This window comes from Candidatus Rickettsia tasmaniensis (genome assembly GCF_036857515.1).
Taxonomy (GTDB): Bacteria; Pseudomonadota; Alphaproteobacteria; order Rickettsiales; family Rickettsiaceae; genus Rickettsia; species Rickettsia rickettsii.
In genome coordinates, this window is the sequence record NZ_JAQCNX010000007.1 from 1 (window position 1) to 46,430 (window position 46,430).

Below are 46,430 nucleotides of genomic sequence, written 5' to 3' on the forward strand. Positions count from 1 at the left end.
CAAGTAGCTGGGTATATCCCGAAATTGATGATAATATAGCAATTACTATTGAGGATAAAGATTTAAGAATCGATACTTTTAGAGCATCGGGAGCCGGCGGGCAGCACGTTAATACTACCGATTCAGCTGTACGTATCACTCATATACCGACCGGTACGGTAACACAATGCCAAAGCGATAGATCGCAGCATAAAAATAAAGCTCAAGCTATGAAAATGCTTCAAGCCAAACTCTATGAGCTTGAAATGCAAAAACGTACCGATAGCGTTAACGAGCAGAATGCCGCTAAAACCGATAATAGCTGGGGACATCAAATTAGATCATATGTTTTGCAACCTTATCAAATGGTAAAAGATTTACGTACCAATTATGAAACTTCTGATACTAAAGGAGTGCTTGACGGTGACCTTGAAGAATTTGTTTCCGCAAACCTTGCTATGAATGCGGGTGGTAAGAAGTAGTGAAAATCAATGAGCAATACTTTAAGTAATGAATCATATACTGATTTAATTAAAAATTTAAAACAAGAAATTAGCAAAGCTCGTATTAGAGCCCATTTAGCAGTAAATAAAGAATTGATAGTTCTTTATTGGAATATAGGAAAATTAATTTTAGAACGTCAGAATAAAGAAAAATGGGGATCAAAAGTTATTCAAAATATTTCTGATAATTTGCGTAAAGAATTTCCTGAAATGAAAGGATTATAATATCAAAACCTTTCTTATATGCGTCAGTTTTTTGCAGAATATAATAATGACCAAATTCTCCAACAGGCGGCTGGAGAAATCCCATGGAGTCATAATATTATTATTTTTTCAAAACTAAAAAATATAAATCAAAGAATTTGGTATGCACAACAAACCATCGAAAATGGTTGGTCAAGAAATGTATTATCTTTGCAAATTAAAAGTAATTTACATGCAAGGTCAGCGAAAGGTATAAATAACTTTTCCAATACTTTTTGCCTGAGCTACAGTCTGATTTAGCAAGGTCGATTATAAAAGACCCGTATAACTTAGAATTTTTAGATATTCAAGGTAAAATAATAGAACGAGATTTAGAAAATAAATTGATAGATAATATTAAAAACTTTTTATTAGAGTTAGGACAAGGTTTTGCATTTGTTGACAATCAGTATCATATAGAACTTGAGGGAGAAGATTACTATTTGGATTTAGTTTTTTATCACATAAAACTCAAATGCTATGTTGTTATTGAATTAAAAACCGGCAAGTTTAAGCCGGAATATGCCGGTAAACTAAATTTTTATCTTAATTTAATGGATCGCACAATTAAAGATAATTCGGATAATCCTACAATTGGGTTAATTTTGTGCGAAGAAAAACAAGGTATTACTGTAGAATACGCTATAGAAGGCATCCAAAAACCAATAGGAGTATTACAATTTAAGCTTACAGCAACATTACCTAAAAAGCTTGAAAAATTCCTGCCTACCCCTCAAGATCTAGCAAAGCTAAAAAGCGAATAAATTACTAAAAGTTATTTTTCTTGATATCATGGTCAAGCCTTGGTATGACCTTTTCATATTTCAACCTTATTATTTTTATCGCAACATGAAAAACTAGAAAAACTTTACTACTGCTATTTCTATATTTATTATAGCTATAGCCTCGGTTCTAGGATTTCAGAGTTATCAAAAATTTACTCAAGATAAACATTTTGAGCAGGTAATAACCGATCTAAATAATCTAGAGTTTGATCCTGCTAATGAAAAAATCCGCAAGACATTCTTATACCAAAATACCTATCAATTCCGATACTCAAAATATAGGGGCTGCAGATAAAGAGGACGGATATAATAGGATGAGGCTTGGCATAGAGATTGCAAGAGAAGTAGCAGCTAAAAAACTTGATAAGCAAATATCTAGCCTAACATATGAAGAATTGAAAAAATACGGACCGATGATTTTGTTTAACGGCGGAGCGTATGATAATAAATTACTACAAGAAACGCTTGATAAAAATATTATTACCGATTATCCAAAAGAAAATTTTTATATTTTTACGCTGCTGGAATACCAAACCAATACCGGCGGACAATTTAAAACTCTATATAAAGAGCATGAAAACGGTAATATTGACTTAAGTAACGCTGAAATTGCTATTGTTACTCATGCTTATCATTTTCCTCGTGTTAATCGATATTTTGATAACAAACCGAATTTTGACTTCTTCTTTATTCATAACACTAAACCTATAATTTTCTTAGTCGATCGAAAATTTGAAACCATAGGAGTAGATAATGAACTAAAGCAGGAGCTAATAAAATTACCTAACTATATAGAGAAAGGTTTTGTTTCAGAAAAATTAAATGCTAATATTTAGCAATGCTTGATTAATCAATTACTATCTCTCTTGCTTCTTGTTCTTTAATCTCAATACGAGGTAGAATAATAGTAAGTATTCCATTCTTAAGGCTTGAAGAGATATGTGCCTGATCTACATCTTCATATAATGATATTATATAATTAAAATTTTTATTCATATAATTATCTGAATCATCAGCTTTATTTTTTTCTTCTATATTCCCTGTAATAAATAATTTATTACCGTTTACTTTAACCTTAATTTGACTTTTATCAAAGCCAGGTACTTCCATAACAATAATATACTGCTTATCTTTAGTAATAAAATTGCTTTTTATGCTATTAGATTCATAAAGCGGCAATCTATTTTTAAATAAATTATCAATATTTGTAATTTGATTATCTATTAAATCTGCTACCTGACGCAGTGGCGTTGCATTACCGGAATCATAATTCTTATTAGCTATTGCAATATTACTAGATAAAATCATAGCTGCTATAGACGGAATATATAATCTTACGCTCTTTAACATAAAACCACCATTAATTTTGTTAGTTATATATTTAAATATATAAAATTATCTATTTAAAATTCAAGTCTTACATTTCCATAATTTGCTGAAAGTACGCTGCCTAAAATAAAAACTAATAATCTCTGCAAAAATAGTTTGATCTTCTATACTCCATAATATATCTAGATATTCAACTAGCAGAGCAGAACTTTTTAACGATTTATATTAAACATATTTAACTCCTCCATACATTGCAAAAAAGCTATAGGCAAGCACAGGTCTTACCGAGCCATTTAAAGCATCAACCCAACTAACACCTGCTTTATAAGTGGAGTAAAGAGAATATTGCTCTGCCATTTCTTGTGATATGGTAAGCTCTGTAAAAGTTTTAGACTGATTAAGTTTGTTATTAGCAATTTGACGGTCTAAAATATTTATCTCGTGTTTTCTGGCGTTAATATCTTTATATATTTTCAAAATTTCAGGAATTATTGCACTAATAAATCCTGTTATCGCCGCAAGTAAAGTAATCATAAATACCTATCTATATAAATTTTAGGATAAGTATAGCAAAGATAAGTCATTATACTAAGAAAGAGGCAAAAAGGGGCAGCATGGACTGATTATTTATGTCGTTCCTGCGAAAGCAGGAATCCAGTTTTTTAATCTAATTATATACTAAATTTTTATATAGTTTGCTGTGTTTTTATCATTTTTTACTGGATTCCTGCTTTCGCAGAAATGACATCGAACATGTTTAATGATCCATGCAACAACGCCAATAATAGGAAAACTGATCCACTTAACAATTACTTTAAATTAGACCAAATGCGGTTTTTTGCAATATAGAAAAAGATAGTAAATACCGCTAAAAACATCATAACTTTAAGACCCATAGATTTACGATGTTCCATTTCCGGCTCAGCTGCCCATTGTAGAAATACCACAACGTCTTGCGACAGCTGCTCTACACTTGCGTTAGTACCGTCCATATAGGTTACCTGCCCGTCTGTAAGCGGCGGCGGCATTGCTATTTGCTCGCCAGGGAAATAGGGATTATAATGAGTTCCCTGCATCAGCTTAAAATCTGCCGGCGGTTCGGTATAGCCGGTAAGTAGTGAATATATATAATTAGCTCCGTCATGACGTGCTTTTATTATCAACGATAAATCAGGAGGATGGGCACCGTTATTAGCTGCTCTTGCTGCTTGCTCATTAGGGTAAGGAGGTACAAAACGATCAGAGGGAAAAGCGGGGCGGTCAAACATCTCACCGTCATCATTAGGTCCGTCTTTTATCGTATAGCCTTTGGCAATCTCTTTTATCTCATCATCCGAAAAGCCGATATCTTTAAGATTACGGTAATATAAATTGTTTAAACCGTGACAGACACTACAAACTTCTTTATAGACCTGAAAACCTCTTTGTGCTGCTTCACGATTAACTGTACCAAATACGCCGTCAAATGACCATTTCATCTTTTTTGGATGTAATACTTCTTCGTTGGCTAAACTTAAGCACGAAGTTAGTAGTATGATGATAGAGATAAGTAGTTTAGTTTTCATAAATTTTTTTGAGTCGTCATTGCAAGAGAAAATTGAAAATGTTGACGAAGCAATCTCAGGAGTTTATATATTATTTTATAAGATTGTTGTGTTAAGATTTTGTCTTTCCTTGCAATGATGTTTTTATTACAGAATAATTTCATTATACAAATAATCCCAATTTATATTTGCTTGTTCTATTAATTTAATTTTTTTGTCTCTTAAACCGGCTTTAATTTGTTTTTCTCTATTTATTGCTGAATTCATAGTTGATGAATCTCATAAAATACTAAAATTTTGCAATCATACTTTTTACTAAACCCCTTAATTGTATCATTTTTGTGTTGATATATTCTTTTTATTAAATTAAAAGTAATATCAGTATAGAGTATACCATTTTTCTTGTTAGTTACTATATATACTATTGGTTACTTCATAAATTTGTATAATACAAAAAACGTCATTGCAAGCAACCATAGGCTGCACGGCAATCTCATGAAATAATAACAAATTCCTGAGATTGCTGCGTCAATTGCTATGCAATTTCTTCGCAATGACTTAACTCTTACAACTCCTCCGGCAATGGCAGCGGTTTTTCATATTTACCTATCAGCGGCAGAACTACTAAGACATGAAAAAAGTAATAACAAGCAGCAAAACGGCTAATGGTAATATACGGCTCTTCTGCCGGCTGCCCGCCTAAATAACCAAGCAATAAACAATCTGCCATAAATATCCAAAAAGCAATTCGGTATATCGGTCTATAATTGCTACTTCTAACTTTTGAAGTATCAAGCCAAGGTAGTAAGAATAACACAAATATACTTCCGAACATTAATAGCACCCCACCGAGCTTAGACGGCACGGCTCTAAGTATTGCATAAAACGGCAGAAAATACCATTCAGGGACAATGTGGGCAGGCGTAACTAACGGATTTGCCGGAATGTAATTATCGGGATGTCCTAAATAATTAGGTTCGTAAAAAATAAAATAGGCAAATATTATGAAATAAACTCCGAAACCGACAAAATCCTTTACGGTATAATAAGGGTGGAACGGAATAGTATCTTTAGGGCTTTTAACATCTATACCTTTTGGGTTATTTGAACCATGCTGATGCAAGGCCACTAAATGCAGCATCACTAAAGCAACAATAATAAACGGCAATAAATAATGCAGTGAGAAAAACCTATTTAATGTCGGGTTATCAACAGAAAAACCACCCCATAACCATGTAACTATGAATTCCCCTATTAACGGAATAGCGGAAAATAAATTAGTAATAACCGTCGCTCCCCAGTAGCTCATCTGCCCCCAAGGAAGCACGTAACCCATGAAAGCAGTAGCCATCATGGTTAGAAAAATGATGATACCGATATGCCAAAGCAGTTCTCTAGGCGCTTTATAAGAGCCGTAATACAAACCTCTTGCTATGTGTAAGTATACGGCGGCAAAAAACATCGATGCACCTACCGCATGAGTATAACGCAGTAACCAACCGTAATTCACGTTACGCATGATTCGCTCAACACTATCGAAAGCATGATCAACATGCGGAGTATAGTGCATAGCAAGTATGACGCCGGTGATTATCTGAATCACTAACGCAATACCGGCAATAGAGCCTAAATTCCACAAATAGCTAAGATTTTTCGGAGTTTGATAATGACTAAAATGCTTTAGGAACACAAAAATAGGAAGACGATAATCTATCCATTCTATAATAGCATTAGGCTTTTTAGGGGTAATATCTTCATTCATAAATAAATTACCCGATTCTAATTTTTTTGTCGCTAATAAAAGTGTAAGGCGGCACAGCTAAATTTAAAGGAGCAGGACCTCTTCTAACTCTACCTGAAGAATCATATTGTGAACCATGGCACGGACAGAACCATCCATCATATTCACCTTGATTAGCAAGCGGCACACAACCTAAATGCGTACAGATCCCGATTGTCACCAGCCAATTATCATGCCCTGCTTTCACACGTGCTTCATCTGCTTCAGGATCAATCAGCTCTGACATTTTAACGGCTTTTGCTTCAGCTATTTTGTCAGGCGTACGGTTAGTGATAAAAACCGGTTTACCTTGCCATTTAACTGTAACTGTTTGACCCACCGCAATATTTGATAAATCAACCTCAATTGATGATAAAGCTAGCACGTCCGCAGAAGGGTTTAAAGAATCAATGAGAGGCCAAAGAGTACATGCTGCCCCAACTGCTGCAACACTACTAGCCGTTAGCACCATAAAATCACGACGTGTTGTTTGTTTGTTTTTATTATCTTCAGTATCCGACATATAATATTAAAGTGACATAAATTAACGATTATTATTACTACCGCTTGGGGTATTATTAAGATTATTTGGATTTTCTAGTTCTTCATAAGGATTTATTATAGGACGTTCAGCGTCTGCAGCACTATTTGCTTGTTTTGGCGTAAGCTTATTTATTTCATCTTCTAACACTTTTGCGCCTGTCCCTTCTTCATGCTTATATTCGCCAGGATCACTTAAGCAATTCCAAAAACTAACTAAATGATTCCAATTAGGACCGAGTTTTGTAGTACAATTTTGAGCAACTGCTTTAGTTGTATCTAATATCTCGACTGTAGTTTCAGTAAAATAATCTATAAACCCAATTTTTTTTAAGCCCAATACTGTATAATATAAAGTAATTAAGGAAGCAACTGCTATAATTAAATACCATTTAGTGATAATAGACCACAGAAAAAATCCCATAGGATTTGCTGCTATTAACCTTCGTAAAGCCTGCCACATATATTTTGCTCAAAAAAATTTATTAATAATATTCATCTTATTTTATATCACTACATTAGTAAAAATAAAGCAAAATCACGTAATATTATAAATATTTTTAATTAAACAGGAACTCAAGAAGAATGAAATCGGTAAAAATACTAAATTAATGCCTATCATAATAAAAATTAATTGTAAGTTATTATCTTGTAATATTAAACCTGTCATTATAATATTCGGAATTAATAACGGCATGATAAACGTACCAACAAAGTTAGCATTCTTCTTAAAATAACATTGCACGCTACCGGATAACACTACTAAACTACTTGATAACACTAATATCATCCATACACTAATAAAGAAAAATATTATCTCAAGCAAAGTTTGATCAAAAAAAACATAAATAATGGGTAAAACAAAAACCAGCCCTATCGTACTGCTGATAAATATAGCAAAAAATTTAGCCAATATAATTTTTTCATGACTAACAATTGATAATAATAACTCTAAGCTTCCGTCTTCCAAATCAGATTTAAATATAACCGAAGAAAAACCGATTAATGAAATTAATAAACAAATTACCGAAAAAATTAAACCGAATTTGTTAATATCCCTTTCACTGTTAATTAAAACAGTACTAATTATGCAAAATAAAAAAAATATAACTAGATATTTAATTATATTATTAATGCGATTCTGCACTATCAATTCACGCTTAATTAGTACAAATAGACTATTCATAATTATTAAATACGTTGTAAATTAAGTACATAATAGCTGCAACAGTTAAACCTATACCAATTTCAACAATAACTATCGCAATATGCTGAGCAAGTAGCTTATCATTGATAAAATTTGTTAGTGAATAATAATTTAAATAATTATCGTTAAAAAAGAGTGATATTGTTCCTACAATTGCATATATTGCTACACCTAAAACCGCAATACAAACTAGCACGTTAGGAGGAAAATATCGGCTTAATTTTCGATTACCGTAAACTAAATCATAAGCAATAAGGCTAGATGCAAATATAACACCTGCTTGAAACCCACCACCCGGCGAAGACTCACCGTTAAGCTGAATATATATACTATATAAAATTATATAAGGTATTATAAAACTAGTAATATATTTTATTATTGGATTTGTCATCCCGTGGCTTGACCACGGGATCTTGTATCGCCTGCTGTGTCCTGAGATACCGCGATCAAGTCGCGGTATGACATCATCAGACTTTCTTGAAAATATCAACAGCACAGCAATTCCTGCAATTAAAATTACGCTAGTTTCACCTAAAGTATCATATCCACGATAACTTGCAAGAATAGCCGCAACAAAAGAAGGTATACCTATATCTCTAGAGGTATTTTCAATATAATATTTACTTGAATGCATATGAATAGGAGCATTATCATCACCGTAATTCGGTAATTCTAGCCCCATATAAGCAAGAGTTACTACAAACAATAAACATATTAAACTTGCTGGAATAATATTAGTTCTCTCAATATTCTTTAAATCCGAAGGTAATTTACGCAACAAATTCAAATATACGCATGTTGATAAGCAAGCTCCAAGTGCTGCCTCGGTCATTGCAACATCAGGAGCATCCATAATAAGATAGGATACATCAATTAATAAGCTAAATACAGAAGCAGCAATCACTGCATTTAGTAAATCTTTAGCAAAAATTATTTTTATCGAGATTAAGATCAATAAAAAAGCAATTAAGTTAAGTAGGTAATTGCCGAGATCAAAATTTAAAACTGTCTTTACTATCATATGGTTGTTAAAATTTAACGTCATTGCGAGGAGAAACGTAATTTCGACGTGGCAATCTTATCAAGCATCCTGAGATTGTGCTTCGTCAATTACTTCGTAATTTTCCTCGCAATGACGGTACTATCAGCTCTAATTTTCATAAATAAAGATGCTTTACCAAGTGCATGAGTTGCTACCGGATTTAGTATAAAAATCAATAAAGCCGCTAAAATTAATTTAACAGAGTTCACAATATCTGCTTCAATGCACGAAAAACCTATTAAGCAAATAGGCACACCGAAACTCTCAATAACACTTGCTGCATGTAATTTAGTATAAAAATCAGGAAATCTAAAAAAACCGATTATTCCTGAAAATATAGCAAATAAGCCAATAATTACTAATAAAATTCCTATATAGTATAGTGTCATTGTGTTTATCCTTTTTTCGTCATTGCGAGGAAATTATGAAATAATTGACGAAGCAATCTCATGCAAAAGTCCTGAGCTTGCCGCATGAACTAAAGTTCACTCGCAATGACGTTTTTACTCACCTTGAGCCAAGCTATAACCTGCAACCCCATCAAACTCAAACAGATTCTCTACTTTGATAAAATCGATATTTGCTGTGCTTAAAGCTTCAAGCAATCTTGTTATATCTAAATGCTTTATTTCTGTACCGTCTTTATTCATAAAACGACAACACCAATGATCGGAAACAGTTTCAAACCTTGTATCACGAGGCCACAGCTTTAATCCTTTTGACGAGATTGTTTTTAACTCAAAATTACCAAGATCAAGTTTATTAACTTTATCTGCTATATCGTGAGCGGAAGATACATTCATATTCACAAATATATCCGTACCGACCAATTTCTTAACTTCTTTAGTATCAATTTTATAATCTATATTGCTTTCTTGCTTCTCAGCAATTAAGGGATAATCTGCTTTAGGTAGCTTTGTCGGTAACTGTCCTAATCTTTTCGTTACTTCTTCGGCAAATTCTTTTGTACCGACTTTTTTACTAGAACTCTGCTTGTTATATATATCGGCTGTATGAACGCCATCCTCTATAGTTTTTTTCCAAGCATTTTCGATTAATGTAGCGATATCACCCTGCCCTATATGTACTAGCATCATTATTGCAGCATTTAAAAGCCCTGATGGATTTGCGATATCTTTACCGGCAATATCGGGAGCACTTCCATGTACCGCTTCAAACATCGCATAATGCTGCCCAATATTTGCAGAACCTGCAAGACCTACCGAGCCTGAAATTTCAGCAGCTACGTCAGATATGATATCACCGTATAAATTAGAAGTTACGATAACGTCAAATATTTCCGGTTTGGTAGCAAGCCTTGCCGTCCCGATATCGATAATATAATGCGCGTTATTAATTTGCGGGTATTCTTTTGCAATCTCATTAAATACTTTATGCAAAACCCCATCGGAAAATTTCATAATATTATCTTTGCTTAAACACGTGACTTTTTTACGGTTATTTTTTACTGCATATTCAAAAGCATATCTAATAATCTTCTCACATCCTGTATGACTTATCAACTTCATTGACTCATACGTATTATGCGTTTGGCGGTATTCTATACCTGCGTATAAATCTTCCTCATTCTCACGTATAATAGTTAGGTTCAAATTTGGATGTAATGTTCTAGTAAAAGGATGAAACGAAACGGAAGGACGAATATTAGCAAAAAGCTGTAATGTTTTACGAATCGTGACATTTAAACTTTTATATCCTCCACCTTGCGGAGTAGTAATCGGGGCTTTAAGTATAATACCGGTGCGTTGTATTGATTCCCAGCTTTCCTCGCTTATGCCTGAAGTATAATACTTCTTGTAAAGCTTTTCACCTATTTCAATGGTTTCTAAACGAATACGAGCCTCGGCTTTACGTAATATGTAAAGCACTGCCTCCATTATTTCAGGACCTATACCGTCCCCGTATGCAATTGTAATCGGTGTAAATTCTGCCATATTAAATACTCTCTTGTTTATATCATTCCCGAGTAGGCGGGAATCCAGTATATCAAATATGTAACTTCTGTATCAATATTGAAGTTATTTTTCTGGATTACCGCCTATGCGGGAATGACACACAAAAATCCATACAACACTATCAATAGTTTATTGTTACTTCTTTTAATCTCTCATTCAACATAAAAGTCACTTCGGAAGTTATATTCAAATTATTTTTGGCATATAAGACTTGAGCACTTGGAATTACCAAATTAAGGTTATATTTCTCGGCAAGTTCACTAATTATTGTAATAGTTGTTTCATGGACTCTACTCATAGCCTCAGCGTGGGCTTGTTCAAGCTTTGTTTTCTTAATCTGAATTTCTTTTCTAACGTGGCTAACTTTTGCATTAAATTCGTTTACTTTATGCTCAAATTCGGTTTCACTTAAATGAGAACGCTCATTTAGCAGTTTCTCTTCCAACGGTTTAAATTCTGCTTCTTTTGCAGCAATATCCTCTTGAATTTTATGATTAAGCTTTTCGATTTTATTACGCAAATCTTTTATAGCGATCGAACCTTCCAATATAGATTGGACATCAGCAACAGCTACTCTAACTTTAAAATTATCTTCTTTAATTGGCACATTTTGTGCCTCCGTAATCGTTGAGAAATTTATTATGAATATGCATAAACATAATATTCGGTATATTATCATCCTCGATCCTTTTAGGTTAAACGGTGTCGGCTAGGATTGTCATCCCGTGGCTTGACCACAGGATCTTGTGTCACAGGCAGTATCCTGAGATCCCGCGATCAAGTCGCGGGATGACATTCAAGATGACTGGATTCCCGCCTACGCGGGAATGACACTAGAGCAACACCCTTATTAATCTAAGAATAAATAACATCAAGCAATTTGTCTATAATTAAAAACTTAACCTTTACCTAACATTGGCACATTCCCGCCTCCCCATGGGGTATATTCGCCATCCGAATAATAATCACTAGAAATAGGTTCAAACGAAATAGCTTTTATTGCTTCAGGACTTAAATAGGCACTCTCTGCATCACTAAGCAAAGGTTCAGTAACCGGTTCTTCTAGCTCAACATAAATTTCATGCTGTTCATTAAATTCATATAAAAAATTAAAAGCTTCATGAATATGCTCCATTCCTTTGTTCTTAACCCAAACTACTTTAATACCATAGTCTTTTACAGCATTGACATGTTTAATATCATCATCCATGAAAAATACGTTTTTTTATTAGTTATTTCGGTATTATTAATTATTTCTCTTATATATTCTTTTTTAGTACAATTTTGTATTTCTTCAAAATTATTAGGAGGTAAAGCTGATTTTATATAAATTTTTGCTGCATCTTCCTTTCCTAGTAACCTTTCTAATGCATATTTTACAACATGAGGATAATCATTAAATGATGCTATAGCTATTTTATGACCGGATAATATAATATTCTTAAAAAGGCGTACTATTTGCTCTTCATTTTTCCAACCTAAATTTTCATTATCTAGGAATTTCTCCATCAGCTCTATAGAAAATTTTTGCTCAAGCCTAACTTTTTCTTGCTCTCGTTCTTCATAGGAGCTAAAAAAGCGATTTTGTATATTACAAACCTCCTAACCTCTCTCCGATATAATTATGCGAATGTCCAACTAAAGTAGTGTCACAATCAAATATAAATAAAGCTGTATTATCGTTCATTAATTTCTCTTATTTTAAAGTTTAAAAATTCTTAGTAATTTTTACTCTATAGTTAAATCAATTTCTTTTTCAAGAACTTATATTCCAATTTTTGGTATTTTAGTGTATAATACGAAAAACTATTGTAAACTTGTGAGAATTTTTAAAGATGACATCTATTCGTAATATAGCAATTATTGCCCACGTTGATCATGGGAAAACTACGCTTGTTGATAACATACTTAAACAAAGCGGAACATTTAGAGCTAACCAAGCAGTTGCTGAGCGTGCTATGGACTCTAACGATCTTGAGCGTGAGCGTGGAATCACGATACTTGCCAAATGCACTGCTCTTATGTGGAACGATATCCGTATCAATATAGTTGATACGCCAGGACACGCCGATTTTGGCGGTGAAGTAGAACGCATCCTTAGCATGGTTGACGGTGTAGTACTACTTGTCGATGCATCGGAAGGACCAATGCCGCAAACAAAATTCGTGCTTTCTAAAGCGTTAAATCTCGGCTTAAAACCTATTGTCGTTATTAATAAAATCGATAGAGATGACCAAAGAATTAAAGAAGTTATCGATGAAGTATTTGAGCTATTTGTGGCACTTGAAGCAAACAACGATCAGCTTGACTTCCCTATAGTTTATGCATCAGGTAGAGCAGGTAGAGCATCTTTAACCTTTGATGATAAAATTAATCCTTTAGACAATTTAGCAGATGATTTAGCACCGCTTTTCGACCTTATAGTACAGCATGTACCAAAACCCTTAGCCGATGACAAAGCACCGTTTTCTATGCTTGTTACTACTAGAGAATATAATTCTTTCTTCGGTAGGGTTTTAACAGGTCGTGTACAAAGCGGCATTGTTAAAATTAACCAAAACGTAAAAGTATTAAATCGTGAGAATAAAGTACTTGAAACCGGACGTATCACTAAAATATTAGCCTTTAGAGGCTTAGAGCGAATCGCTGTAAATGATGCTACAGCCGGCGATATTATTGCCGTAGCAGGCGTTGAAAACGCCAACGTTGCCGATACTATCTGCTCCCCTGAGGTAACCGAGGCCATACCGTCTCTACCTATCGATCCGCCGACTTTATCCATGACTTTTAGCGTTAATGACTCACCGCTTGCAGGAAGCGAAGGGACAAAAGTTACGTCGAGCTTAATTGGAGCTAGGTTAATGCGTGAGCTTGAAAGTAACGTTGCCTTAAAAGTTACTGAAGCTGCCGAGAAAAATGCTTTCCAAGTTGCAGGGCGTGGTGAGTTACAACTTGGTATCTTAATTGAAACTATGCGTCGTGAAGGGTTTGAGCTATCTATTAGCAGACCCGAAGTATTATTCCAAACTGATGAGAAAGGTAATAAGCAAGAACCGATGGAAGAAATCCAAGTTGACGTTGATGATGATTATGTTGGAGTAGTCGTAAAATCTTTAGCACTGAGAAAAGCCGAAATGACTGATATGAGGCCGTCAGGCGGCGGTAAAAGCCGTGTTACGTTTATCGGGCCGTCTAGAGGGTTAATCGGCTATCACAGCCAGTTTTTAACCGAAACACGAGGCACAGGGATTATGAATCGTATTTTCCACGGATATGCTGATTATAAAGGAAATGTCGAGGGAAGACGTAACGGCGTGCTTATCTCTAACGGTGACGGGGCAGCAGTCGCATATGCTCTATGGAATCTAGAAGAAAGGGGAAAAATGTTTATAAACCCTAGTGACAAAGTATATAAAGGCATGATTATCGGCGAACATAATCGTGATAATGATTTAGAGGTAAACCCACTAAAAGCGAAACAACTGAGCAATGTTAGAGCAGCAGGTAAAGACGAAGCCATAAGGCTAACTCCGCCAATGCTTTTAACGTTAGAGCAGGCAATCAGCTATATACAAGATGACGAGCGAGTTGAAGTAACACCGAAATCTATTCGTTTACGTAAAGCTCTACTTGACCCTAACGACCGTAAAAGAGCTGCAAAGTAGGTATATGCCTAAAAAAAGTTGACATCGTCATTGCGAGGAAAAACTGTAAGTTTTGACAAAGCAATCTCTGGAATCTTGCTTTATGGGATTGCCACGCTCCTTTCAGTTGCTCGCAATGACGAAAAAACTAAGCTAATACATTAAATACTATAATAACAAACCTTTTTAACGGCTTCTATTACATCGCTCTCACTCGGTAGAGCTAGTGTTTCTAAATTAACAGCATAAGGAAGGGGAAGATCTTTGCCGCTTACAATCTCTATTGGAGCATCTAAATAATCAAATGCTTCTTTCATAACAATAGAAGCTATACTTGCACCAACACCTGCAAAAAACCACCCTTCTTCCACTACAACTAAACGATTAGTTTTTTTCACTGATTCTATTATTGTCTCAGTATCAAGCGGTTTAATAGTGCGAAGATCAATAACCTCGCAATCAATATTATCATTCTGCAAAACATTTGCAGCATCTAAGGCAAGTTTTACTTGAATCGAGAAAGTTACTATAGTGACACTACTACCCTCTCTTAAAATTTTTGCCTGACCAAAGGGTATAGGCTCGATTGTTTCCGGCACGTCAAAACTATGACTGTATAAAATTTCATTTTCTAAAAAAACAACGGGATTATCGTCCCTAATAGCTGTAAGCATAAGTCCTTTATGATCTTCTGCACTATAAGGAGCTACCACTTTTAATCCCGGAATGTGGGAATAGCAAGCTGTATAATTTTGGCTATGTTGTGCAGCTACTCTACTTGCTGCTCCGTTTGGTCCTCTAAATACTATCGGACATTTGACCTGCCCGCCTGACATGTAATGCGTTTTTGCAGCTGAATTAACTATGTGATCGAATGCTTGCATAGCAAAGTTAAAGGTCATAAACTCCACGATCGGGCGAAGTCCTGCAAAAGCTGCCCCGACTGCAAGCCCTGCAAAACCATATTCCGTTATCGGTGTATCAATTACCCTCTTAGGACCAAATCGCTCTAGTAATCCTTGAGTTACCTTGTAAGCTCCTTGATATTCTGCAACTTCCTCGCCTATGACGAAAACCTTGTCGTCTCTTATCATCTCTTCTTGCATTGCATCACGCAACACTTCACGTACCGTTATTTGCATTTTTCTTTTTTATTTGATTAATTAAACGTTATTGCAAGGAGGCTTGCCTGCGTGAACGTCATTGCGAGCAGCCGTAGGCTGCGTGGCAATCTCATGAAATAATAACAAATTCCTGAGATTGCTTTGTCAAAACTTACAGTTTTTCCTCGCAATGACGCCTTAACAGTACACCTGTGTATACAACTCCCCTTCATCAGGTAGCGGTGAATTTTCTGAGAATTCTACTGCTTCTTTCACAATTTCTTTTACCGACTGTTCTGTTTCTTTTAAATCCGCTTCGGTTACATATTTATTGTCGAGTATCGTTTTTCTTATTATTACCAACGGATCACGCTCTTTATATTGCTCAACTTCTTCTTTACTGCGATATTTTGCCGGGTCGGACATCGAATGCCCACGATAACGATAAGTTTTTACCTCTAATATCAGCGGAAAGCTATTTTCTCTAACATACTCGGCTGCTTGCTTAGAGCCGTCATACATTTCTTCAAAATCCATACCGTCTAGCTGAAATCCTTTAATCCCAAACGATGCCCCTTTCTTATATAAATCACGCATAAAGGTAGAACGTGCTATAGACGTCCCCATCGAATATTCGTTATTTTCAATAATATAAACTACCGGCAAACCCCATAAAGCAGCCATATTAAAAGCTTCATATACCTGACCTTGATTAACAGCACCGTCACCTAAAAAAGTAAAACAGATATTATGCGTATCGTTATATTTTTCAGCAAACGCAAGCCCTGTGCCTATCGGTACTTGAGCCCCTACTATACCGTGTCCACCGTAAAATTTGTTTGGTACATTAAATAAATGCATCGAGCCACCTTTACCTTTCGAGCAACCTGTAGCACGCCCCATAAGCTCGGCAAGAACATACTTAGGCTCAGTTCCTGCTAAAATAATATGAGCATGGTCACGATAGCTAGTAATAGTGCTATCACCTTTTTGTTTAACCATACCTACTGCAGAAATTACTGCTTCTTGCCCTATATATAAATGACAAAAACCACCGATTTCTCCCATTCCGTATAACTGACCGCATTTTTCTTCAAAACGACGCAGTAGGAGCATATCTCTAAAGCTTTTTATATATTCTTCCTTTGTCGGCTTATATTTTCCTAACTTAATATCCACTAATTACTCCTTAAGACTATTGTCATCCCGTGGCTTGACCACGGGATCCAGTCTTTTTTTTATTTTAAACTGACCCCCGTGGTCAAGCCACAGGGTAACATCTGTAAATTAAAAGTCACAAAATATGGTACATGATCCGAAGGTGAAGACCAATCACGTGCTTCTGGTAGTAAATGCATAGAAAATAATGCACCTTTTAAATTATCGCTAACCCAAATATGATCAAGCCTTCTACCTCTGTTAGATTTTTTCCAATCTATATTTCTATAACTCCACCAAGTATAAAATTTTTCGTCAAGCGATACGAAATGTCTGCTACTATCAATAAAACCTAACGCATTTTGTAGCTCTACCAATAACGAGCGCTCAATATCGGTATGGCTGATAACATTTCGCAACTGCTTACTAGACCATACATCATGTTCATGCGGAGCAATGTTCAAGTCCCCGACAATAATCATTTTATCGTTTTTAGTACGGTTAGTTGTTAACCATTCCTGCATTAACCTTACATATTCGAGCTTATGCTTAAATTTTGTATTTACCTCGATATCAGGTATATCACCGCCGGCAGGAACATAAAAATTATGTATTTCTATATCATTAACTATAGCTGCTATATGTCTTTTATCACTATTATATAACTCCAATGAAAAAACATTATTCAAAGGAAATTTTGAAATAATAGCAACACCGTTATATGATTTCTGCCCTGAATATATTACATGTTCATAGCCTATATTTTTAATAACTTCAAGAGGAAATAATGAGTCAGCTACCTTTGTTTCTTGAAGTAAAATAATATCCGGCTGATGTTCATATGCTAATTTTCTTAATAAATCGATCCGTAGACGCAATGAATTAATATTCCAAGTAACTATCTTCATTAGATTTGTTGTATAACCTCCTTCTAAAGGTAATTTGTATGTCAATCCGGTACTCGCATCCTCACGTACTAAGTATACGCTACGGTGCTGCGTTCCGTGTTTCTTTCAAATTCCTCTTTATAAGATAGGTTATACAACAAATCTATTTAATTTTTTATAGCGGCCCCTATTATTGCATCTCTAAAATAAATTATTCCAAGTTGATTTAAAGGATTTTTCATGTCAATTTTATCTTTTTCTTCTTCAGGAATTTTTATCATAGTATTACTGAGTATAGCAAAATAAAGATTATCAGGCAAAACATATCCTGCGTCACTTTGTATTCCAAGGGCTTTTCCCGTATAATGAATCATTAAACGCTTAGAATCAAGATCAGTAAGAAAAATACCGTAACCCATATAAGACTTACGCCCTTCTATATCTTTTGCTAAAAAATATTTAGTAGTCATAAGTTTATACGACTTCTTAGAAAGAATTTTCTCCTCATTTAATGCCCTATACCATCTAATAAGATCAACCGGTGTTGATATTATACCACCGTCAGCACAAGGAACTGCTAAAAAATCAGCAGTTACAGGAGTAAATATAGGTTTATTACTATTATTAGGCATTAAAAAATATCTTACCGGATAATTAGAACTAATAACATTTTTTTGGATTCTAGCGGCTTCACTATATGAAGCAAAACTAGTAGATTTCATATTAAGCGGTTTAAAAAATTCATCATAAAAAAAATTAGCTAAATCTTTTTTAGCCACCTTTTCTATAATCATACCGAGTATAACAAAATTAGTATTACTATATTTAAAATTTTTCCCTATAGATATTTCTAAAGGCTTAGAAGAAACAAATTGTAATATTTTCTTGTGCATCTCTTTCTTAGACATATTTAAATCAAGTTTAACAAAACTAAAATATTCAGCAATACCGCTACTATGCGTTAATAAATTATGGATAGATATTTTATATGCCCAATCCGGCACTTTTCCACCCCACATTTCCGGATCAAGATATTTATAAATTTTATCGTTAATATTTAATAATGCCTGTTCTTGTAATTTTAAGATTCCCGCTGCCGTAAAAGGCTTTGTAGCAGAAGCAATAGGCATCATTTCATTTGCTTTTAATTGCTCACCATTTAAAGCAAAAATTCCTTTAGCACCGGTTAATAAAGGTTTATAATCATCGGCAAACATAAAAACGGCATTTAAAAATCTATTACTTATATATTCTTTTTCTGCTTCATTGATTCTTTGCTGTATATCTGCAAAACAATCAATACAATTAGTAATAAAAAAAAACAGCAATAAAAAATATCTACGAATCATAACTGCAACACTCCACAAACTTATCAATAGACGTCTTATATAACGCAGCTAATAAAGAGAAATTTAAAGGAGACACGGAACGCAGAACCACAGCATACACTTGACATGAGGATTCGAGTACCGGATCGACGTACAAATTACCTTTAGAAGTAAGTTATATAAGACGTCTAGTAAAATAAAACGGTAATTTTGCTTCTAACTTAATCGCTTGACCAAAAATTTTTTCAGATAAACATATATTATTAGCATGCAAGAACATATATTTACTATATGGCATTATTTCTTTATTACCATATTTATCATCTCCAAGTATCGGACAACCTAATAATTTAGCATGCAACCTTAATTGATGCATTCTACCTGTAACCGGCATAAATTCAATTAAAAATAAGTTATTATCAAGTGATTTAAGTACTTTATAATAAGTAATGGCAAGTTTACCATTTTCACTATCAATATCAGTAATTTTAGGTGTACTTCCTTTACTCTTTTCTATATTACTTCTAACTTCGCCTACATTTTTAATTGGCTTCCCATAGGTTACAGCAAAATATGTTTTTACAACCAATGTTTCTTTAAAAGCATCATGAAGTTTTACACTACTTAAATAATTTTTGGCTATTAAGAGCAAACCGCTTGTTTCTTTATCTAATCTATGTACTAGCTTAAAATCAGCACCTTTATAATTCAAATATTTTAATGCAGAGTCAATAGATAAATTTATTTTACTACCGCCTTGAGTAGCAAGACCTGCAGGTTTATTTATAGCTATTAAATTACCATCTGCATATATCAAATAATCGGTAGTAATTTTCTTCGCTAGCTTAATTTCAGCGTCGGTAAAAACTAATTTTTCAGATTGCTTAACAGGTAAATTAAACTTATCGTTAATAAAAATTTTATCGCCGCCCTTTACTCTTAAACTCGCTTCTGCTTTCTGAGAATTAACGGTAATTTGTTTTTGACGTAATGCTTTCTCTATTACTCCTTGAGTCAATAAGGGATATAGACGTTTTAAATATTTATCTAATCTAGAAGAAATAGGAGTATTGACATCGATGATCATATTTTTAATAAATTAGGAACTTTTTATTAAAAAAAAGCACCAAATTATTATAGATAAAAGGATTATAGCAAAAAGCTGATGTATAGAGGCAATTATTATAGGTACAGAGTATAAAAGAGTAATTATTCCGGTAGATACCTGCATCAATAATGCAATCATTAGAAAATACGCTATCTTATTTAATTTCGGATGTTCTATTTTTAACAAGCAAATTATCAAAACTACAACAACCAAAAATACGCTATAACCGCCTAAACGATGTATGAATTGTATAAAAACCGGATCATACCAATTTTTAAGATCAAAGAAATTATCTTTTATCTCCATCGGGATAAAGCTATCATCCATTAGCGGAAAACTATTATATATCAGCCCTGCATCAAGCCCTGCAACTAAAGCACCTAAAAAAATTTGCACATATACTACAGTAATAGCAATACCGGAAAATATTAATGGTAATTTAAAATCTGTTTGTGACAGGATTAACAAAATATCACAACGATTTTTTATTAGTTGATAAAAAAGTATGTGATAAATAATTACGGCGATAATTAAATGAAAAGCAAGTCGAAAATGACTAACATACGGGCTATTCAACAAGCCGCTTTTAACCATATACCACCCCATAAAGCCTTGTACGCAAAATAACAACAAAGCAATTATATAAGGTAGCATGTCACGATTTTTTATAACATCTTTAAAATAAAAATATATTAAAGGTACAATATATATTAAAGCTGTAATTCTACCGAGTAATCGATGTATAAACTCTAACAGATAAATAAACTTAAACTGTGATAAAGTAATTCCATAATTAACGGAGTTATATTCAGGAAAAGCTTTATATTTAGCAAATTCCGCTTGCCAGCTTTCAAAACTAAAAGGCAGCAAAATACCGGTTACCGGACGCCATTCAACTATAGATAAACCAGAACCGGTAAGCCTTGTTATCCCCCCTATAACAATCGTCGCTATGACCATTATACAACTTATACACAACCATTTTGTAATTAAACTTTTCTGCACTTTTATTTTAAGTTTATGTTTTTTATCGCGTCATTACGGCATTGCTATGTCATCCCCGCGTAGGCCTTATTGCGTGGATAGGTTTACATTTATCATCCCCGCGACTTGATCGCGGGATCCAGCTAAAAATACTAATAATGTCAAGCCACGGGGTGACATTAAGGATTACTGGATTCCTGCTTTCGCAGGAATGACATATTATAGCCCTCAAATCAAGACTCTGCATTCTTTTCCGTATCTTCGACGGTATTAGAAGGACGTTTCTTATTTGATGTTTTATTACGATATCTACGTTTTGTCTTTTTTGGAGCAGCTTGTGCTTCTTCTAAGCCGGCATTACTTTCTACCACTTTCACCTCTTCCACAACGCTTACGGTTTGCTCTACCGATTCTTTTGCCTCTAAACTCTTATCTTTTACTTCATTAGCAATATTATTACTATTATTAGCTATTTTCCATTTATGTTTATTTTTGCGTAACTGTTCTTTTTTCAGCTCTTCTTCAGTATAATCGGCACTATGATTCTGAATTACCGGCTTAACAGAATTAACATTATTGTTATTTTTCTTCAACAGCTTCACTTTTTCAATCGAATAACTATCTGATGTAGCATTAGGATCGGAATAAAAATTAAGCTTTATATTATATTTTTCTTCAATAAATTTTATCTCAGCACGTTTATTATTAAGTAGATAAATAACTGAAACGATATTGGTAAAAACATTTATTACATCAATTCTTTCTTCAAAAATTTCATTCTCTATAGTACGTAAAATTAACATAGCATTAGCGTCACTCGCTCTAATGACTCCTTTACCGTTACAATGAGAACAAATTGCCGAATTAGTTTCTAAGAAAGAAGAACGTAATCTCTGCCTTGAGAATTCAAGTAGTCCAAACTGACTAATATTACCGGTTTGTATACGAGCACGATCACGACTTAAAAACTCTTTAAAGGATCGTTCAATAATTTTACGATTCTTAGCTTCGCTCATGTCTATAAAATCAACAACTATCAAACCTGATAGATCTCTAAGCTTTACTTGCTTTGCTACTTCTTTGGCTGCTTCTAAATTAGTTTTTAGTGCCGTTTCTTCAATATTTTGTTCAGAAGTTGATTTACCGGAATTTACATCAATTGCAATAAGAGCTTCCGTAGGATTAATAACGATATATCCTCCTGAAGGTAACGTCACTACAGGCTGATATAATTTAACTAATTGCTCTTCTACTTGAAACTTAGTAAATATAGGAGTTTTACTTTTATGCTCTTTCAGCTTTGCAAGCTCTGAAGGTAATAAATCCTGCATAAATTTTGAAGCGTCTTCATAACCCTCGTGTCCTTGAATTACCACCTCTTTAACATTGTGATCGCACATATCACGTATGGTTTTACGTATTATACTATCTTCCTCATGAATAAAACACGGAGCCGGAAATTTAATAGTACTTTTACGAATTTTATTCCATAACCTTGCTAAATAATTATAGTCTTTCTTTAAATCTAAGGTGCTACTTCCTCTACCTGCGGTTCTAACAATGATGCTATAAGTATTTTTGTCACCGCTTACTATTTTATTTAAAATATCTTTCAGTCTTTTTCTTTCTTCCCCGTTTGATATTTTACGCGATATACCGTTTTGCAAACCTTTATTAGGCATTAAAACACAATATTTACCAGCTAAGGATATATAAGTAGTAAAAGCGGCGCACTTATTTCCTCGTTCTTCCTTAGTAACCTGCACTAATAATATTTGGTTTTTTCTTATTACTTCTTGAACTTTATATTGTTTATATTGCGGAATATTTGACTCAGGGGTACCGCTTTGAATCATTTCAATATCATCAGCCGCTTCTAAATTAAGTTCTGACTGGAATTTACTCTCTACTAAATCTTCTATGGTTTTTAGGTCAATTTCTTCACTATCAACCAAAGAATCATATATAGCAGCCGGTTTCTCTTTATCATCCTCAACCGTAATATTTGAAAGAGCTATTTCAGGCAAAGCATTAACCGGAAAATTTCTCTCCGAGGTGGGCAAATTGTAATAGTTAGGATGGATTTCACTAAACGGTAAAAAACCGCTTTTATCCATTCCGTACTCTATAAAAACAGCTTGTAGCGACGGTTCTATTCTTGTAACTTTTGCTAAATAAATGTTACCTTTATTTTGTTGTCTTACGGTTGTTTGAAATTCAATATCTTCTATATTGTTGCTTTGTCCTAATAAAACTACTCTTGTTTCGCTTGGAAAATTAGCATCAATTATAATCTTTTTATTCATTTATCTTGCTCACTAACTTGAAGAACAAATAATTAATATAATGCTTGTATCTTAAGAAAAATCATTGTTTATCTTGTATTAATTTATTTAAGTAGATAATTTATCTATGAGTAAAGAGCAAAAATGAAATTCTAGATAAACTTCAAATAACACCTCTTTAAAATACTAAAAAATATATTATTATTTTTCTTACATTAAAATATTTGCATATTATTTAATTCATTAATTTTTTTAAAATTCAACAATAATTATATACAAATTATAAATAAGACTACCATACTTGATTAAAAGCTGATAATCTAATAACTATCCATATATACTTAAATAATGGAATTACGAATCTCTTTAATTTTTAAGATAATAATCTTAATCATTGTAATTATGAGTTATATACCATGTATTTATGTTTAGCAAACACTTAATATTATGACTTTAAAAAACGATTACAAAACTATTTTTTTCTCACTTTTGGGAATATTTATTTTTTCCTGTATCAATGCTATAAATTTTTATAATTTTAAAATCTTTTTACTGCTAAATAAAAATCTAGGCGGAGAACAAATAAATCATATAAATCAAACTAAATTTATAGGTTCGATAATCGCAGGCTTTGCCTTAACACAGTTAATTAATAAGTTAAGTAATCAAAAAATTATTTTAATTAGCTTATCTTTATTAATTATTTGTACAATAAACCTAATTTTATTAAATAATTATACTCTAATTAAAATTAATTTTATTGTAATTAATTTTGGAACATTTTCATATTTCACTTCTATAACATTAGACATTATTGAGAGTAGCAAAGAAAAGAAATATTTTTTTTTAGCTTGTATAATGTTGTTATGGGCGGGTGGAAACTTAATGGTAGATTTATTAAATCCATTTATAAAACCGACAAATAATACTATAGTAATTTGTGCATTGTTATATTGTATCAATATACTAACCGAATTTCTGCATTATAATCCTACATCTCATAAATTAAATTTAAATTCCAAATTTTCATCCTTAATAAAAAATGTCGAATTACAATTATTGACAGGCTTTGTAGTTGCTTATGTCACCTTGGATATATTATGGTATTATGAAGCTTTTGCATTAAAGAAAGAATTAGCATTAATTAATTTAAGACTTATACTAAAATATATTTTTCTAGCAATATGTTTTTCTATAATTCCTATATGCTATATATTAAGCAAAGTAAATAAATATTTGGCTAATTTATTACTAACTATAATTCTGCTCGTCTGCTTTATTTTACTACCGCTTCATGGAACTAATAAAAACCTTAATATATTATATATAATACTAATCGGTAGTTGTTTAGGATCCATTTATATTTGCAATATTTTAATACTAATTGATAAATTTAGGGATTACGAACTTAGAACAGCTTTATTTTCGTATTTTTCAATGTGCAGCATCGGTATATATGCCGGAGCTTTATCATCTCATGTACCTTACGGCACTATTAACGGCAGTGATTTCTTATTTTCCGTTTTTGCCGTAGTCGGTAGTTTTGTAGCTTATCATTTTTGGTATTTTATTAAGTATACATTATATAGATTTTAATAAGACTTCTTGCATAACTTACTAATAAGGGTAATTTGTACGTCGATCCGGTACTCGAATCCTCACGTTACTTGCGTGTACGCTGCGGTTCTGCGTTCCGTGTCTCCTTCAAATTTCTCCTTATTAGTAAGTTATGCAAGAAGTCTTATACTAACATAGACGAAGATCAACTTCAAAAAGAGCAAGGAATCCACAAGGTGGGGAGCGGCGCGTATACTTAATACGTGAGTATCGCAACTCTTGTAGAATGACGCAGCCAATTTTTGAAGTTCATCGAGTATATGTGTAATATTCTGTAACATAATATAACTTGTATAATTTGGCATTAAATATTAATATTTAAATATATTTTTACAATGCCTAAAATGCAACAAAGTACATTATTAAAACCGGTTAGTTGTTACGGAATCGGGGTCCACTCAGGAAAACGTACCCAGTTAACTATAGAACCCGCTAAAGAAAATACCGGAATTATATTCATAAGAACCGATATCTCTTCTGAAAATAATTATATTGAAGCTAGCTATTTCAATGTTTCCGATACCTTGTTATCTACCACTATCAGTAATGATCATAAAGTTCAAATTTCAACAATTGAACATTTAATGGCAGCACTTTGGGGATGCAGCATTGATAATGCAATTATTAAAATTGACGGTCCTGAAGTACCAATTATGGACGGCAGTAGTAAACCTTTTGTGTTTATGATTGAGTGTGCAGGAAAAAAATTACAAAATGCTCCTAAAAAATATCTAAAAATTTTAAAAGATATAAAAGTAGTTCATAAAGATTGTGAATTATATTGTACTCCTTCCGATCACATGACTGTAGATTTAACCATTGATTTTAGTAGTAAAGCTATAGGCAGACAAAATCTAAGTTTTAGGGATCAAGAATCTTTTACTAAAAATATTGCGGATGCTAGAACTTTTGGCTTTATAAGAGATGTTGATTATTTGAAAAGCAAAGGGCTTGCCCAAGGTGCCTCATTCGAGAATGCTATAGGAATAGATGAGCAGGATAAAATCCTAAACCCAAACGGCTTACGTTATGAAGATGAATTTATTCGCCATAAACTATTAGATTTATTCGGTGATTTATATACCAGCGGCACTAGCATTGTAAGTGCAATTAAAGGCTACAAAACCAGCCATGCTCTTAATAATGAACTATTGCATAGAATATTTAGTGATACTACCTCTTACAAATTTGTAACTAACAGTGAGTTATAATAATCATTTCATATTGTTAAATTTCGCTTTCTTTTTTGCATCCTTTTTAAATTTTCACTTTTTGTCCTTTTTATTTCAGCATTATTAACTTTATCTTTATCCATAGCTTTAGTTAAAGGACTATATCCTTCGGCTTTACTAGGATTTTCATAAAATGGATTCATTACATTTTTAATATCTTTAACATAGCTCTCTTTTCTATTATCCATTGTTATTTTATTTTCTCTAAAAAATTCTTCTAAACCGTTTCTTTTTATTTCAGAATTAAAACTGCCTCTTATTTCTCGAAATTTTTGTATTTTTTGGTCTTTATTCATACTCCAATAATGCTTATCTGTTATCAATTTTTTTAAAGCTAATGTTTGCAATACTTGATTTTTAGTATAATTCTCTAATTGTTCTAAATTTTCATATATAGGAGTATCTTGTTTTTTATATTCTTCATTTATATTTAATTTAAATATTGCTTTTATTTCTATTTTTTCCTTTTCAGTAAGACCGTCGATAATTAATGATGCGGTCGTAACTACACCGTAACCCGTAGCTTTTAATATATCAAGCACATTACCGCTAGCACCTTTAATAATAGAAGCGGCCAAATTTGCGGCTCCACCTAAATTATTTCCAAATATTCGTCCTGTACTTTTCAATTTATTTACATTTAACTCATACTTATCTTGAGTAGCATCCTTACCTGCTGTTTGCGGCGTATATAATTCATTTTTCAAAATATCTTTTAAGCTCGGTTCTAATGATAATATATAATCTTGCTGACTTTTAGCATTTCTGTTATGTACTAATAAATTATTCTCTTTATGAAGTTTACGCAAATCATGCACTTTCAAAGTCTCATTTACAGCTTGAATTCCTATGCTAACTCCTGAAACAACAGCTACAGCTATAATTATCGGTGATATAGGAGTAAAAAGTCCAGAAACTGTAATTGCTATAGAAGCTATGGAAACTGCATAACTTAAACTATTGCTAAATAATATTTTACCGATTTTACTTTGTCTAAAACTAGTCCAATAAGATTTTAACTTATTAAATATTTTTCTAACCCTTGATTTTTTTGAATCAGACATTTATTTTTCTCTCCAAAGAACAAATATTTTTATAAATTTTTCTTTTATTTATTTAATTAACTTCTCTTACAACTTTAATTATAGTATAAATTCTAATAAAAAAACAAAATAAATGTCTGGAAAAGAATTAAATAAAATTGTTGCAGCCATCTTATTTGCTAGTTTAATTGCTATGATGGTTGGGTTTGTTGCAAATATATTATACAAGCCCACTCTAGAGTTACAACATCGCGGCTACAGCGTTGCGGTTCAAGAATCATCAGAAAATCAAAATACTACCGCACTAGCGCAAGCACCGGTAAATATACCAGAATTAATGAAGACTGCTAACGCCGATAACGGTCGTGAAATAGCCAAGAAATGTTTAATGTGTCATTCTCTTGATAAAGACGGTCCAAATAAACTAGGACCGCATCTTTGGGATGTAGCAGGCAGACCAAAAGCAAGCATAGCAGACTATAAATATTCCCCTGCTCTATCAAAACTTGGCGGCATATGGGATGATGATAGTTTATTTGCTTTCTTACATAAACCAAGTAGCTATGCACCAGGAACTAAAATGTCCTTTGCCGGTATCCCAAAACCACAAGACATAGCTGACGTAATATTATTTTTAAAAACTTATGTTCATGATAAATAATTATCTCATCGAAATATGGTTAATAATCGGCATAATTTGCATAGTTGTTGAATTCTTTGCAGTTCCAAGTATTGGATTCTTATTCTTTGGGCTTGGAGCGTTATCAAACACTCTTGTGGTATATAACTACCCTCTAGTTAGCTTAACCAATCAAATAACATTTTTTGGTATATTATCGCTTATTTGGTTTTGCATATTATATTATCCTCTTAAAAAATATGTTTATAATAAAACTGATAAAACAAAAAATTACTCGGATATGATAGGCAAAACGGTAGAGGTTTATAGTTCTACAGTTTCTTCTGATACTATAGGACAAGTAAGATGGTCCGGTGCTATTATGAATGCTTACCTTGTTCCAAATGAAATCGATGCAAAAACAGGCGACCGACTTTTTATTATCGAAGTTAAAGGGAATGTACTAATTTGTTCTAGAGAAAAACCTAATAATAATTCTTAACAAAATATTTCTAAATGACATTGCCCGCGTAAATATAAGTCCTCATTGCAAGTAGGTATTGTTGCATGGATCATTTTATGTCATTCCCACGAAAGCGGGAATGACACTAAATACATTTTCCAGTCCAACGCGGGCATCTTCTCTAAACATTCTCTTTAAACCAATCAAAAGCTTTTTTAAAGAAGCTACTATTTGCATCAAGTCTAATATGAGCAAATTCTTTTTGCTGTTTTAGAGCATGAATTTTTAGCATTCCTATAGTTGCTGAATACATGGCCGGATTATAGTCTTCTATAAAACCGGCAATAATCTCCGGTTTACCGATTCTACTCTGTTTTTCAAAAATTTTATTTGAAAGCTCTTTAAGTCCTCTAAGCTGAGACCCGCCGCCGGTAATTACAACTCTAAACACTTCAACCTGCCCTTTTGTTGCTTTATCATATTCGGCTTTTACCATTGATAATATTTCTTCAGCTCTTGCTCTTATTACCTCAGCCAATTTATAAATTGTTACGGAAGTATTTAAAGTATGTTGAGTATCAACCTGAAAATCCTCCATATTTATAATACTATCTTTCTCAAATAAAGGTATCATTGCATTACCGTATAAAATTTTTAATTTCTCTGCCGTAACAAGATCAATACCAAAGACTTTAGCAATATCCGAGCTAATATGAAAACTACCTATATTTACATGCCCTGTATATATTAATTTACCGGCAAAAAAAATACCGAAAGAGGTAGTTTTATCCCCCATGTCGATGATAAGCGAACCTAGATTTTTTTCATCATTCGTAAGACAGCTAATAGCAGAAGCATAAATTGCCAGAGTAATATTTGTGACTTCAACATGACACTTAGCGAAGCATTGTACAATATTTGATAACATATTTGCACTAGCAGCAATAATATGTAATTCACAACTAAGTTCTCTACCGTACATACCTATAGGATTCTCGACTGAATTATTATCAAGGGTAAATTCAAGAGGAAAATAATGAATAATTTCTTGGTTTTTAACTTTAAATTCAAGTAATGCTTTTTGTAGTAACTTTTTAATATCCTGCTGCGTTATGGTTTGCCCGTTAACTTTAATGGTATAATTAATATAATAAGATTTAGTGTCGGCACCTGACAACGATAATATAACTTTTTTTATATTTTTACCGCAATCTTTTTCAAGTGCGTAAATTGCTGAAACAATGCTAGTTTCAGCATTTTGTAAATCTGATATAACTCCTGATTTAATACCTTTAGAATGATGCAAATTTTGGCTAGCTATTTTAATTTCACCTTTTTTACTAATATAGGCAGCAATTACGGCAATCTTACTACTACCAAAATCAAGTGTAACAAAATTTGATATTTTCTCTTTCATTTTTTTATGCTTGTTATTCCAAAAACGTCATTGCGCGAAGAATTACAAAGTAATGCGACGAAGCAATCTCAGGATGCTTGACAAGAATGCCACATCGAAACTACGTTTCTCTTCGCAATGACGATTCTCAGTACTTCTCTATATAATACTTATTCTTATCCCTTAAATCCAAAACCTTATAATTTTGGTTAAATAGCTTGTTAGCTTTATTTAGTGCATCGACATATTTTAATGCTTCTTCAAACTCTTTTTCAGGTAACTTAATACTTATATTACCTTTAAGATTTAAATCCCACCTTCTATCTCCGAGTCTTACAGCAGCTAAAGTTTTATTCATTAATGCCGGATATTTCTGCAGCTCTAATACTAATGTACCTGCATAGATATTCGCCCCTTCCCCTACAACATGCAATAAATGAGGAAAAGGTTGAATATTTTTACTAATTTCGTAACCTTCTTCATCGACTAAGAAAAGCTGATTATTAATTTGCCAAATAGCAATAGGTTCTCTTTCAAATAATTTTATATATACCGTATTTGGTAATCTTCTACTGACATATACTTCCTTGATCCATTTATTTTTCTTTAAATTATTTCTAATTTCGTCTAATTTAAGAGCAAAAATAGGACTGCCCTTATTCGCATTTAAAACCTTTAATATTGTAGGCCCATCGACATTTTGCTGTCCTTCAATGATAACATTCTCAAGTTTAAACCCAAGTTTTGTTGTTGTTTGGTATATATTTGTTGTTAAGTAGGTTTTTATGCCGGCAAAATATTTTGTAAAAACAAATAGACATACAAAGATAATTAAAGCAATCTTAAGCCCTAATATTGCTTTTTTGTAAATTAGTCCTAATTTTCGGCGTAATGAGATATTATTAGTTTTTTTTGTTTGTTTTTTTTTATTGGAGCTTGTTTTTTTTCTCATGATTCAAAGCTTGCCGTCTTTATAATTTCTTCAATTAAGTTAGTAAAATTTATCCCTGCATAAGCTGCAATTTCCGGCACTATTGATAAAGGCGTCATACCTGGGTGAGTATTTATCTCCAAAGCATATAACTTGTTTGTCTGCTCTTCTAAAATAAACTCTGCTCTAGCAGGACCTTTACAATTCATTGTTTTATAAATTTTTTCTGATGCTATAAGTAATTTCTCATATACATTAGCAGGTAGCGGAGCAGGACAAAGATGATCAGCAAATCCTTCGGTATATTTAGTTTCATAATCATAGAAACGATTCTTTAGTAATTTAATCTCTAAAGCTCCAAGAGCTTTGCCATTTAATACCGCTACTTGCAATTCTCGCCCTTTTATATATTGTTCTATTATTACCTGATCACCGTAAGGAAAATCATAATCGGCAAAGTTAAAATCATCTTCTGCAAATATCATCTCAACACCAATACTTGAGCCTTGCGTAAGAGGCTTAATAACGTACGGTCGTTTCATAGGATCATTTTTTATATTATCGCTTTTATTTACAACAATGCTTTCTGCCATATTAATATTATTCGTTAAAAACCAGCTCCTAGAATGTATTTTATCGAATGCTAAAGCTGAAGATAACACGCCGCTATGAGTATAAGGAATCCGCATTATATTAAGTAATCCTGGTAAACAACCGTCTTCACCGTATGTACCGTGCAGGCAATTAAAAACGATATCAGGTTTTATTTCTTGTAATCTAACTGCAATATCCGCTCCCATATCAATAAAGGTAACTCTATATCCTAATTCAATTAAAGCTTTACTAACTCCTTCGCTTGACACTAACGATACTTCACGCTCAGCAGACATACCACCCGCCATTAATGCTATATGCTTTTTACCGGTACTACTTAATATTTTGACTATAGAGTGTTCCACCCAATGTGTTTGATATTTATGCATGTTTTTCCTTTCTTATTAAATCCATTGTAATTCCTAACTAAAAGTGGCCTTGTTGCATAGCTCGAAAAACCTACTCGATGTCATCCCCGCGTAGGCGGGGATCCAGAAAAATAACTTCAATATTGATATAGAAGTTACATATTATAAAATAAACATATAAAAAACTTGTTTTTTATATGTTTTACTGGATTCCCGCCTTCGCTGGAATGACATAAAACTAGCTGCAACAACGCCATTTTTAATTAGGGATGACGTCCGATTCTCTTAATCTCCCACTCTAACTTAACCCCGCTATCTTCAAATACTTTCTGCCGGACGAAATCACCTAAATCTTCTAAATCCTTAGCGGTAGCATCACCGTTGTTTATCATAAAATTACAATGAAGTTCTGACATCGAAGCACCGCCTATTCTATAGCCTCTAAGCCCCGCTTTGTCAATAAGTTCCCAAGATTTACGCCCTTCAGGATTTGCAAAAGTACTACCGCCCGTACGCTCTTTAATAGGCTGTGTAGATGATCTTGCGTTATTTATTTCATTCATCCGTAATAATATATTTTCACTATCGCCTTTATTTATTTTAAAAACAGCTTTGAGAATAATTAAATTCTTTGGTAAATTATTACTGCGATATTTAAAACCGATTTCTTCATTTGTGAATGTTAAAAAGTTTCCTGCAAAGTCAATCGCTTCAATCTGCACTACAATATCTTTAAATTCAGAGCCGTAAGCACCGGCATTCATAGCAACACCGCCGCCGATAGTCCCTGGAATACCTACTAAAAACTCAAAACCGGAAATAGCATTTGCTTGACAAAATTTTGCTAAATTATAATTAAGGCAGCTGCTACCTACTATTAAATGATTATCTATAAACTCAATATTGCTAAAATTCTGACCAAGTTTTATAACGCCCCCTTCTATGCCGCCGTCTCTTATAATAATATTTGAGCCTGCTCCAAAAGTCTTTATAGGTAATTTTTGCTTATTTTGTATTAAGAAACTTTTTAAATCTTCGCTATCTAAAGGTTTAAAGAAAATTTCAGCATTACCACCTACTTTAAACCATGTTAAGTGTTTTAAATTAAAATCTTTTTTATACTCGCCTTTTACTATCGGTAAAATTAACATATTTAGTCCTGCTATTCGCTTTACTGTTATCTTCACTCTTTTGTCCCCTAGTTCGCTTGACCCTATGTTATACGAACAGATGTCATTCCCGCGAAAGCGGGAATGACATAAGAGCTATGCAATAAGACCGGTCAAACCACGGTATGACAGCTAAAGCCACAGGATGACAATCTCCCATCTAATTCATTAGCAAAACTTGAAATATTACCTGCTCCCATCATAATTATCATATCACCGGAAGCTGCATTATCTATAATAACTCCAACCGCATCATCTAGCTCTGCTAGAAAATTTGCTTTATCGTGATGTTTATTCTTAGTAATCTTATCAACTAAACTTTGTCCTGTAATTCCTTCTATAGGGTTTTCACCTGCAGCATATATATCGGTAATATAGAGTATATCGGCATCAGCAAAGCAAAGCATAAAATCATCAAATAAATACTGCATTCTTGAGTATCTGTGAGGCTGAAAAATAGCAACAACTTTACCGTTTTGTTTATTTGCTATATTTTTAGCCGTCGCAAGCGTTGCTTTGATTTCCTCAGGGTGATGAGCGTAATCATCGATAATTGAAGCCTTATTATATTCAGCTACTTTAGTAAATCTCCTCTTCACTCCTTTAAAATTATTAAAACCGTTTTTAATAGCTTTAATACCGAAATCTAATTCTATCCCAACGGCAATTGCAGCAAGACTATTTAAAATATTATGTCTTCCGGGAGTTGGAATAGTAATTTTTTCAATAATCGTTGTACCTAGTACATTTGGTAGACTAATTTTTACGTCAAAAGTAGAGGAGGCAATATCAGTGTTAATATTAAACGCTATAATATGAGCATCTTCCGAATCGATGCCATAAGTAACAATCTTCCTTTCAGTAATATCATCTACTAACTTACGAACTATTTTATGATCGATACAACAAACGGCAAAACCGTAAAACGGCAAATTAGTAATAAAGCTTCTAAAAGCACCAATTAATGTTTCAAAATCTTTATAATAATCTAAATGTTCAGGATCAATGTTAGTTATTATCGCAATAGTTGATGGAATATGAATAAACGTTGCATCCGATTCATCGGCCTCCGCAATTAAATAATTACTTGAACCAAGATATGCATTAGTCGATTTATTATTTATGATCCCACCGTTAATAACCGTAGGACATAAACCGGCTGCCTCAAATAAACAAGCAACTAAAGAAGTAGTAGTGGTTTTACCGTGCGATCCCGAAACTGCTACTGAACATTTTAATCTCATAAGTTCAGCAAGCATATCCGCACGTCTAATAATTGGAATTTTACGCTCCAAAGCTTCTTTTATTTCAGGATTCTTTGGATTAATTGCCGATGAAATAACAACATACGACACATTGGTAATGTTCTGCTCGGCGTGTCCTAAAAATATTTTAATGCCGTATGACTCAAGCCTTTTAGTATTATAATTTTCTACTAAATCGGAACCTTGTACTTTATAACCTAGATTATGTAATATCTCAGCAATACCGCTCATGCCAACGCCGCCAATACCTATAAAATGTATAGTTTCTAAGGTTTGATTAGTTTTTTTTAATTCAAGTAACAGCATTTAAGTTTAATCATTTAAAATTGAGTTCTGCATATAGGTTTTAAGTAACATTGTCAAGCACTAACTGTGTTATACCACGACTTGATCGCAGTACCCAGTTTAAAATATTAAAATCATTGATATTAAAAGTTATTTTTATGGATACCGTGGTCAAGTCACGGCATGACATCGGAGTCTTTTTCAAGAGCCATGCAACAAAACCGGTTCAGTATGACAATCATTAAACCTCATCCACCCTATCAAATTTTGCTTCGGAATAGAAGTTTCCTTGTAGCCCACCGACTTTTAGATCAATTAAAAATTTAGCTATTTCTCCGTTTTCTACGAATTCAGCTACCGTTGCAATACCTAAATCTTCTGAAATTTTAATTAATCTTTCTACGAAATACCTACTTTGTACATCACTTGTAATACTATGCACATATTTACCGTCAATTTTGATAATATCAATTGGTAAGCTTTGAAGTTGTTTAAAAGAAGTAAAACCCGCACCAAAATCGTCTAATGCAAATTTACATCCATACTTACGTAGTTTATTAATAAATAAACTTATTTTATCGTAATGCTCATTGAAAGAAGTTTCCGTAATTTCAATAATTAAACGATCCCGAACATTATGAGCTTTTAATAAGTTTTCTGCTATTTCCCATAAAGCTTCATCGCCTGTTCCTATATTTGAAATATTAACGGCTAACATTAAGTTAGGGTTGCAGGCAAGTTCATTAACAGTCATTTCTAAAACAATTTGATCAATTATAAAAATTAATCCTTTATTTTCAGCAATAGGGATTATAGGACCTACGGAAATATAAAGACCGTTCTCGTCAGGTATACGAAGCAGACATTCATAATAATGAATCTTCATAGTATTGCAATCTATTATAGGCTGATAAGCAAATCGCATAGTCTTTTTTGCTAAGGCTTGTCGTAGTAAGTTAAGCTGAAGATTAGATTTTCTTATATTTTTCAAATCATGTTCTGTACTGCTATATTCACGGTAATAATAATTATTATTTTGTGAAAGTAACATATTTAATGTTTTTTCAATTTCTTTAGCATTATTACTTCCTTTTGGAAATTTAATACTAGCAATATAACAATTCATATAAATTGCCGGCTTCTGTTCATTAATATAAAGCTGCAAAAATAAATATAACTTTCTAGCAAAATTTTTAATTAAGTCAGAATCAGTAGTATTTAGGATAAATAATATTCTATCTTTCTTTATTTTCTTAAACTTTGAAAAAATATTAAGTTCTTTGCTTACATCTTCAATGATTTGATCTAAATCTTCAATTATAAAATGCTTACCCTGCTCTATAAATTCTATTTCATCATAATTAACTAATCTACAAGCAAAACATACGCCTTTTTCCAATTTATCTATCGCATCTTGTAAATCTTTATAATCCGTTATTAATTCCGACATTGCCATGTGTATCATAAAATTATATACTTAAGAATATTAGGACATTTTTACTGTAAATGAAATAAAAATATGAGCCGCATAGAAAGGATGCAAGAAAAATTAAGTGTGTTAAAACCACATTTTCAAGAAATAATAGATGAAAGCTATAAACATGCTAGTCATTATAACGGAATTCACAGCCATATAAAAATAAGAATTTCTGCAGAAACATTACAGGGGAAAAGCCTAATTGCCAATCATCGCACTATTAATAACTTACTTGCCGATGAATTTAATAGCGGCTTGCATGCTTTATCGATAGAGGTACTATGAAAACAAATAATATTTTAAAAGTAGCCGTTGGAGCTAGCAGCGTAGCACAAAAAGCCTTAAATAGTATAACGGATAAAAGCTGTGGCATAATTGAGGATAAAATACTTAAAGGTAATTACGTCACTCGCGAAGAATTTGAAAAATTACAAACTTTAGTAATAAAACTCAAGAAAGAATTAGCAGAGTTAAAGAGCAAATAATTAATCAACTAGTTTCAGAATTTCTATTTTTGCTTTTAGCTCTTCTATTTCTTCTGTAGTTAGCCCTGTGAATCTGCTATTATATTGACATCTATATCTTTAAGTAACAAGTTCTTTGCTATTTCTATGCTTCTTTCAGCTTTCCCTTTTTCACACTTTTCTTCTAAAGCTATTTCCTCGGCATCTTCCATTAATTTCGCTCTTATATAGGCATCATATTCTTCGGCGGTGAGGTTATGCATTTCTATTATATTGTATGCATCTAATACTTTCTCGCTCTTTATATTTGCAGGTGGGCTGTTTTCTGTTTCTGCACACTTAAATAAATGTAGCCACTCATCTATAGTAGTTTCAAGCTTATCTTTATCAAAATTTTTAAGCTCTATAAATACATAGGAAAAATCAAATAAATATTGCTTATTTGTTTTAGTTTCAAGCATTTTATGAAGACTTATACAAGGTACTTCATCATCAAACATTTTAGTCTTAATAAGTGAAATAACTATTACCGGTAATAAATCTTTATGCTTTATTCCTTGTGTAAGTTGCTGTACGTAAGAATGAGCAGAATAATATTGCACTCTTTTTAAGTAATCGCTTTCATTTCTTTTTTGCATCTCTTATATACCAGCTACCGGCTTCATCTTTAACCTTTAAATCAAATATGCTTTTTGTTCCCTTTATCGAGCATAGGTACTTGCTTTACAGGTATAAATTCTATTGCTTTAATTCTAAGCCCCTCAGGTAGTTCAAGAACTGCATTGATAAATTCCTTGAACCTCTCTAAATCACAAAAGATTTTTTTAAATACACTATCATTAGTGGGATCTAAATATCTTTGCATATTAATTATTACTTTTGGTATTACTCATATTATATAGCTTTTTAAGTAATCAGTAAATAATATTAGAATATGTACTTTTAATAGAATAATTGTTGCTATTTTTTAACAAAAATTACGTACTTTGATCCGTTCTAATGGATACGATTGCTGACATGCCGGGGACTAGATTAGCATTTGGGGATTCAAAATCTATTAAAACAGGTACACGTTGTACGCTTTTAGTAAAATTACCGGTAGCATGATCTGGTGGGATTAAGCTAAATTTAGAGCCGGTAGCAGGAGCAATATTACGAATCTTCCCATAAATTACCTTTTTAGGCAAAGCATCAAATTCAATTTTGACTTTCATGCCGGACTTAAATTTCTGAATTTGTGTTTCTTTAAAATTAGCCTGAATATACATAGTATTATCTTGAACTATAGAAAACAACGCCCTACCCGGTACTATGTAATTTCCGACTTCTAAACTACTATTACCGAATATACCGGGTACCATAGCAATAAGTTTAGTATTTTGTAAGCTCCTTAAGGTTACTTTTTTATTTTCTGTTAGCTCTTTAAGTTTTTCCTGTTCTGCTGCTTTTTCAAGCTCAAGAAGCTGTAAATGTTGCTTAGATATATCTAAATCTAACTGTACTTGTTTATAATCCGTTTTGGCTTTTTGATATGCGTTTTTAGAATCATCTAACGTTTTAGAGCTAGCAAATTTTGCCTTATTTAATTCCTGCACTCTCATAAAATCTGTTGCAACAATATCAAAGCTTATTTTATTAAGCTTTAATTTTTCAGCTGCTTGCTCTAGGCTAATCTGCCCTATTGAGATTTTTTGCTCTATAATTCCTATATTTTTTATGCAAGCTTCAATAGATGCTTCAAGTGCTGCAAGCTTTGCCTTATAATCTCTATCGTCAATTTTACCTATCAGATCGCCTTTATTAACTTTAGTATTATCGGTAACAAATAACTTTGTTAAAACACCGCTAACTTCAGCACTAACATTTGAAATATCTGCATCTATGTAAGCATTATCCGTGGATTGTGTATTTGCCCAAACATAAATTCTATATCCCAAATAAATAAATATGATTAAGGCTATAATAATTACATATTTAGTAAATGGATGATGTTTATATTTGTCGATAGCTTGTGGTAATACACTCGGCATAATTAACTTTACCAATACCCTCTATGTTTAAAAACATAACAAATTGGTATAGAAAGAATATATATAACTGCAACTAACGGCAGTGAATACCATGGATATATGATAAGATTTATAATAACAATAGCAACTAAAATCATTGCAAGCGATAAATATTCAGGTTTAATACTCAAATTTTTTGTTGAGATCGTAGGAAGCCTACTAGCAAGTAGAAAAGCTATAATAGCCAAATATATATTAATTGTTATAGTGTGAGTACGGGTATTGATATTTAATAACGTACCGATTTCAAAATCTATCATTACAGGCGTTAAAGCAAGTAAAGCACCGCATGGGGCAGGTACACCGGTAAAAAAATAGTCAGTTTTTTTATCTTGTTTCGGTTGATAAATACCAACGTTAAAGCGAGCCAAACGTAGTGCCATACACACTATAAATAATAACATTACCGCTGATGAAAATACCTTATACTCATATTGTTGAAAAGACCATAAATATATCAGATAGGCAGGAGCTATACCGAAATTAGCAAAATCGCATAATGAATCAAGCTCTGCACCAAATGGGCTAACTGCATTTAGCATCCTTGCTATTCTACCGTCGATACCATCAATAATTGCCGCTACTATAATGCAATATACCGCAAGTTCCCATCTGCTATCCAAAGCAAATTTTATAGAACTCATACCAGTTACTAAACCAAGCAACGTAATAAAGTTGGGAATTAATTTTATTAGAGGTACAGGCTTAGTTATTATAGATTTACGAATTTTTAACAATTTTTATACTCAAAATGTATTTTATAACGTCATTGCAAGGCAAAAACAGTGTGGTTGCATGGCTGTCCATGTCTCATTCCTGCGAAAGCAGGAATCCAGAAAAAAATAATCTTAATCGGTACAAAATTATATATTTGATAAAATAAACAGATAAAAAACTTGTTTTTTATACGTTTCACTGGATTCCCGCCTACACGGGAATGGCATAAACAAGCTCGCAATGACGGTTTTAAAGTTATGAGGCTACTTCCTCTCAAACTTAAATTCTGTTGTCTTTTTACGTCCAAAATCAGCAATGATAGTTTCACCGCCTATAGCAGTCTGCCCTTTACTCACTAATAAAGCTGTTTTCAACGGTAGATAAACATCTACTCTGCTACCGAAACGAATTATACCGTATCGCTCGCCCGTTTTAACTTCATTACCCTCTTCTAAATCACAAACTATACGCCTTGCTATAAGTCCGGCTATTTGAACAAAAACAATTTTCTGACCTTGAGCAGTTTCCATTAATACTGATTGACGCTCATTATAAATACTAGCTTTATCGAGTGAAGCATTAAAAAATTTTCCTGGATTATAATGAAGTGCTAAAATTTTTCCGTTTGCCGGGATTCTATTAACATGGACATTAAAAATATTTAGAAAAATACTAACTCTAATCATTTCCACATCACCAAGCCCTAATTCCGGGGGCGGCAATGCTTCCTTAATTTCTTGAATTATTCCATCTGCAGGACTTATTACCAGATCATCACTTATAGGCACAAAGCGATCAGGATTACGGAAAAAATAAATACACCAAGCAGTAGCAATACATCCAATACATCCAAGTTTTTCATTAAATGATGCTAATAAAAAACTTACTAATGCAAAGCTAGCAATAAATATATATCCTTCGCGGTGAATAATTTTAAATAAATCATTATATTGTTTCATTTTAATCTCTATGAATCTCCTTATTATTTTTAACTATGCCTGCTTTGCTTTATCCTCGTTCTCACTCTCGTTTTCATCTTCGTCTTGAGGGGTAGCTTGGGCTTCTTGCGCAGAACCAAGAGCATATACGCATAAATCCGGAAGTGGAACACCGTTTTTTTTTGCAAGATCATTTAGCTGTGATATTGCTTTCATAACATCATCAGGAATAGTACCGCCTCTTTCGTCAGATAACCATTTTGCTTGAAATTGTAGCGGATGATGCCCTTCTTGAGGCGTACCTATATAAAACTTAAACTTGGCTCTTTGTCCACTAAAATCGCAGTAAAATTCAAACTCTTTATAATGTGCCATAACTTTATGAATTTATAATTATATTAATATTATTATAACAATAAAAATGCAAATCTAAAATAATTTCTTGTCTAATATTTTTTAAGTTTTTTAGCAATATAACGATTTGAATATAGAAATTTATCGCTAGAATCTATAATTATCCCGCCTGCTTCCTTAATAAAAAGCTCAAATGCATAATATAATGTAAAATTTAATAATGATAAACATATTAAATCCGCTTTACCTGACGCTACAAGCGTAGTCCCATAGCAAGGAGAACCAAAAGATCTAATATTATCTACCTCTATCTCCTCCAAATCATTATGATTTACATCTTCAATAATTGCTAAACAGTTTTTTAAATCGGCATTATCGGAAACTCTAAGTCTTAATCCTTGATAATTAGAGTTTAAATTATTTTTTTCTATCCAAGCTCCCTTACCTTTTTCAGCATAATAAATTTCATTAAGAGCAGGAAAATATATTACTGTAGAAGTAGGAGTTAAAACTTCTTGATTCCTTTTTAAATAAGTTACGGATATCGCAAAAAAAGGTATGCTTCTGGCGAAATTATTTGGGCTATCTATAGGATTAATTAAAAAAATACTCTCATAATTATTATTTAAATCGAATTTATCCTCCGGAAAAAATAAATATTGTGTATGTTTTTGTAATTCTTCACATAATAAAGTTTTTAATTTTAAATGAGATCGCTTACAAAATTCTTCATTTCTTACAGAATTTTTTTGTAGCATTTCGAGTTCTAAAAAATCTCTATGCAAAAACTTAACAGCTTTACGCAGGGCATTAATTAATAAATTAGTTATAGGTTGCATTTGATATTTTTAATTTAAGATATTAGTTTTAGAAATGATGTCGTATGGCTTTAAAAAATCGATACCATTCCTAGCTAAAAGCATTGCCTGAGTGGATGCTGAAAGTCGTCATTGCGAGGAAAAACTGTAAGTTTTGACGAAGCAATCTCAGGATATTTGACGAGATTGCCACGCAGCCTACGGCTGCGTGCAATGACGGGGTGGTATCCACACGGGCAATGCCTTCGCTGGAATGACATCCATAGTTCAATAAAACAGCTTACTTCGCTCGCTCGACATATGTCATATCATCAGTTTTAACAACAATTTTTTCTCCTATTTCTAAATATTGCGGAACCTTAACTTTAATACCGTTTTCTAAAATTGCTGGTTTATAAGAAGCGGTAGCGGTTGCTCCTTTTATTACCGGATCAGTTTCACTAATTTCAAGTATAACAGTTGGAGGAAGCTCAATATTTAAAGGCTTGTCATTATAAAATTCGACTTTAACAATCATATTTTCAGTTAAGAAAGATAATTTTTCTTCTAACATTTCCTTGAGAATATTTATTTGATCAAAATGTTTGGTATCCATTAATACCAAATCATCACCTTCAAAATATAAAAATTGATAATCTTTTTGTTCAAGCTCGGCTTTTTCTAAATAATCGGAAGAACTGAATCTTTCGTTACGCTTTGTCCCTGTTTTTAAATTTTTCATCTCAACTTGTACATAAGCTCCACCTTTCCCGGGTTGAGTATGTTCCGGTGTTTTGCTGACAACCCATAAATCATTATTATAGACTAATATGTTACCTGTTCTAATTGAATTTGCTGAAATTTTCATATATCATACATTTAAGACTTAAAATTAAAATATACAAATTATTTCCTTTAAAAACAAGAATTTAATCTTATGACCACAATATTAGTAGTAGATGATATAGAACCCAATATTAAGTTACTAACAGCCAAACTTTTAAAAGAGTATTATACGGTTCTTACTGCAAATAACGGCAAAGAAGCACTAGCAATTCTTAAAAAGGGGAAAATTGATATTATACTACTTGATGTTATGATGCCGGAAATGGATGGATTTGAGGTATGTAAAACGATAAAAACCGATCCGGGGACTACTCATATACCGGTTGTAATGGTAACTGCACTTTCCGATATTGATGATCGAGTTAAAGGTCTTGAGGCAGGAGCTGATGAGTTTTTAACAAAGCCGATTAACGATACTGCTCTATTTGTAAGACTTAAATCGCTATCTAGAATGAAAAGCTTAATTGATGAGTTAAAGCTTCGTAATAGTACTAATGCATTATTAGGCGTAACAAATATCGAAATGTATGACAATTTTGCATATAAAAAAATATTACTAATTAATGATGATGTGGTACAAACTAAAAATATAAAACAAATGTTACTTAAGATTACCCAAAACGTAAAGGTAATCAGTAATTCCGATGAATTAGATATTATAAATGAATATACCCCTGATTTAGTAATTATCAGTAGTACGCTTGAAAATGACGATCCTTTGAGGATCAGTGTTATTTTAAGAGGTAAGGCAGAAATAAGCGGCGTAGTAATAATTTTACAAATTGATGAAGACGGTATGCCTTTGATTGTGAAAGGTATTGAACTCGGTATTAATGATTATTTCGTTTATCCTATAGAGGAAAGCGAATTGCTTGCTAGAATTAGAACACAATTAAGACGTAAGCAATATCAAGATAATTTACGTAATGATCTTGAACAAAGTGTCAATTTAGCAGCTAAAGACGGTCTAACCGGCTTATTTAATCGTCGCTATTTCGATATACATCTCAAACAAATGATTGAGAAAGCTAATAAAGAAAGTATTAAATTATATTTACTTATGTGCGATATCGACAATTTTAAACATGTAAACGATACTTACGGTCATCAAGCAGGCGATAAGGTTTTAACAATTGTATCCCGTATTTTGAAGAATACTCTCAGAGTAACAGACTTAATAGCAAGATTCGGCGGTGAAGAATTTACTATACTCTTAACGGATATAGATATTTCTAAAGCAATTGAAACTGCAGAGAGAGTTAGAGTTAAAATAGAATATATGGATTTTCACATTGAAGATCAAATTGAACCTTTAAAAACAACTATTTCAATCGGAGTTACGCAATATAAAAAAGAAGAATCAATAGAATCTTTCATTGAACGTGCTGACAAAGCTATGTATGAAGCTAAAACAACGGGTAAAAATAAAGTAGTAAAATTATAATTGATTTTTTAAAGTAAAAAAATAATGAGCAATTCTTCCAAAAAACATCTTGATTTACCATATAGACCAGGGGTCGGCATGATGATATTAAATGCCGATAACCATATATTCGTCGGTAAAAGAATAGATACAAAAATATCTGCATGGCAAATGCCGCAAGGTGGGATAGTTCCCGGCGAAACACCAAGTATTGCAGCAATGCGTGAGATGTTAGAAGAAATAGGCAGCGATAAAGGATATATTATTGCCGAAAGCAAATTCTGGTATCGTTATGATGTACCAAGCTTTTTAATACCTAAACTGTGGAACGGTAATTTTCGTGGACAAAAACAACGCTGGTTTTTAATTAGGTTTACCGGAAATAACGAAGATATTAATATAAATACCTCTAATCCGGAATTTGACCAATGGCGTTGGGCATCACTTGATGAACTCTTATCTATTATAATACCGTTTAAACGTAAACTTTACCAAGCCGTCGTAAAAGAATTTGAATCATTAATTCAGTAAAAATTTTATATATATAGTAAAAGAAGTTGAATTATGTTCAATTTCTTTTACTATACTTAATTTATTTAGAGCCTCTTGATCCTCTATTTGACCTAGACATATATTATGTTGATCACTATCATCATGGTAATCAGAATTTATATGTACCTTAATTTTATTAGCTATGTATCTTATGCCTAATATACTTAATGTTACTGCTGTTGTAATATAGATAAATATAGTACTTGTAGAGCAGCACTATTTACCTCTTTATCACCTTCAATTCATTTATAGCACTAAATAATGAAGTATCCGTATCATTTTGCCTAAAGAGCACACTCATTTGTTCCTCTAGACAATAAACTAATATCTTTATCGCAACTAGATTCAATCATATAATATGTACTATCATTCTTTATTAGATTATAATTATAATCACCGATTATATGTGCAGTAAATGCATTTGCTAGATTAGATATAGTTATATTAGCAATAAAATCTTTTACTTCTCTTATATGAAATAAGTTTATAATAAAATTGCTTAGACAGTGATTTGTTGTTTCAGTTTCCCAATTAACCGTATCAATTTGAGCTTCCGGCATTAAAAATCATGAATTTATATCTTCAAACGCAAATTTTAGCTCTCTAACCAATCCACATAAAATATATTTTTTATCAGCAATATGTATAAAGGTATGATCAGGATGCTCATCTAAAAAATATGTAGAGGTATTAGAAAAAGGTTTTAAATGTACAGAATATACCTTATTTCTATCAAGGCTTTGGTCATAACTATTTTCACTAGAATCAGCTGGTATTAAATTTGGTAATAAAATAAGTCTACAAAAATAACCGATTAAATTAACTATATTTGGTAAAAATTTAATATGATAATTTGGCATAACGTTACTTTATGTTTATTATAACATGTCTTATTATTAAGATTATTGTTATAATTCAATTAATTTAATAAGAAACCATCGTTTAGCTGTTGATACTTGTGTGATTTTTGCTATTATTCTTTTCACTTAGGTAATTAATTATTATAACCTGAAAATAATTAGATTTTACTTTCTATCTTTGCAGCCAATATAAAGTCGTTTTCCGTAAGACCGTCGATTTTATGAGTCCATATTTCCACACTACATGCTCCCCAAGATATAGTTAAATCGGGATGATGTGCTTCCTGCTCTGCAATTTCAGTTATCTTATTTGCAAATTCCATAGCTTTTATAAAATTAGAAAATTTATATTTTTTATAAAGAGGCCCTAATGCATTCACTTGCCACTTACTGTGTAATTGAACTAATAACTTATCAATTTCTTTTTTCTCAAGTGGCGGAACTCCACCCTCACATGGTATACATCTTTTCTCACTTAATACTGTCATAGTTTTTTTTCTATATCAAAGTTAAAATATTGATCTTTATAAGGCTCATCTGCAAGTGTATAATGCCACCACTCAATTTTACATGCTTTAAAAAATTATGTTTTTGCATCTTAGAACGTAAATAATTACGTTTTGCTAAATATTGCTTATCAATTAATTTACTGTCATGAGGTAAAGCTTCATCAAATAAGTCAAAAGAAGTATACATGTCTACCGTATTGTCATCTAAATAGGATTATAACACGTGCATCTTTCAGCTTTCTCTTAATGACTTCAGGATTATTATTAACTTCCTTCTGAAGCTTTATTATTGATCAATCTACAGTACTACCCCTACTATGACTAGATCTTTCAGCTATATAACCTAATATAAAACATTTAGACTTATCTATATATGGGTAAAAGCTTTCCTTATTTTTTTGATCAATATTATCTTTGCTCCATCTTAAAAAATGTTGTACAGCTTTTTGTGGTCTATATGCATATAATCAGTGAATAACCATCTTTTTGTATCTCAGCTTGTACTGCTTTAAGAGCCTTAACAGCTTCTATGGTTAAAATTGCTTCCGGTGCTTTATAACCATCTACCTTTTTACCAACAAAATTTTCATCTGAATAATAATGCATATTTTGAATAATTGTAGGGTTGATATCTTTCAGATAATGAACCCTTTAGGTAAGGATTTAGAATATATTGGAAGAAAGCTCATAAATATAAAAATTAAACTTGTTAAAATCAATTTCATAAAATGCTAGGCTTTGTAAAGATTTCTAATTGATTTGTTATTTTGAGATATTTTTTAGTGCAAATCCAATCGTTTTAGAGATCTTCACAGAACCTAATATAAAATAGACTCCTTGCATAATCTCTTTCTAAAGGTAATTTGTATGTCGATCCGGTACTCGAATCCTTACATGGATTTGGCTACGCCCCGGCTCTATGTTCCGTGCCTCCTTCAAATTCCTCTTTATAAAATAGATTATGCAAGAAGTCTAATATTTATCTTATACAAAATTTTATTAAAAACTATGGGACTG

The 46,430-nt window shown here is 32.5% G+C and carries 50 protein-coding genes and 8 pseudogenes; 14 read left to right on the top strand and 44 right to left on the bottom strand.

Going from position 1 to position 46,430, the window contains the following annotated elements:
* The 4 genes and pseudogenes from O6R16_RS02100 to O6R16_RS02115 form a co-directional block, all read left to right on the top strand.
* Nucleotides 1-461 (top strand): peptide chain release factor-like protein (locus O6R16_RS02100; RefSeq protein WP_499679808.1); only part of this gene is annotated, 461 nt, incomplete at its 5' end.
* A gap of 9 nt (nucleotides 462-470) precedes the next feature.
* Nucleotides 471-986 (top strand): annotated as a pseudogene (locus O6R16_RS02105) (DUF1016 N-terminal domain-containing protein).
* A complete protein-coding gene (locus O6R16_RS02110) occupies nucleotides 962-1,489 on the top strand; it encodes a PDDEXK nuclease domain-containing protein (protein WP_499679809.1) in 528 nt (175 codons plus the stop codon). Before O6R16_RS02105 ends, O6R16_RS02110 begins: the two are co-directional and overlap by 25 nt.
* Nucleotides 1,490-1,923: 434 nt before the next feature.
* A pseudogene (locus tag O6R16_RS02115) lies at nucleotides 1,924-2,107 on the top strand (hypothetical protein).
* 249 nt (nucleotides 2,108-2,356) lie between these two features.
* Here O6R16_RS02115 and O6R16_RS02120 read toward each other — a convergent pair.
* From O6R16_RS02120 to O6R16_RS02190, 15 genes and pseudogenes are all read right to left on the bottom strand, one after another.
* A complete protein-coding gene (locus O6R16_RS02120) occupies nucleotides 2,357-2,860 on the bottom strand; it encodes an Hsp20/alpha crystallin family protein (protein WP_499679810.1) in 504 nt (167 codons plus the stop codon).
* A 204-nt stretch (nucleotides 2,861-3,064) separates the two neighbouring features.
* A complete protein-coding gene (locus O6R16_RS02125; RefSeq protein WP_499679852.1) occupies nucleotides 3,065-3,373 on the bottom strand; it encodes a hypothetical protein in 309 nt (102 codons plus the stop codon).
* 275 nt (nucleotides 3,374-3,648) lie between these two features.
* Nucleotides 3,649-4,404 carry a cytochrome c1 gene (locus O6R16_RS02130; protein ID WP_499679811.1) on the bottom strand — a complete coding sequence of 252 codons (756 nt, stop codon included), beginning with the start codon at nucleotides 4,402-4,404 and terminating at the stop codon, nucleotides 3,649-3,651.
* A gap of 126 nt (nucleotides 4,405-4,530) precedes the next feature.
* Nucleotides 4,531-4,650, bottom strand: a complete 120-nt coding sequence (locus O6R16_RS02135) for a GIY-YIG nuclease family protein (RefSeq protein WP_499679812.1) — start codon at nucleotides 4,648-4,650, stop codon at nucleotides 4,531-4,533.
* Entirely contained in the window at nucleotides 4,647-4,808 is a 162-nt protein-coding gene (locus tag O6R16_RS02140) for a GIY-YIG nuclease family protein (protein ID WP_499679849.1), read from the bottom strand. Before O6R16_RS02140 ends, O6R16_RS02135 begins: the two co-directional genes overlap by 4 nt.
* Before the next feature lie 140 nt (nucleotides 4,809-4,948).
* A complete protein-coding gene (locus O6R16_RS02145) occupies nucleotides 4,949-6,145 on the bottom strand; it encodes a cytochrome b (protein ID WP_499679813.1) in 1,197 nt (398 codons plus the stop codon).
* A 7-nt stretch (nucleotides 6,146-6,152) separates the two neighbouring features.
* Nucleotides 6,153-6,686 carry a ubiquinol-cytochrome c reductase iron-sulfur subunit gene (gene petA / locus O6R16_RS02150; RefSeq protein ID WP_499679814.1) on the bottom strand — a complete coding sequence of 178 codons (534 nt, stop codon included), beginning with the start codon at nucleotides 6,684-6,686 and terminating at the stop codon, nucleotides 6,153-6,155.
* A gap of 21 nt (nucleotides 6,687-6,707) precedes the next feature.
* Nucleotides 6,708-7,166, bottom strand: coding sequence for a DUF2670 domain-containing protein (locus O6R16_RS02155; RefSeq protein ID WP_499679815.1), 459 nt, complete (start codon nucleotides 7,164-7,166; stop codon nucleotides 6,708-6,710).
* Nucleotides 7,167-7,241: 75 nt separating this feature from the next.
* The gene (locus O6R16_RS02160) at nucleotides 7,242-7,889 is read right to left on the bottom strand and encodes a heme exporter protein CcmB (protein WP_392506156.1); all 648 of its coding nucleotides are present in this window, start codon (nucleotides 7,887-7,889) and stop codon (nucleotides 7,242-7,244) included.
* Nucleotides 7,882-8,955 (bottom strand): DUF4040 domain-containing protein, encoded by a 1,074-nt coding sequence (locus O6R16_RS02165; protein ID WP_499679816.1) that lies wholly within the window; start codon nucleotides 8,953-8,955, stop codon nucleotides 7,882-7,884. Before O6R16_RS02165 ends, O6R16_RS02160 begins: the two co-directional genes overlap by 8 nt.
* A 65-nt stretch (nucleotides 8,956-9,020) precedes the next feature.
* Nucleotides 9,021-9,341 (bottom strand): Na+/H+ antiporter subunit G, encoded by a 321-nt coding sequence (locus O6R16_RS02170; RefSeq protein WP_499679817.1) that lies wholly within the window; start codon nucleotides 9,339-9,341, stop codon nucleotides 9,021-9,023.
* A gap of 114 nt (nucleotides 9,342-9,455) precedes the next feature.
* Nucleotides 9,456-10,907 (bottom strand): NADP-dependent isocitrate dehydrogenase, encoded by a 1,452-nt coding sequence (locus O6R16_RS02175; RefSeq protein ID WP_499679818.1) that lies wholly within the window; start codon nucleotides 10,905-10,907, stop codon nucleotides 9,456-9,458.
* A 142-nt stretch (nucleotides 10,908-11,049) separates the two neighbouring features.
* Nucleotides 11,050-11,604: an OmpH family outer membrane protein gene (locus O6R16_RS02180; RefSeq protein ID WP_017443209.1), complete on the bottom strand. Its 555-nt coding sequence runs from the start codon at nucleotides 11,602-11,604 to the stop codon at nucleotides 11,050-11,052.
* A gap of 222 nt (nucleotides 11,605-11,826) precedes the next feature.
* A complete protein-coding gene (locus O6R16_RS02185; protein ID WP_499679853.1) occupies nucleotides 11,827-12,138 on the bottom strand; it encodes a hypothetical protein in 312 nt (103 codons plus the stop codon).
* Between the two features lie 260 nt (nucleotides 12,139-12,398).
* Nucleotides 12,399-12,615: pseudogene (locus tag O6R16_RS02190) on the bottom strand (hypothetical protein); the annotation flags it as partial.
* A 148-nt stretch (nucleotides 12,616-12,763) separates the two neighbouring features.
* Between O6R16_RS02190 and typA the strand changes: the two are divergent.
* Nucleotides 12,764-14,593, top strand: coding sequence for a translational GTPase TypA (gene typA / locus O6R16_RS02195; RefSeq protein WP_499679819.1), 1,830 nt, complete (start codon nucleotides 12,764-12,766; stop codon nucleotides 14,591-14,593).
* A 140-nt stretch (nucleotides 14,594-14,733) separates the two neighbouring features.
* On the opposite strand, the gene O6R16_RS02200 is transcribed toward typA, so the two are convergent.
* From O6R16_RS02200 to O6R16_RS02220, 5 genes and pseudogenes are all read right to left on the bottom strand, one after another.
* Nucleotides 14,734-15,714: a pyruvate dehydrogenase complex E1 component subunit beta gene (locus O6R16_RS02200; RefSeq protein WP_499679820.1), complete on the bottom strand. Its 981-nt coding sequence runs from the start codon at nucleotides 15,712-15,714 to the stop codon at nucleotides 14,734-14,736.
* Nucleotides 15,715-15,873: 159 nt separating this feature from the next.
* Complete coding sequence (pdhA, locus tag O6R16_RS02205) at nucleotides 15,874-16,854, bottom strand: pyruvate dehydrogenase (acetyl-transferring) E1 component subunit alpha (protein ID WP_499679821.1); 981 nt, start codon at nucleotides 16,852-16,854, stop codon at nucleotides 15,874-15,876.
* A gap of 59 nt (nucleotides 16,855-16,913) precedes the next feature.
* On the bottom strand, nucleotides 16,914-17,741 hold the full coding sequence (xth, locus tag O6R16_RS02210) for an exodeoxyribonuclease III (protein WP_499679850.1): 828 nt from the start codon (nucleotides 17,739-17,741) through the stop codon (nucleotides 16,914-16,916).
* A 12-nt stretch (nucleotides 17,742-17,753) separates the two neighbouring features.
* Nucleotides 17,754-17,887: pseudogene (locus O6R16_RS02215) on the bottom strand (palindromic element RPE1 domain-containing protein); the annotation flags it as partial.
* Nucleotides 17,888-19,069, bottom strand: coding sequence for a serine hydrolase domain-containing protein (locus O6R16_RS02220; protein ID WP_499679822.1), 1,182 nt, complete (start codon nucleotides 19,067-19,069; stop codon nucleotides 17,888-17,890). It lies immediately after the preceding pseudogene.
* A 2-nt stretch (nucleotides 19,070-19,071) separates the two neighbouring features.
* Here O6R16_RS02220 and O6R16_RS02225 point away from each other — a divergent pair.
* A pseudogene (locus tag O6R16_RS02225) lies at nucleotides 19,072-19,242 on the top strand (palindromic element RPE1 domain-containing protein); the annotation flags it as partial.
* Here the strand turns inward: O6R16_RS02225 and O6R16_RS02230 are convergent.
* The 3 genes from O6R16_RS02230 to O6R16_RS02240 all read right to left on the bottom strand — a co-directional run bounded on the left by O6R16_RS02230 (nucleotide 19,224) and on the right by O6R16_RS02240 (nucleotide 23,446).
* A complete protein-coding gene (locus O6R16_RS02230; RefSeq protein ID WP_499679823.1) occupies nucleotides 19,224-20,135 on the bottom strand; it encodes an RluA family pseudouridine synthase in 912 nt (303 codons plus the stop codon). The pseudogene O6R16_RS02225 and the gene O6R16_RS02230 sit on opposite strands and share 19 nt — an antisense overlap.
* Before the next feature lie 12 nt (nucleotides 20,136-20,147).
* The gene (locus O6R16_RS02235; protein WP_499679824.1) at nucleotides 20,148-21,161 is read right to left on the bottom strand and encodes a COX15/CtaA family protein; all 1,014 of its coding nucleotides are present in this window, start codon (nucleotides 21,159-21,161) and stop codon (nucleotides 20,148-20,150) included.
* Between the two features lie 212 nt (nucleotides 21,162-21,373).
* Nucleotides 21,374-23,446: an Rne/Rng family ribonuclease gene (locus tag O6R16_RS02240; RefSeq protein WP_499679825.1), complete on the bottom strand. Its 2,073-nt coding sequence runs from the start codon at nucleotides 23,444-23,446 to the stop codon at nucleotides 21,374-21,376.
* A 426-nt stretch (nucleotides 23,447-23,872) separates the two neighbouring features.
* Between O6R16_RS02240 and O6R16_RS02245 the strand changes: the two genes are divergently transcribed.
* A complete protein-coding gene (locus tag O6R16_RS02245; protein ID WP_499679826.1) occupies nucleotides 23,873-25,021 on the top strand; it encodes a hypothetical protein in 1,149 nt (382 codons plus the stop codon).
* Here the strand turns inward: O6R16_RS02245 and O6R16_RS02250 are convergent.
* A pseudogene (locus O6R16_RS02250) lies at nucleotides 25,017-25,166 on the bottom strand (palindromic element RPE1 domain-containing protein); the annotation flags it as partial. The gene O6R16_RS02245 and the pseudogene O6R16_RS02250 sit on opposite strands and share 5 nt — an antisense overlap.
* A 220-nt stretch (nucleotides 25,167-25,386) precedes the next feature.
* On the opposite strand from O6R16_RS02250, the gene lpxC reads away from it, so the two are divergent.
* Nucleotides 25,387-26,253 carry a UDP-3-O-acyl-N-acetylglucosamine deacetylase gene (lpxC, locus tag O6R16_RS02255; RefSeq protein ID WP_499679827.1) on the top strand — a complete coding sequence of 289 codons (867 nt, stop codon included), beginning with the start codon at nucleotides 25,387-25,389 and terminating at the stop codon, nucleotides 26,251-26,253.
* 8 nt (nucleotides 26,254-26,261) lie between these two features.
* Here lpxC and O6R16_RS02260 read toward each other — a convergent pair whose 3' ends face one another.
* Entirely contained in the window at nucleotides 26,262-27,338 is a 1,077-nt protein-coding gene (locus O6R16_RS02260) for a hypothetical protein (RefSeq protein ID WP_499679828.1), read from the bottom strand.
* Nucleotides 27,339-27,450: 112 nt separating this feature from the next.
* Here O6R16_RS02260 and O6R16_RS02265 point away from each other — a divergent pair, with 112 nt between their 5' ends.
* Complete coding sequence (locus O6R16_RS02265; protein WP_499679829.1) at nucleotides 27,451-27,978, top strand: c-type cytochrome; 528 nt, start codon at nucleotides 27,451-27,453, stop codon at nucleotides 27,976-27,978.
* Nucleotides 27,962-28,438: an NfeD family protein gene (locus O6R16_RS02270; protein WP_499679830.1), complete on the top strand. Its 477-nt coding sequence runs from the start codon at nucleotides 27,962-27,964 to the stop codon at nucleotides 28,436-28,438. The genes O6R16_RS02265 and O6R16_RS02270 overlap by 17 nt, the downstream gene beginning before the upstream one ends.
* 142 nt (nucleotides 28,439-28,580) lie before the next feature.
* On the opposite strand, the gene ftsA is transcribed toward O6R16_RS02270, so the two are convergent.
* The 6 genes from ftsA to O6R16_RS02300 form a co-directional block, all read right to left on the bottom strand.
* Nucleotides 28,581-29,816, bottom strand: coding sequence for a cell division protein FtsA (gene ftsA / locus O6R16_RS02275; protein ID WP_499679831.1), 1,236 nt, complete (start codon nucleotides 29,814-29,816; stop codon nucleotides 28,581-28,583).
* A 127-nt stretch (nucleotides 29,817-29,943) separates the two neighbouring features.
* On the bottom strand, nucleotides 29,944-30,747 hold the full coding sequence (locus tag O6R16_RS02280; RefSeq protein WP_499679832.1) for a cell division protein FtsQ/DivIB: 804 nt from the start codon (nucleotides 30,745-30,747) through the stop codon (nucleotides 29,944-29,946).
* The gene (locus O6R16_RS02285; RefSeq protein ID WP_499679833.1) at nucleotides 30,744-31,709 is read right to left on the bottom strand and encodes a D-alanine--D-alanine ligase; all 966 of its coding nucleotides are present in this window, start codon (nucleotides 31,707-31,709) and stop codon (nucleotides 30,744-30,746) included. The genes O6R16_RS02280 and O6R16_RS02285 overlap by 4 nt, the downstream gene beginning before the upstream one ends.
* Nucleotides 31,710-31,951: 242 nt before the next feature.
* Nucleotides 31,952-32,839, bottom strand: coding sequence for a UDP-N-acetylmuramate dehydrogenase (gene murB, locus O6R16_RS02290; protein WP_499679851.1), 888 nt, complete (start codon nucleotides 32,837-32,839; stop codon nucleotides 31,952-31,954).
* A 131-nt stretch (nucleotides 32,840-32,970) separates the two neighbouring features.
* The gene (murC, locus tag O6R16_RS02295; protein WP_499679834.1) at nucleotides 32,971-34,428 is read right to left on the bottom strand and encodes a UDP-N-acetylmuramate--L-alanine ligase; all 1,458 of its coding nucleotides are present in this window, start codon (nucleotides 34,426-34,428) and stop codon (nucleotides 32,971-32,973) included.
* 220 nt (nucleotides 34,429-34,648) lie between these two features.
* On the bottom strand, nucleotides 34,649-35,872 hold the full coding sequence (locus O6R16_RS02300) for an EAL domain-containing protein (protein ID WP_499679835.1): 1,224 nt from the start codon (nucleotides 35,870-35,872) through the stop codon (nucleotides 34,649-34,651).
* 54 nt (nucleotides 35,873-35,926) lie between these two features.
* Between O6R16_RS02300 and O6R16_RS02305 the strand changes: the two genes are divergently transcribed.
* The gene (locus O6R16_RS02305; protein ID WP_499679836.1) at nucleotides 35,927-36,169 is read left to right on the top strand and encodes a BolA family protein; all 243 of its coding nucleotides are present in this window, start codon (nucleotides 35,927-35,929) and stop codon (nucleotides 36,167-36,169) included.
* Nucleotides 36,166-36,369: a hypothetical protein gene (locus tag O6R16_RS02310; protein WP_004996338.1), complete on the top strand. Its 204-nt coding sequence runs from the start codon at nucleotides 36,166-36,168 to the stop codon at nucleotides 36,367-36,369. The genes O6R16_RS02305 and O6R16_RS02310 overlap by 4 nt, the downstream gene beginning before the upstream one ends.
* Before the next feature lie 59 nt (nucleotides 36,370-36,428).
* Here the strand turns inward: O6R16_RS02310 and O6R16_RS02315 are convergent, their stop codons facing one another.
* The 8 genes from O6R16_RS02315 to efp all read right to left on the bottom strand — a co-directional run bounded on the left by O6R16_RS02315 (nucleotide 36,429) and on the right by efp (nucleotide 42,091).
* Nucleotides 36,429-36,986 (bottom strand): PD-(D/E)XK nuclease family transposase, encoded by a 558-nt coding sequence (locus O6R16_RS02315; RefSeq protein ID WP_499679837.1) that lies wholly within the window; start codon nucleotides 36,984-36,986, stop codon nucleotides 36,429-36,431.
* Between the two features lie 41 nt (nucleotides 36,987-37,027).
* On the bottom strand, nucleotides 37,028-37,213 hold the full coding sequence (locus O6R16_RS02320; RefSeq protein ID WP_499679838.1) for a hypothetical protein: 186 nt from the start codon (nucleotides 37,211-37,213) through the stop codon (nucleotides 37,028-37,030).
* A 112-nt stretch (nucleotides 37,214-37,325) separates the two neighbouring features.
* Entirely contained in the window at nucleotides 37,326-38,378 is a 1,053-nt protein-coding gene (locus O6R16_RS02325) for an HlyD family secretion protein (protein ID WP_499679839.1), read from the bottom strand.
* An 8-nt stretch (nucleotides 38,379-38,386) separates the two neighbouring features.
* Nucleotides 38,387-39,154, bottom strand: a complete 768-nt coding sequence (pssA, locus tag O6R16_RS02330) for a CDP-diacylglycerol--serine O-phosphatidyltransferase (RefSeq protein WP_499679840.1) — start codon at nucleotides 39,152-39,154, stop codon at nucleotides 38,387-38,389.
* 243 nt (nucleotides 39,155-39,397) lie between these two features.
* A complete protein-coding gene (locus O6R16_RS02335; protein ID WP_004996349.1) occupies nucleotides 39,398-40,093 on the bottom strand; it encodes a phosphatidylserine decarboxylase in 696 nt (231 codons plus the stop codon).
* A gap of 33 nt (nucleotides 40,094-40,126) precedes the next feature.
* Nucleotides 40,127-40,447 carry a DUF2610 domain-containing protein gene (locus tag O6R16_RS02340; protein WP_499679841.1) on the bottom strand — a complete coding sequence of 107 codons (321 nt, stop codon included), beginning with the start codon at nucleotides 40,445-40,447 and terminating at the stop codon, nucleotides 40,127-40,129.
* Nucleotides 40,448-40,518: 71 nt separating this feature from the next.
* A complete protein-coding gene (locus tag O6R16_RS02345) occupies nucleotides 40,519-41,265 on the bottom strand; it encodes an inositol monophosphatase family protein (protein ID WP_499679842.1) in 747 nt (248 codons plus the stop codon).
* Between the two features lie 259 nt (nucleotides 41,266-41,524).
* Nucleotides 41,525-42,091: an elongation factor P gene (efp, locus tag O6R16_RS02350; protein ID WP_499679843.1), complete on the bottom strand. Its 567-nt coding sequence runs from the start codon at nucleotides 42,089-42,091 to the stop codon at nucleotides 41,525-41,527.
* A 69-nt stretch (nucleotides 42,092-42,160) separates the two neighbouring features.
* Here efp and O6R16_RS02355 point away from each other — a divergent pair, with 69 nt between their 5' ends.
* Together O6R16_RS02355 and O6R16_RS02360 are read left to right on the top strand one after the other, a co-directional pair.
* A complete protein-coding gene (locus O6R16_RS02355; protein ID WP_499679844.1) occupies nucleotides 42,161-43,513 on the top strand; it encodes a PleD family two-component system response regulator in 1,353 nt (450 codons plus the stop codon).
* 24 nt (nucleotides 43,514-43,537) lie between these two features.
* Nucleotides 43,538-44,023 (top strand): RNA pyrophosphohydrolase, encoded by a 486-nt coding sequence (locus O6R16_RS02360; protein ID WP_499679845.1) that lies wholly within the window; start codon nucleotides 43,538-43,540, stop codon nucleotides 44,021-44,023.
* A 305-nt stretch (nucleotides 44,024-44,328) separates the two neighbouring features.
* Here the strand turns inward: O6R16_RS02360 and O6R16_RS02365 are convergent, their stop codons facing one another.
* From O6R16_RS02365 to O6R16_RS02385, 5 genes and pseudogenes are all read right to left on the bottom strand, one after another.
* Nucleotides 44,329-44,604: a hypothetical protein gene (locus O6R16_RS02365; protein WP_499679846.1), complete on the bottom strand. Its 276-nt coding sequence runs from the start codon at nucleotides 44,602-44,604 to the stop codon at nucleotides 44,329-44,331.
* A 6-nt stretch (nucleotides 44,605-44,610) separates the two neighbouring features.
* A complete protein-coding gene (locus tag O6R16_RS02370) occupies nucleotides 44,611-44,904 on the bottom strand; it encodes a hypothetical protein (protein ID WP_499679847.1) in 294 nt (97 codons plus the stop codon).
* A gap of 158 nt (nucleotides 44,905-45,062) precedes the next feature.
* Nucleotides 45,063-45,392 (bottom strand): 4a-hydroxytetrahydrobiopterin dehydratase, encoded by a 330-nt coding sequence (locus tag O6R16_RS02375; RefSeq protein WP_499679848.1) that lies wholly within the window; start codon nucleotides 45,390-45,392, stop codon nucleotides 45,063-45,065.
* A gap of 56 nt (nucleotides 45,393-45,448) precedes the next feature.
* Nucleotides 45,449-45,600 (bottom strand): annotated as a pseudogene (locus tag O6R16_RS02380) (M15 family metallopeptidase domain-containing protein); the annotation flags it as partial.
* 341 nt (nucleotides 45,601-45,941) lie between these two features.
* A pseudogene (locus tag O6R16_RS02385) lies at nucleotides 45,942-46,138 on the bottom strand (D-alanyl-D-alanine dipeptidase); the annotation flags it as partial.
* Between the last annotated feature and the right edge of the window lie 292 nt (nucleotides 46,139-46,430).

Bases quoted from the DNA above. Each gene is read 5' to 3' on its own strand.
- O6R16_RS02120 (WP_499679810.1), bottom strand. From the start codon at position 2,860: ATGTTAAAGAGCGTAAGATTATATATTCCGTCTATAGCAGCTATGATT.
- O6R16_RS02125 (WP_499679852.1), bottom strand. From the start codon at position 3,373: ATGATTACTTTACTTGCGGCGATAACAGGATTTATTAGTGCAATAATT.
- O6R16_RS02130 (WP_499679811.1), bottom strand. From the start codon at position 4,404: ATGAAAACTAAACTACTTATCTCTATCATCATACTACTAACTTCGTGC.
- O6R16_RS02135 (WP_499679812.1), bottom strand. From the start codon at position 4,650: ATGAATTCAGCAATAAATAGAGAAAAACAAATTAAAGCCGGTTTAAGA.
- O6R16_RS02145 (WP_499679813.1), bottom strand. From the start codon at position 6,145: ATGAATGAAGATATTACCCCTAAAAAGCCTAATGCTATTATAGAATGG.
- petA (WP_499679814.1), bottom strand. From the start codon at position 6,686: ATGTCGGATACTGAAGATAATAAAAACAAACAAACAACACGTCGTGAT.
- O6R16_RS02155 (WP_499679815.1), bottom strand. From the start codon at position 7,166: ATGTGGCAGGCTTTACGAAGGTTAATAGCAGCAAATCCTATGGGATTT.
- O6R16_RS02160 (WP_392506156.1), bottom strand. From the start codon at position 7,889: ATGAATAGTCTATTTGTACTAATTAAGCGTGAATTGATAGTGCAGAAT.
- O6R16_RS02165 (WP_499679816.1), bottom strand. From the start codon at position 8,955: ATGACGTTAAATTTTAACAACCATATGATAGTAAAGACAGTTTTAAAT.
- O6R16_RS02170 (WP_499679817.1), bottom strand. From the start codon at position 9,341: ATGACACTATACTATATAGGAATTTTATTAGTAATTATTGGCTTATTT.
- O6R16_RS02175 (WP_499679818.1), bottom strand. From the start codon at position 10,907: ATGGCAGAATTTACACCGATTACAATTGCATACGGGGACGGTATAGGT.
- O6R16_RS02185 (WP_499679853.1), bottom strand. From the start codon at position 12,138: ATGGATGATGATATTAAACATGTCAATGCTGTAAAAGACTATGGTATT.
- typA (WP_499679819.1), top strand. From the start codon at position 12,764: ATGACATCTATTCGTAATATAGCAATTATTGCCCACGTTGATCATGGG.
- O6R16_RS02200 (WP_499679820.1), bottom strand. From the start codon at position 15,714: ATGCAAATAACGGTACGTGAAGTGTTGCGTGATGCAATGCAAGAAGAG.
- xth (WP_499679850.1), bottom strand. From the start codon at position 17,741: ATGAAGATAGTTACTTGGAATATTAATTCATTGCGTCTACGGATCGAT.
- O6R16_RS02220 (WP_499679822.1), bottom strand. From the start codon at position 19,069: ATGATTCGTAGATATTTTTTATTGCTGTTTTTTTTTATTACTAATTGT.
- O6R16_RS02230 (WP_499679823.1), bottom strand. From the start codon at position 20,135: ATGATCATCGATGTCAATACTCCTATTTCTTCTAGATTAGATAAATAT.
- O6R16_RS02240 (WP_499679825.1), bottom strand. From the start codon at position 23,446: ATGAATAAAAAGATTATAATTGATGCTAATTTTCCAAGCGAAACAAGA.
- O6R16_RS02245 (WP_499679826.1), top strand. From the start codon at position 23,873: ATGACTTTAAAAAACGATTACAAAACTATTTTTTTCTCACTTTTGGGA.
- lpxC (WP_499679827.1), top strand. From the start codon at position 25,387: ATGCAACAAAGTACATTATTAAAACCGGTTAGTTGTTACGGAATCGGG.
- O6R16_RS02260 (WP_499679828.1), bottom strand. From the start codon at position 27,338: ATGTCTGATTCAAAAAAATCAAGGGTTAGAAAAATATTTAATAAGTTA.
- O6R16_RS02265 (WP_499679829.1), top strand. From the start codon at position 27,451: ATGTCTGGAAAAGAATTAAATAAAATTGTTGCAGCCATCTTATTTGCT.
- O6R16_RS02270 (WP_499679830.1), top strand. From the start codon at position 27,962: ATGTTCATGATAAATAATTATCTCATCGAAATATGGTTAATAATCGGC.
- ftsA (WP_499679831.1), bottom strand. From the start codon at position 29,816: ATGAAAGAGAAAATATCAAATTTTGTTACACTTGATTTTGGTAGTAGT.
- O6R16_RS02280 (WP_499679832.1), bottom strand. From the start codon at position 30,747: ATGAGAAAAAAAACAAGCTCCAATAAAAAAAAACAAACAAAAAAAACT.
- O6R16_RS02285 (WP_499679833.1), bottom strand. From the start codon at position 31,709: ATGCATAAATATCAAACACATTGGGTGGAACACTCTATAGTCAAAATA.
- murB (WP_499679851.1), bottom strand. From the start codon at position 32,839: ATGTTAATTTTACCGATAGTAAAAGGCGAGTATAAAAAAGATTTTAAT.
- murC (WP_499679834.1), bottom strand. From the start codon at position 34,428: ATGCTGTTACTTGAATTAAAAAAAACTAATCAAACCTTAGAAACTATA.
- O6R16_RS02300 (WP_499679835.1), bottom strand. From the start codon at position 35,872: ATGATACACATGGCAATGTCGGAATTAATAACGGATTATAAAGATTTA.
- O6R16_RS02305 (WP_499679836.1), top strand. From the start codon at position 35,927: ATGAGCCGCATAGAAAGGATGCAAGAAAAATTAAGTGTGTTAAAACCA.
- O6R16_RS02310 (WP_004996338.1), top strand. From the start codon at position 36,166: ATGAAAACAAATAATATTTTAAAAGTAGCCGTTGGAGCTAGCAGCGTA.
- O6R16_RS02315 (WP_499679837.1), bottom strand. From the start codon at position 36,986: ATGCAAAAAAGAAATGAAAGCGATTACTTAAAAAGAGTGCAATATTAT.
- O6R16_RS02320 (WP_499679838.1), bottom strand. From the start codon at position 37,213: ATGCAAAGATATTTAGATCCCACTAATGATAGTGTATTTAAAAAAATC.
- O6R16_RS02325 (WP_499679839.1), bottom strand. From the start codon at position 38,378: ATGCCGAGTGTATTACCACAAGCTATCGACAAATATAAACATCATCCA.
- O6R16_RS02335 (WP_004996349.1), bottom strand. From the start codon at position 40,093: ATGAAACAATATAATGATTTATTTAAAATTATTCACCGCGAAGGATAT.
- O6R16_RS02340 (WP_499679841.1), bottom strand. From the start codon at position 40,447: ATGGCACATTATAAAGAGTTTGAATTTTACTGCGATTTTAGTGGACAA.
- O6R16_RS02345 (WP_499679842.1), bottom strand. From the start codon at position 41,265: ATGCAACCTATAACTAATTTATTAATTAATGCCCTGCGTAAAGCTGTT.
- efp (WP_499679843.1), bottom strand. From the start codon at position 42,091: ATGAAAATTTCAGCAAATTCAATTAGAACAGGTAACATATTAGTCTAT.
- O6R16_RS02355 (WP_499679844.1), top strand. From the start codon at position 42,161: ATGACCACAATATTAGTAGTAGATGATATAGAACCCAATATTAAGTTA.
- O6R16_RS02360 (WP_499679845.1), top strand. From the start codon at position 43,538: ATGAGCAATTCTTCCAAAAAACATCTTGATTTACCATATAGACCAGGG.
- O6R16_RS02365 (WP_499679846.1), bottom strand. From the start codon at position 44,604: ATGCCGGAAGCTCAAATTGATACGGTTAATTGGGAAACTGAAACAACA.
- O6R16_RS02370 (WP_499679847.1), bottom strand. From the start codon at position 44,904: ATGCCAAATTATCATATTAAATTTTTACCAAATATAGTTAATTTAATC.
- O6R16_RS02375 (WP_499679848.1), bottom strand. From the start codon at position 45,392: ATGACAGTATTAAGTGAGAAAAGATGTATACCATGTGAGGGTGGAGTT.